Origin of the sequence: Xenorhabdus szentirmaii DSM 16338, assembly GCF_002632585.1 — a bacterium.
GTDB classification, from domain to species: Bacteria; Pseudomonadota; Gammaproteobacteria; order Enterobacterales; family Enterobacteriaceae; genus Xenorhabdus; species Xenorhabdus szentirmaii.
The window spans coordinates 934,897-992,567 of the sequence record NZ_NIBV01000001.1 but is presented as its reverse complement, the minus strand read 5'-3'; the positions used below and the strand labels follow the sequence as shown (position 1 = coordinate 992,567).

44 protein-coding genes, 1 tRNA gene, 3 rRNA genes and 2 pseudogenes (1 of these 50 running past the window's edge) are annotated in these 57,671 nt (G+C 45.1%); 35 read left to right on the top strand and 15 right to left on the bottom strand.

Features of this window, described 5'->3' with window-relative positions; all coding sequences use genetic code 11:
* Positions 1–506, top strand: partial view of an ADP compounds hydrolase NudE gene (gene nudE / locus Xsze_RS04640; RefSeq protein ID WP_038237490.1) — the 3' portion only. Its footprint begins 58 nt before the window's first position; the window shows 506 of its 564 coding nt (coding positions 59–564); its start codon lies off the left edge, out of view; it ends in the stop codon at positions 504–506.
* 443 nt (positions 507–949) lie between these two features.
* Positions 950–8,146: a Tc toxin subunit A-related protein gene (locus Xsze_RS04635; RefSeq protein WP_038237487.1), complete on the top strand. Its 7,197-nt coding sequence runs from the start codon at positions 950–952 to the stop codon at positions 8,144–8,146.
* A 103-nt stretch (positions 8,147–8,249) separates the two neighbouring features.
* Here Xsze_RS04635 and mrcA read toward each other — a convergent pair whose 3' ends face one another.
* A complete protein-coding gene (gene mrcA, locus Xsze_RS04630; protein ID WP_038237484.1) occupies positions 8,250–10,781 on the bottom strand; it encodes a peptidoglycan glycosyltransferase/peptidoglycan DD-transpeptidase MrcA in 2,532 nt (843 codons plus the stop codon).
* Between the two features lie 152 nt (positions 10,782–10,933).
* Here mrcA and pilM point away from each other — a divergent pair, with 152 nt between their 5' ends.
* From pilM to trpS, 11 genes are all read left to right on the top strand, one after another.
* The gene (gene pilM / locus Xsze_RS04625; protein ID WP_038237481.1) at positions 10,934–11,776 is read left to right on the top strand and encodes a pilus assembly protein PilM; all 843 of its coding nucleotides are present in this window, start codon (positions 10,934–10,936) and stop codon (positions 11,774–11,776) included.
* Positions 11,776–12,324: a PilN domain-containing protein gene (locus tag Xsze_RS04620; protein WP_244431786.1), complete on the top strand. Its 549-nt coding sequence runs from the start codon at positions 11,776–11,778 to the stop codon at positions 12,322–12,324. The genes pilM and Xsze_RS04620 overlap by 1 nt, the downstream gene beginning before the upstream one ends.
* Entirely contained in the window at positions 12,314–12,931 is a 618-nt protein-coding gene (locus Xsze_RS04615; protein ID WP_038237477.1) for a hypothetical protein, read from the top strand. The genes Xsze_RS04620 and Xsze_RS04615 overlap by 11 nt, the downstream gene beginning before the upstream one ends.
* Positions 12,928–14,004: a secretin N-terminal domain-containing protein gene (locus Xsze_RS04610; RefSeq protein ID WP_038237475.1), complete on the top strand. Its 1,077-nt coding sequence runs from the start codon at positions 12,928–12,930 to the stop codon at positions 14,002–14,004. Before Xsze_RS04615 ends, Xsze_RS04610 begins: the two co-directional genes overlap by 4 nt.
* A 747-nt stretch (positions 14,005–14,751) precedes the next feature.
* Positions 14,752–15,273 carry a shikimate kinase AroK gene (gene aroK, locus Xsze_RS04605; RefSeq protein ID WP_038237472.1) on the top strand — a complete coding sequence of 174 codons (522 nt, stop codon included), beginning with the start codon at positions 14,752–14,754 and terminating at the stop codon, positions 15,271–15,273.
* A 45-nt stretch (positions 15,274–15,318) separates the two neighbouring features.
* The gene (aroB, locus tag Xsze_RS04600) at positions 15,319–16,416 is read left to right on the top strand and encodes a 3-dehydroquinate synthase (RefSeq protein WP_038237469.1); all 1,098 of its coding nucleotides are present in this window, start codon (positions 15,319–15,321) and stop codon (positions 16,414–16,416) included.
* Between the two features lie 152 nt (positions 16,417–16,568).
* Positions 16,569–17,516 (top strand): SPOR domain-containing protein, encoded by a 948-nt coding sequence (locus tag Xsze_RS04595; RefSeq protein WP_038237465.1) that lies wholly within the window; start codon positions 16,569–16,571, stop codon positions 17,514–17,516.
* 85 nt (positions 17,517–17,601) lie between these two features.
* Positions 17,602–18,420, top strand: coding sequence for an adenine-specific DNA-methyltransferase (gene dam, locus Xsze_RS04590; RefSeq protein ID WP_038237463.1), 819 nt, complete (start codon positions 17,602–17,604; stop codon positions 18,418–18,420).
* A gap of 57 nt (positions 18,421–18,477) precedes the next feature.
* The gene (gene rpe, locus Xsze_RS04585; RefSeq protein ID WP_038237462.1) at positions 18,478–19,152 is read left to right on the top strand and encodes a ribulose-phosphate 3-epimerase; all 675 of its coding nucleotides are present in this window, start codon (positions 18,478–18,480) and stop codon (positions 19,150–19,152) included.
* A complete protein-coding gene (locus tag Xsze_RS04580; RefSeq protein ID WP_038237460.1) occupies positions 19,152–19,874 on the top strand; it encodes a phosphoglycolate phosphatase in 723 nt (240 codons plus the stop codon). Before rpe ends, Xsze_RS04580 begins: the two co-directional genes overlap by 1 nt.
* Before the next feature lie 4 nt (positions 19,875–19,878).
* On the top strand, positions 19,879–20,916 hold the full coding sequence (gene trpS / locus Xsze_RS04575; protein ID WP_038237455.1) for a tryptophan--tRNA ligase: 1,038 nt from the start codon (positions 19,879–19,881) through the stop codon (positions 20,914–20,916).
* A 53-nt stretch (positions 20,917–20,969) separates the two neighbouring features.
* Here the strand turns inward: trpS and yiiM are convergent, their stop codons facing one another.
* The 4 genes from yiiM to sodA form a co-directional block, all read right to left on the bottom strand.
* Complete coding sequence (gene yiiM / locus Xsze_RS04570; protein WP_038237452.1) at positions 20,970–21,662, bottom strand: 6-hydroxyaminopurine reductase; 693 nt, start codon at positions 21,660–21,662, stop codon at positions 20,970–20,972.
* 150 nt (positions 21,663–21,812) lie between these two features.
* On the bottom strand, positions 21,813–22,073 hold the full coding sequence (locus Xsze_RS23300) for an Exc2 family lipoprotein (RefSeq protein WP_051462369.1): 261 nt from the start codon (positions 22,071–22,073) through the stop codon (positions 21,813–21,815).
* Positions 22,070–22,204, bottom strand: a complete 135-nt coding sequence (locus Xsze_RS23295; RefSeq protein ID WP_141557229.1) for an Exc2 family lipoprotein — start codon at positions 22,202–22,204, stop codon at positions 22,070–22,072. Before Xsze_RS23295 ends, Xsze_RS23300 begins: the two co-directional genes overlap by 4 nt.
* 162 nt (positions 22,205–22,366) lie before the next feature.
* Positions 22,367–22,993 carry a superoxide dismutase [Mn] gene (gene sodA / locus Xsze_RS04560; protein ID WP_038237446.1) on the bottom strand — a complete coding sequence of 209 codons (627 nt, stop codon included), beginning with the start codon at positions 22,991–22,993 and terminating at the stop codon, positions 22,367–22,369.
* 370 nt (positions 22,994–23,363) lie between these two features.
* On the opposite strand from sodA, the gene acs reads away from it, so the two are divergent.
* The 4 genes and pseudogenes from acs to Xsze_RS22070 form a co-directional block, all read left to right on the top strand.
* On the top strand, positions 23,364–25,319 hold the full coding sequence (gene acs, locus Xsze_RS04555; RefSeq protein WP_038237443.1) for an acetate--CoA ligase: 1,956 nt from the start codon (positions 23,364–23,366) through the stop codon (positions 25,317–25,319).
* Positions 25,320–25,501: 182 nt separating this feature from the next.
* Positions 25,502–25,813 carry a DUF485 domain-containing protein gene (locus Xsze_RS04550; RefSeq protein ID WP_038237441.1) on the top strand — a complete coding sequence of 104 codons (312 nt, stop codon included), beginning with the start codon at positions 25,502–25,504 and terminating at the stop codon, positions 25,811–25,813.
* On the top strand, positions 25,810–27,471 hold the full coding sequence (gene actP, locus Xsze_RS04545; protein WP_038237438.1) for a cation/acetate symporter ActP: 1,662 nt from the start codon (positions 25,810–25,812) through the stop codon (positions 27,469–27,471). Before Xsze_RS04550 ends, actP begins: the two co-directional genes overlap by 4 nt.
* Positions 27,472–27,496: 25 nt before the next feature.
* A pseudogene (locus Xsze_RS22070) lies at positions 27,497–27,619 on the top strand (YfiM family lipoprotein); the annotation flags it as partial.
* Between the two features lie 81 nt (positions 27,620–27,700).
* Here the strand turns inward: Xsze_RS22070 and rrf are convergent.
* From rrf to Xsze_RS04525, 4 genes are all read right to left on the bottom strand, one after another.
* Positions 27,701–27,816, bottom strand: a 5S ribosomal RNA gene (gene rrf / locus Xsze_RS04540).
* Between the two features lie 89 nt (positions 27,817–27,905).
* Positions 27,906–30,815, bottom strand: a 23S ribosomal RNA gene (locus tag Xsze_RS04535).
* A 195-nt stretch (positions 30,816–31,010) separates the two neighbouring features.
* Positions 31,011–31,086 (bottom strand) — tRNA-Glu (locus Xsze_RS04530).
* Between the two features lie 84 nt (positions 31,087–31,170).
* Positions 31,171–32,713, bottom strand: a 16S ribosomal RNA gene (locus Xsze_RS04525).
* Together the 16S, 23S and 5S rRNA genes with 1 tRNA gene alongside form the textbook arrangement of a ribosomal RNA operon.
* Before the next feature lie 469 nt (positions 32,714–33,182).
* On the opposite strand from Xsze_RS04525, the gene Xsze_RS04520 reads away from it, so the two are divergent.
* Complete coding sequence (locus Xsze_RS04520) at positions 33,183–33,872, top strand: FadR/GntR family transcriptional regulator (RefSeq protein WP_038240651.1); 690 nt, start codon at positions 33,183–33,185, stop codon at positions 33,870–33,872.
* Positions 33,873–33,924: 52 nt separating this feature from the next.
* Positions 33,925–35,313, top strand: coding sequence for a multidrug transporter subunit MdtD (gene mdtD, locus Xsze_RS04515; protein ID WP_038240652.1), 1,389 nt, complete (start codon positions 33,925–33,927; stop codon positions 35,311–35,313).
* A 6-nt stretch (positions 35,314–35,319) separates the two neighbouring features.
* Here mdtD and rbsR read toward each other — a convergent pair whose 3' ends face one another.
* The 5 genes from rbsR to rbsA form a co-directional block, all read right to left on the bottom strand.
* A complete protein-coding gene (gene rbsR, locus Xsze_RS04510; RefSeq protein ID WP_038240653.1) occupies positions 35,320–36,321 on the bottom strand; it encodes a ribose operon transcriptional repressor RbsR in 1,002 nt (333 codons plus the stop codon).
* A 2-nt stretch (positions 36,322–36,323) separates the two neighbouring features.
* Complete coding sequence (rbsK, locus tag Xsze_RS04505; RefSeq protein WP_038240654.1) at positions 36,324–37,253, bottom strand: ribokinase; 930 nt, start codon at positions 37,251–37,253, stop codon at positions 36,324–36,326.
* Between the two features lie 202 nt (positions 37,254–37,455).
* On the bottom strand, positions 37,456–38,346 hold the full coding sequence (rbsB, locus tag Xsze_RS04500; protein ID WP_038240655.1) for a ribose ABC transporter substrate-binding protein RbsB: 891 nt from the start codon (positions 38,344–38,346) through the stop codon (positions 37,456–37,458).
* Positions 38,347–38,369: 23 nt separating this feature from the next.
* The gene (rbsC, locus tag Xsze_RS04495; protein ID WP_038240656.1) at positions 38,370–39,341 is read right to left on the bottom strand and encodes a ribose ABC transporter permease; all 972 of its coding nucleotides are present in this window, start codon (positions 39,339–39,341) and stop codon (positions 38,370–38,372) included.
* A 26-nt stretch (positions 39,342–39,367) separates the two neighbouring features.
* Entirely contained in the window at positions 39,368–40,867 is a 1,500-nt protein-coding gene (rbsA, locus tag Xsze_RS04490) for a ribose ABC transporter ATP-binding protein RbsA (protein ID WP_038240657.1), read from the bottom strand.
* 254 nt (positions 40,868–41,121) lie between these two features.
* Between rbsA and ravA the strand changes: the two genes are divergently transcribed.
* Together ravA and viaA are read left to right on the top strand one after the other, a co-directional pair.
* Complete coding sequence (gene ravA / locus Xsze_RS04485) at positions 41,122–42,639, top strand: ATPase RavA (protein WP_038240658.1); 1,518 nt, start codon at positions 41,122–41,124, stop codon at positions 42,637–42,639.
* Positions 42,640–42,648: 9 nt separating this feature from the next.
* Entirely contained in the window at positions 42,649–44,100 is a 1,452-nt protein-coding gene (gene viaA, locus Xsze_RS04480; protein WP_038240659.1) for an ATPase RavA stimulator ViaA, read from the top strand.
* A gap of 3 nt (positions 44,101–44,103) precedes the next feature.
* On the opposite strand, the gene asnA is transcribed toward viaA, so the two are convergent.
* Positions 44,104–45,096, bottom strand: coding sequence for an aspartate--ammonia ligase (gene asnA, locus Xsze_RS04475; RefSeq protein WP_038240660.1), 993 nt, complete (start codon positions 45,094–45,096; stop codon positions 44,104–44,106).
* A gap of 165 nt (positions 45,097–45,261) precedes the next feature.
* On the opposite strand from asnA, the gene asnC reads away from it, so the two are divergent.
* The 14 genes and pseudogenes from asnC to Xsze_RS22600 all read left to right on the top strand — a co-directional run.
* The gene (gene asnC, locus Xsze_RS04470) at positions 45,262–45,723 is read left to right on the top strand and encodes a transcriptional regulator AsnC (RefSeq protein ID WP_038240661.1); all 462 of its coding nucleotides are present in this window, start codon (positions 45,262–45,264) and stop codon (positions 45,721–45,723) included.
* Between the two features lie 90 nt (positions 45,724–45,813).
* A complete protein-coding gene (mioC, locus tag Xsze_RS04465; protein WP_038240662.1) occupies positions 45,814–46,254 on the top strand; it encodes an FMN-binding protein MioC in 441 nt (146 codons plus the stop codon).
* A gap of 375 nt (positions 46,255–46,629) precedes the next feature.
* Positions 46,630–48,519: a tRNA uridine-5-carboxymethylaminomethyl(34) synthesis enzyme MnmG gene (gene mnmG / locus Xsze_RS04460; RefSeq protein WP_038240663.1), complete on the top strand. Its 1,890-nt coding sequence runs from the start codon at positions 46,630–46,632 to the stop codon at positions 48,517–48,519.
* 11 nt (positions 48,520–48,530) lie between these two features.
* Positions 48,531–49,151 (top strand): 16S rRNA (guanine(527)-N(7))-methyltransferase RsmG, encoded by a 621-nt coding sequence (rsmG, locus tag Xsze_RS04455; RefSeq protein ID WP_038240664.1) that lies wholly within the window; start codon positions 48,531–48,533, stop codon positions 49,149–49,151.
* 613 nt (positions 49,152–49,764) lie between these two features.
* Complete coding sequence (gene atpI, locus Xsze_RS04450) at positions 49,765–50,142, top strand: F0F1 ATP synthase subunit I (protein ID WP_038240665.1); 378 nt, start codon at positions 49,765–49,767, stop codon at positions 50,140–50,142.
* A gap of 31 nt (positions 50,143–50,173) precedes the next feature.
* Entirely contained in the window at positions 50,174–51,001 is an 828-nt protein-coding gene (gene atpB, locus Xsze_RS04445; protein WP_038240666.1) for a F0F1 ATP synthase subunit A, read from the top strand.
* Between the two features lie 46 nt (positions 51,002–51,047).
* A complete protein-coding gene (gene atpE / locus Xsze_RS04440; protein WP_038240667.1) occupies positions 51,048–51,284 on the top strand; it encodes a F0F1 ATP synthase subunit C in 237 nt (78 codons plus the stop codon).
* 54 nt (positions 51,285–51,338) lie between these two features.
* The gene (gene atpF, locus Xsze_RS04435) at positions 51,339–51,809 is read left to right on the top strand and encodes a F0F1 ATP synthase subunit B (protein ID WP_038240668.1); all 471 of its coding nucleotides are present in this window, start codon (positions 51,339–51,341) and stop codon (positions 51,807–51,809) included.
* A 12-nt stretch (positions 51,810–51,821) separates the two neighbouring features.
* On the top strand, positions 51,822–52,355 hold the full coding sequence (gene atpH, locus Xsze_RS04430; protein ID WP_038240669.1) for a F0F1 ATP synthase subunit delta: 534 nt from the start codon (positions 51,822–51,824) through the stop codon (positions 52,353–52,355).
* A 14-nt stretch (positions 52,356–52,369) separates the two neighbouring features.
* Entirely contained in the window at positions 52,370–53,911 is a 1,542-nt protein-coding gene (atpA, locus tag Xsze_RS04425) for a F0F1 ATP synthase subunit alpha (RefSeq protein WP_038240670.1), read from the top strand.
* 65 nt (positions 53,912–53,976) lie between these two features.
* Positions 53,977–54,840, top strand: coding sequence for a F0F1 ATP synthase subunit gamma (atpG, locus tag Xsze_RS04420; RefSeq protein WP_038240671.1), 864 nt, complete (start codon positions 53,977–53,979; stop codon positions 54,838–54,840).
* 34 nt (positions 54,841–54,874) lie between these two features.
* Positions 54,875–56,257, top strand: coding sequence for a F0F1 ATP synthase subunit beta (atpD, locus tag Xsze_RS04415; RefSeq protein ID WP_038240672.1), 1,383 nt, complete (start codon positions 54,875–54,877; stop codon positions 56,255–56,257).
* Between the two features lie 21 nt (positions 56,258–56,278).
* Positions 56,279–56,701: a F0F1 ATP synthase subunit epsilon gene (locus Xsze_RS04410; protein ID WP_038240673.1), complete on the top strand. Its 423-nt coding sequence runs from the start codon at positions 56,279–56,281 to the stop codon at positions 56,699–56,701.
* A gap of 180 nt (positions 56,702–56,881) precedes the next feature.
* Positions 56,882–57,671 (top strand): annotated as a pseudogene (locus Xsze_RS22600) (transposase); the annotation flags it as partial.

Below are 57,671 nucleotides of genomic sequence, written 5' to 3'. Positions count from 1 at the left end.
TATTCAGTATTCAATCCGTTGATCTTGAATTCAGCAACGGCGTAAAACGTGTTTATGAACGCATGAAACCCGGGAAACGTGAAGCAGTTCTCATCATTCCTGTCATTGGTGATGAATTAATTCTGATTCAGGAATATGCCGTTGGTATTGAACAATACGAGTTAGGTTTTCCAAAGGGAGCCATTGATGCAGGGGAAAATGTCCTTGAAGCGGCCAATCGTGAACTCAAAGAAGAAATTGGTTTTGGGGCAGGAAAATTGGAAATGTTGACAAAGTTAACGATGGCCCCTTCTTATTTTTCCAGCAAAATGAACATCGTGATTGCTCAGGATCTCTACCAAGAATATTTAGAAGGCGATGAGCCAGAACCATTGGTGCAGGTACGCTGGCCTATTTCTGACATGATGTCGTTATTAGATCATCCCGATTTCAATGAGGCCAGAAATGTCAGCGCCCTATTTTTGGCACAGCGATATTTGCAAGCAAAAAATAATGGGAAACGTTAGTTATTTCATTTTCCAATAAACGGGTATGGGCATAGTTTAACATCAATATTCATTTTATACCCGTTTTAAACACATTAAGAACGACAGAATAACCAATTAAAATAGAAGATAGTTTTATTAAAAAAAATAATTTAGTTGATAAAAAGTAATAAATAAATATATTTACAATATCTTTTAAATTAATTCATGGCTCAAATCTATCCCATCAATTTCTATAAAAACATTCACAGTATTTCGTGCCCCTTCTTGTAATCATATTGAAATAGAATCACTTTTTAAAAAACGATTAGAAGCTGAATATATTTTAGGCTAGATAACCATCATTATATCACCATAGTCTAACCATGCTTATCAACCTGTAAAACATAACTCATTGTTATGAATTGGATATAGAAATATTGCTTTTTCTTTTCCTGCATTTTCGATTTAAAAGGTGATCATGTATGGCTAACACAAATAATGAAACCATTAGTTACAAAAACCTCTTTGATGATAACCCCGATCTTTATTGCTTCCCTGAATTACCTGAAGCCAACGATGGCCCACTGGCCTATTTAGTTGATCTGTACCAACAAGTCAGAATGTTTGAAAGTAAAGCCAGCAAAGACAGCACGGGGTTTCTCAATCAGCGGCGTCCCGATATTGAAAAATTGTTGCTGGATAGTACAAACCTAAATAAGACCGTCAATTTATTGCCTCTTGTCATTGAAGTACTCGCCGAAAAAGCGAAAAAACATATCAACCAACAACAGCCCTTGGCCAATTCACTCGCCGAAATTCATTACCCCCTCTCTTTACCGTTTCATTTTCCGTTAAAACAAACAACGGCGGTATTGGCGGAAAAAGAGATCCCCTTGCTGGAGCTGATCCAACAAGCCGATAGCAAATATCCCAATTTTATTGATGACAACTTGAGTGCCGATTCACTGCAAACAGCGATGATGGTCAGCAGTATGCTGGCACCAAAACTTCAAACGCTGTTACTGGAAGAATCTCAAAGCGATCAAGAAGATTTCTTTAAGAAATATTTTGGCCTCAAAGGCGATGCAGCCAAAGCAGAGGAATCACTGTCCCGTCTTACCGTATTTACCCAGCAAACCGGGTTGAGTTCCCCAGAAGCAGAGAAACTGTTTGCGGTTAACGGAATATCCGGCGATGACACAGTGACACACAGTACTGTCAAGTACTCCGACAATGTTGCCAAACCTGACAATGCCGGCACAGAATTTCCTTCCGGTGCTGATTATGTCGCGTCATACATCAATGCAGGCCAGTCACCTGCACTCTATCTGGAAAAAACAGAAGATGAAGAAACGGCCAAAGATGTCATCCAACTTAAAAATGCCAGTAACGATAACTTTGACCGTATCCAACGCTTCCTGCATATTCAAAAGGCACTGAAACTCAACGCTGAACAGCTTGATTTGTTACTGACAACCGCACGGAAGGCAGAAAAACAGACAGACTATGTGATTACGGAAGCCACGCTACGTACTTTAGGTGTATTCCTGCATTTCCAGCAAGAGTATGGCGCTACCGCAGAACAATTTGCTGCGCTTATCGGGCACATCAGCCCCTACGCCCTTGAAGATCAGCTCTCTTTCTTTGATCGCCTGTTCAATGCTTCAGGGTTGTCACAGCAAGCCGCTTCGTCCTCGGTTCTGGTTCTGGATAATCAGCCATTTAAACTTGATGCCACCGATGGGGCAGATGCCTTGACCATCAACCAATTATGCGCCGGATTGAATATTGATGATGCGACCTGCCAGGAACTGCTGAAATTAATCATAAAAGCACAAAATCCGTCGCTAAAAGAAACCGATCCCCTTCCTGATCCGAAACGTTCACTGGATATCGTTTCTGCCCTTTATAGACTGGTTGCATTACCTCGGCTGCTGAAATTATCCGTTAATGAAGGGATGGAGCTGTTATTGATCATGAATCGTGATCATCCTGACTATCTGCAACAACTGGCTGGTATTCCTACGCTGGCTAAAGATGCCGAACTCGTTGATATTCTTGATATCCTGATCGCATTCATGAATGCCACACGGTGGATTAAGCTGCACAAATTATCCCCTTCAGTCCTTAATTTTTTGCTAACCCCAGCTTCATTGGGCAGCGGTATCACGGCAGAGATTGAAAATATTGACTGGCTCAACAAGATCAGGGCTGTCATGCCTGATATCAGTAGTGCCCTGCTCAGCGAAGATAAAATTGCTTCTGAAATGCAGCGGTTTAAGGCCCAAGAAACCCCTGTAAACTGGATGGCGGAACTCGCTGAATTAGTCGATGAAAAATCCGGGGTTGTTCTGATCGAAGATACAGGAGAGACATTAACCAACAAGGTGAGTGAAATTCTAAAAAAATTGGCCGACGACGCTGACTGGAAAGAATATGGTGACACGTGGACTCAAACGTTAACATCTCTCTTTATCAAGACATTTATTGCCCAGCAAGATCTGTTCATTAATGCCATCAGCCATGCCTTCGATATCGAAAGTTCCCTTTCCAAGCCATTACTGCAATGGACCGGGAGTACCCAAGCCAATTTCCTGCTTAATACCCTTGCTCTGGCTCAGCGTTCTGACGATCAAGAACGGAAAAATCAAGCAGTTGTCCTCTGGTATAACCTCAGTCGGTATGCTGCGATTTGTGTTTTATTCAAGTTGACAGAAAAAAGCATAGAGGCACTGATTCAGAACCCGGACTGGTTTAACGTAACTGTCGATGAAGACAATACCCTCATTGTTGATTTAATCCTCATCCATCGTCTTAGCCGCTACAGTGATTGGCTGAATTTATTGCCTGAGAATAAAACTGAGGACGACGCGCTATATTACCTTCGTCAAGCCAACCAAATTGGGCAAGATCCACCGGTGCCAAATGCCTGGACAGCCGAAAAGGCGGCGACCAACCTGGCTGGGTTAATAGATTGGTCAGATAAAGAAATCCTCAGGGTCGCCAACGCCTTTGAGCAGAATGCGGCACAAAATATCGTTGATATCAGCATTATCATGCGCCTCAAGGTACTGGCAGAAAAAAGTGAAATATCTGCCCAACCCTTACTGGATGTCGCCAAGCTGACCGCACAATCCAGTTATGATGATTGGTATCAAGTCAGCAGTGCCTTGTTTGCAGCCACTTCTGTCAAAGTACAACCGAAACTGGAAGGTGCGTTGAATGAAATCTGGCGGGATGCATTAATTGATTATTTATTGAAACGCTGGGCAACATCTGACGACACCTTGCCAACTATCACTACCGTCGACGATCTTTCAAATTATTTCCTGACCGACCTGCAAGTCGCCTCCAACGTCAGTACCAGCAAAGTGGCTTTCGCGATTGCCAGTTTGCAGCGCTACCTGTTCCGTCTGTTCTCCCGCCTGGAAATGGATTATGGCGTACAAACTATCAGCAATGAGCGAATTGAGCACTGGAACCGCAACCTTAGCCAATATGCCCATTGGCAGGCGTGGAGAAAACAGGACAACTTTCCTGAAAACTTCATTGATCCGACTTCCCGGTTACGTAAAACCCGTGCCTTTGCCGATTTAGAACACGATTTAGGTCAAACCCGATTAAACAACAGTGTGATCCAAACTGCCATTCTGCGCTATTTGACCGAATTTGAACGCATCAGCAATTTGCAATCGATAAGTGGCTACATTGATGGTACTGACCCGAAAAACGATCGTTATCACTTCATCGGTAAAAACAATGCCGAGCCGGTGGAATATTACTGGCGTACTCTCGATATCAAAATGCGCGATACCAATGATGTCATCAGCCCGTTGGCATGGAGTGAATGGGAAAAAATAACGCTCTCGGTGTCAGGAACTTTACTGGCGCTGCGCCCAATTGTGATTTCTGGCCGACAATATGCCATCTGGGTTGAACGGGAATCCAGCCCATTGATGGGATTGGATCAAAAACCGTCAGATTACCGCGCAGTCAATCTGAAATTTGCCTATAGGCAAAACAATGGTGAATGGAGTGCGCCAAATACCCTCTATCGGCTGGATGGTACTGATGCCAATGGTGAATACCCCGTAGACTCAAATGGCAAACGTATCTCCGATAAAGAAAACCCTTATCTGAAAAATGAAAAATACAAGCCCGGCCTGATTTCAATGGTGATGGTGGATGAGCAACGAGAAAATGACCCGTGGATGGGGGTGTTGTTGTATGACTCAACCAATGAACTTCCCAGTAATTGGAAGAAAAATAAGGATTATTTTCTGGAATTGCGCGACTTACTGCTGGTAGATAAGAAAACACTGCCCCTTACGGAGGAAACTGCCCTTATTTCAAACTGGTACAGGTTATTCAAAAATCCGGAAACGCTGCAACTTGATTATGCTGGCACCGAAAAGTTTGTCGAGGTTACCTCCGTTGATGATAATCCCCGACCCATTCTGAACCTGACAGCAAAATTAAATAAGGCAAAAAACCAACTGGTTTTGACCGGAACAAATACGCTGATCAAAAGAAATCCAAAAGGGAAAGGAACAACGTTTAAAAACTTTGATGTCAGTAAGATATTGTCAATATTACCCTCCAATAATTTCACGGGAAACATCCCTATTGATGAAAATACAAACCCACCTATTGTAGGGACACTTTCTATACAGGTGCCTGCCAGTCAAAAAAGTCTGAAAACGTTTAACCTTACCTGGGTAGGTGATACCCCACCAGCAACAACATTCAGTGTGAATTATGATGGGATCATTCTGTTTGCTGTATCTCCTAATGAATGGAAAGACAAAAAAGTCACTAAATTTGCCGATCTCATGTGGTTTAATGGCGCCCCCATCCAACAAAGCAGGCAATGGAATCCAACAGAAAGTAAGTTGAGTGTCGGAATTGGAGAGCAGAAAAAAACTGTTGGGGGCTGGGGATTGAAGCTCAGTTCTCAATGGGAATATACAAAATCACAATTAACTTTACAGGTCGCTTTTCCAAGCGATATTCCCGCTATCACCAAAGAAGCCGAGCTTAATGGTAATGCCACCACAGGAGAAATTCCCATCTCCCTTGAGACTAATTTTAATGATAACTATCACGTAAATTTATATTCAACATTAGAAACCGCTTATTCTAATAAGAAAATAGAGTTCACAGGGAACATAGTTAATCACTACAAGGTCAGCATAAGAGAAAACGACAAGATCCCTGTCATCACCTTACGCAGAAATGACAAACAAGCCCAATATCTGGATATCGGGAGCCTGCAATTCAAATCTACCTCCGCCATACGGCTGAATACCCTGTTTGGTAAACAATTAGTTGCCCGCGCCACTCAATCCATTGAACGGGTGCTGGCTTGGGATACGCAATCCTTGCCCGAACCTGAGCTGGATGACAAAACATCACCGACAAAAGTCGATTTTCACGGTGCCAATGGGCAGTATTTCTGGGAATTATTCTTCCATCTGCCGTTCTTGGTTACCTATCGACTCAGAGAGGAACAACGTTTTTACGATGCCAGACGCTGGCTGCTTGATCATCTGTTTGATCCCTATGGCTCAATACGCATGTGGAATTCCCGCCCCATTACTGAAAATGGGAGCAATCTGCGTCCTTCTGCCAAAGGATACGATCCAGATACAATGGCTTACAGCCAGCCGATCCTTTACCAGAAAACCCTCTTCCATTTTCAGATCAAGCTCTGGATACAAGAAGGGGATAATCTTTATCGTCAACTCAGCAGAGACAGCCTGAATGAAGCCAATTTATGCTATCAACAAGCCCTGCAATTGCTTGGTGCATTGCCGGAAGGTTTAAAGATCACACGCTGGCATCCCATCACACTTGAGAATATCAAGAAAGACTTTCTCCCTGATGTGCAATCAACCAACATTAGCCGTTTCGTGTCCCCTTTCAATACCCAATTAATTGAATATCAACAGACAATCAAGAGCCGTCTCTATAACCTGCGCCATGGCCTGACGCTGGATGGTAAAGTGCAGCCACTGCCACTCTATTCAAGTATCGGGGATAGCAGCAGCCTGATACAACGCAATCGTGGCAATATGTTCAGCCAATTGAGTCAGATACAGCAACAAATTCCACCTTATCGTTTCCCATCCATGTTGAAGCGTGCCAATGAAGCTGTGGAGCAACTGATACAAATGGGACACAGGCTATTTATTGCAATAGAAAAAGAAACCAATGCAGAACAGGGCGTGCTGGAGCAATCACAGGCACTCCGGCTATCTGCTTTTACCATTGAGTTGCAGCAGGAAGCCGTCCAGATTGCCCAACTGGGCAAAACTACACTGGAAGAAAGCAAAAAGATGGCCCAAGAGAGATATGAACATTATCACCGGCTCTACGAGCAAAACCTTTCCCCTCTGGAGATAACGTCACTCGCTCTCAAGACTGCCTCCAGTGTCACCAAAATGGCCGCAGCGCCTTTCTTTCTTGCTGCTGCGGTTGCAGATACCGTACCTAACATTTACGGGTTAGCATTCGGTGGTGCCAAGTATGGAGAAATCGTCCGAAGTGCTGCAATTGTTTCTCAAACCACCTCTGAAGAATTGGAGATTATTTCCGATAAACTCGAAAGTGGTGCAGCATACGAGCGTCGGCGTCAAGAGTGGGAAATAGAGTATAAACAAGCACAAAGTGAAATTAACATTATCGACCGTCAGTTACAGGAACAGGAATTACTGATAAAAAGTGCCTCTGTCGCCCTACGGGAAGCAAAAGCACAGCAAGACGCAGCCCGCGAACTGTATGAATTTATGACAACAGGTTTCCTGATTGTGCCGACTTATCAGTGGCTGATGGGGCGTCTCGCTGCCCTGTATGCCCCTGCCTATGATGCGGTTCTTTCCATGTGTCTGATGGCAGAAGCAAGCTGGCGCTATGAAGTCGGGGATTATCAACGCGGCAGCTTTATAAAGACCACGGCATGGAATGATTCTTATCGTGGCCTGCTGGCGGGGGAATCATTGCAATTGGATCTGCTGCAAATGGAAAATACATGGTTGCAACGCAATGAACGCCGCATGAACATCAAAAAAACCATCTCATTGGCTCAGGTACTGACCATAGATGAATTACGGGATCAAATCGATACAAAACAGATGGTCAGTTTTACGCTGAATTCCAAGCTGTTCGATAATAATTATCCTGGGCATTATCTGCGTCAGATTAAACGCATTTCTGTATCGATTTCACTGAATAATTGGGCTATCACGCCAGACTCTTCCTCAGAAATCAGTGCCGTACTGACCCAAACAGGCAGCTCAACACTGACCAATGCAGATATTGAAGGCGTGAACTGGCTTTATGACCCCAACAGAACAACTGGCAACAGTAAAAATATTGTGACCAATTTGCGTGCCCAACAGCAAATCGCCCTCTCTTCCCTGAGTGAAGATGATGGCAGCGCTGCCAAGGATAACTGGTTATACACCCTGATGTTTGATGATGACCGCTATCTGCCATTTGAAGGGACCGGAGCCATATCAACATGGACACTGGAGTTCCCGGATAAGAGTGTCATCGATAATATATTCAAAAACATGAGTATATGGCGATTGGAAGATATCAGCATTCATGTCCACTATACCGCCGTGGACGGAGGCAAACAGTTTGCCAAAGCCGTAAAAGAAAAGCTCAAAAAATAATCGTCCAGCATTGATGCACTGACAATAATAAAAGGCCTCGCCAATCTCTCAGCGAGGCCTTTTTTATCTTTTACTTTCGCTACCCTGACAACCGAAAAATCAATCAGAACAACTCGTGGCTTTCACCATTCTCGGTAACCGTTGTTCCTACATCCGGTGTTGCATATTCCGTCGGCTGTGTACCTTCAATGAAATATTCTTTGCGGGTATTGCCGCCGCCATTGGATAACTTGCCTGTCGCTCTATCAATTGTGACAGAAACAATCCCGGCAGGCGGCGTCATCATTTTCTCAGGAACACCGTCCAGCGCCGCTTTCATGAAATCATCCCAAATCGGCTGGGCTGTTTTCGCGCCACCTTCACCTTTTAATGCCGCTGTACGCCCCAGACTTCTGCTGTGATTATCAAAACCAATCCAGACTGTCGCAACCGTATCCGGACCATAACCAGAGAACCACGCATCTTTAGAGCTATTCGTCGTTCCTGTTTTACCGCCGATATCGCGACGTTTCAAATCACGGGAAGCACGCCATCCTGTTCCCATCCAACCCGGCTCACCAAAGATATTGGTGTTTAACGCATCATGGATCAGGAATGCCAGCGGAGTGCTGATAACATGGGGAGCGTATTGTTGATCACCAATATTGACATTCTCCGAAACAGATTCTAAATCTGGCTGAGGGGGGACAGCCGGATCTTGCTGGATATTGGAATGCGCTACATTTTCAATGGAATCTTCAGACAATTCGATGGAGCGGACAGTATTTCCATAAATCACGGGAATGTCTTCACACTGCGGGCAAGCCATTTTAGGCTTGGCTTCAAACAACACTTTTCCTTCATCATTTTCAATTTTGTTGATGAAGTAAGGGTCGACCAAGTAACCGCCGTTTGCCATTACCGCATAACCACGCACTAATTGCATCGGGGTAAAAGAAGGCGAACCCAGCGCCAAGGATTCGGTACGTACAACATTTTCACCCGGCAACCCAAAGCGTTTCAGGTAATCAGCGGCGTAGTCCACCCCCATTGCACGCATGGCACGCACCATCACCACGTTCTTGGACTGCCCCAATCCCTGACGCAAGCGCACCGGCCCGTCGTAAATCTGCGGTGAATTTTTCGGGCGCCAGTCCGTTCCAGCTCCTGCATCCCAGCTACTGATAGGCGCATCAATCAGCAATGATGCCAATGTCAGCCCTTTATCCATCACTGCGGTATACAAAAATGGCTTGATGTTAGAGCCCACCTGACGTAAAGATTGCGTCACACGGTTAAATTTACTCAGCTCAAAATCGAATCCGCCAACCAAGGCTTCTACCGCCCCATTCATCGGGTTGATGGAAACCAGTGCCGCATTCGCTTCAGGAAGTTGGGCCAACCACCAGACATCATTGACCTTTCTGACCCAGATTTGCTCACCGGCATGAATCACTTCATTGACGCTGCGCGGAGCAGGCCCTTGTAAACTATCCGTCTTGAACGGGCGCGCCCAACGGACACCAGCCATCGTCAGTTCAGCTTTACTGCCATCCGCCAGTATCGCTTCCGCTTGGGTGGTACCTGATTTTGTCACTATGGCAGGCAGGAAAGGAGCATATTTAGGCAGGGTTTTCAATTTATCGAGGATCTGTGCCTGACTCCATGCGGGTTGATTCGCGTTCCACAACACGGCTTGTGCACCGCGGTAACCATGGCGGGTATCATAATCAATCACATTGGTACGAACAGCATCCGCGGCTGCCAACTGAGTTTTGCGCGTGATCGTGGTATAAACCTTATAGCCATCGGTATAAGCATTTTCACCATAACGGTTGATCATTTCCTGACGGGCCATTTCCGTCAGATAAGGCGCGGCAAAGGCAATCTGGGGGCCGTGGTAACGGGCAACCAATTTCTCAGCTCTGGCTTCATTGTACTGGCGTTGAGTGATAAACCCCACCTCCAGCATCCTCCCCAATACCACATTGCGGCGATTGATAGCCTTATCATACGAGTAAAGCGGGTTAAAAGTAGAAGGGGCTTTCGGCAATCCCGCAATCACAGCGATTTCACTCAACGTCAACTCATTAACGTTCTTGCCAAAATAGACATGAGCTGCCGCTCCTACCCCATAAGCACGCTGACCGAGATAAATCTTGTTGAGGTATAACTCAAGAATTTCTTCCTTCGTCAGCAATTGTTCGATCTTAATTGCCAGAAAGGCTTCTTTGGCCTTACGTATCAGGGTCTTTTCTGGGCTAAGGAAAAAATTCCTCGCAAGTTGCTGGGTAATAGTACTTGCGCCTTGGGAAGCATGGCCGGAAGTCATCACCACGGAAACCGCACGGATAATCCCAATGGGATCAACACCGTGGTGCTCATAAAAACGGCTGTCTTCCGTAGCAATAAACGCTTTTACCATCAGAGAGGGAACTTCGGACAAGCTCAGGGGCAAACGGCGCTTTTCTCCGTATTGGGCAATCAACTCGCCATCAGCACTGAGCACCTGCATAGGGGTTTGTAATCGGACATCCTTCAACGTCGCAACATCAGGTAACTGCGGCTCGATATATTTGTATAAACCAAAAATCGAAGCAGTTCCCAATAAAATGCAAACAAAGATAAGGATCAAAAAATACTTTATGAACTTCACCTGAAATTTCTCACGCCATGTTAATAGGGCAGTTTATAAACAATCAGTACGTAGTATAAAAGGCTCAGTATTTAGTATAAAGGCTATACAGCACTATGGATATGGCCTTTCATCACTACAACTTTTCATTAGTCGATAGGGAGATCATTAATATGTATCCACCTAAATGGTATATCGGACTGGATGTCCAAGATCATTACATCCGTGCTCTTGCTGCCACTAAACGCCGTGACGGCTGGCATCTCCGACATTGCTGGCAATGTAACTTATCAAACGAGATCCTTTCAGGAGGGAGATTACAGTATCCTGAAAAATTGCTATATATCTTAATGCAATGGAGGCAGACATTACCTAAAAATATTAGCTTAAGATTAGCCCTGCCTGTTCAGCAAACATTACAGCGACATGTTTTTTTACCCGGCCATACGGTATTGCAAGAGCCGGAGCTTGGCTGGTTTGTACAGGCTAATGCCAGTAAACAATTTCCTGTCAGTGACATTGCATTAGATTATCGGGTGCATGATCAGCAAGTCTGCATGAGTGCCATCCGTCAAAAAGATCTCAATCTCTGGCTACAGTTACTCTCAGACATCGACTTACATCCGGACGCCATTGATATCTCTCCCTGTGCGTTACGCTATGCTGCCAGAATGGCGGGCGTACCTGATGACTGTTGGCTAATTCACAAACGCATGGCAGATTGGCTCTGGGTTTCACCCAGCAACCGCCCTTTCGGTTACGGGTTGATAGCATCGCCATCACCTCTTCCCCAAATTACCAGCCAATTACCCATCACTCCCGAAACAGAAGGATACGCCATTTATTACAGTGATGAAGAACAAACTCAATCCGTCAAAACTCCGCCAGCTTCCGTAGAGTCTGTCAACTATTGGCAACTTTTAAGCGCATTCCACCATTATCAGGCCCCGATGCCAGACAAAATAAATGCTTTTATGATTGCCGCAGGTTTGGCTCTCAGGCCGGGTGACCAATGATGCATCAAGTCAATTTTTTACCTTGGCGGCAAAGGGCACTGAAACGCAAATACCAAAGATGGGGGTATCTATTCTGCCTGCAACTGACTGTATGGACAGCCATATTAGCCTTCATCTATGTGCAACAAACTAACCTAATTAAACAAAATCGCGGGGAGTTAACGGAAGTTCAGCAACAATTAGCGAAATTTCAACGGGCTGTAAACGAAATAGATCAGGCCATACTGCATCATCAACATTTGATTCAACAAGTCAGGAAAAAAAGGGAATTCATGGAGCAGAACCAACGGTATTTACAGCTATTCCGTCAACTCCCCCAGTTGTTACCGGAAAAAAGCTGGCTTACTGCATTTAGTGACAACGGCGGGCAGCTGATCTTCTCCGCCCGCAGTCAGGACTATATGGATATATCAGACATGTTGGATAACCTGACAGAAGAGCCACAGCTTATCAATATTCAGCTACAAAAAATGACCACAATTGAAGACCAGCTTAAGGTTTTTACCATTGATGCAAATTGGCTGACAGGAGAGAGCAATGGGAAATAATTACCTTGAATGGTTTTACCGGCCGATGTGGCAATTACTTCTTTTGCAGCAATTCATCGTCATCCTGTTGTTGTTGAGCTTCTATTTTTTTCTCTGGCAGAATAATCAACAAAAGCTCCAGTCCCTCCGAGGCAGTCTTGCAGAACAGCACCACCATACAACGCTCTCTCAGCAAAGACTGGCTGAATTACCGCGCATAACAGATATCCAAAAGCAAATTCAGCAAGTGACCGCAGAGATAGACCAAAACACACCGCCAATAACCCATCTGGCCGCATTGAAACAAGTGACTGTACTCAAGCGACTGCATTTTCCCCTCATCCGGTCTGGTAGCCAGCTTATTGAGTGGAAAATTCACAAAGAAAATGATCAGGTATTCTGGCACATTATGCTGTCACAAAGTTATGACCAATTTTTGCATTTCCTCAATGAGATCCAGCAATTACATCCCCCGTTACTGATCAAGCACCTTTCAATCAATCCCGTCGATGGCGGGTTGAATGTCCGCATGGTCTTATCGGACACACCCTTGCCTGATGCAGCCTTGCCAAAAGCAGACATTCCAGATAAGGCCGAAGCAAATCTCAGCGATCAGGATAAATCATGAACAGATATGCGTTGCTCTTACTGACAGCCTTACTATTTCCGGCATTTTTCCCGACACTGTGTTTTTCAGAAGAAGAGCCTCTTTTAAACATTTCAGCAAGAGATCCGTTTCAACCCCCGATAAACCCGGTAGAGAGTGAAACTGATTTTCCTTCGCATACACAGGATGAACCAGAACTAGAGATCGAATATCAGGTGATCACACTGCAATACGCTGATGCAGAAAGAATAGCTGAACAATTGCAAAAGAATCATCCTGCACTACTGACAAAGTGGGGGAAGATTGAACATGATCCTTTAACCAACAGTCTGATATTGGAAGATAAATTTGATGCCATTACCCGTATCAAAAACTGGCTGAAAGAAGTGGATACCCCACAGCAACAGGTGCAAATCACTGCCCATATCGTTACCAGCAGCAGGGAGGCATTACACGAACTGGGCATTTACTGGGGAATCACAGCCGATCCATTGAACCGCTCAATGGGCTTGAATCGCCTGAACCTACACCAGCCTGCGGGTAATCAACGTCACAGATTAGTCCTGAATACCGCTCGCATCCATGCAAATTTGCTGGAAATGGAACTCAGTGCGCTGGAGCAGGAAAATCAACTCGATATCATCGCCAGCCCCCGATTAACCGCCTCACACCAGCAATCTGCCAGTATTAAGCAAGGTTCAGATATTCCATACCTTGTTCAGGAAAAAGACAAAACCACAATCCAATTTAAAGAGGCTGTACTCGGTATGGAAGTCACCCCGCATATATTGAGAGAAGGCAAGATCCGACTCGCATTGAAAATCAGCCAGAACTCTCCGGGTTTTCCCATTAATCAGGGAGGGAATGAAAATCTGGCAATTGATAAACAAGAAATAATTACTCAAGTGACAGTCAGAAACGGAGAAACTCTGATTTTAGGGGGGATTTTTCAACAGAAAAAAGGCGTGAGTGTACAAAAAGTTCCTTATTTATCAGAAATTCCATTATTGGGTACAATATTTAATCAAAAAGGAGAACAGCATAGCCGAAGAGAACTCGTTATTTTTATTACGCCCCAACTGACCAATATTTAACCTACAATAAAAATAAACATTATATATCAGTATATTGATAAAATTTATTGCGCTTTTTTTATCGGTTCACCTCCCATTTTTCTTGGTATGACCTGTTTATAGATTTGACGCTGAGAGTAATTTAGCATACAAGGATTATCTAATTGAGTGAGCAGATCTATACCCAATGGATTTCAAGGACAGCATGACGGCAAGAAAACGAATCCCCACAAGCAAAGATAACAATGCAACCGGGGCGTCGTTGTACAGAATGCAGTGATACAGCGTGCAGTTGTATAAAATAAAGTCACGCAGCCAGCAACGCGGCAGCTTGAAAAACAAAGGGTATAACATAACAAGCAGGAGTCTATATCCAATAGATTTCAGGTTGCAGCAAGATGGCAAGGAAATCAATTCTCAAAAGCAGCGTCAAACGATGTGTCTGGGGAGAGAAAATACTGCCGGCAATGCAGCAAATTGAAGAATGACGGGTATATGCCCGATAGACTCTCAATCAGCCAATAAGAGCATGAATTGTATATGCCTGCGGATTTCAAAATGCAGCCTGCAAGGCCGCAATATGAAAGACAAAGGGTATAACAGAAACTTGTGCCCAATTTATATAGTTGCAATACAGGTTGATGTGCTGAGATAATTTTCCTATCTGATCTCACATTCTCACTCATGAGGTTTCAGTTTAGGTCCCGCGGCTAATCTGATTGGCGGGGCGGGTTATCATTAACAAACAGTCTTAGTAATACCAAAAACATGGCAGAGAAACGCAATATCTTTCTGGTTGGGCCTATGGGTGCCGGCAAAAGCACTATTGGTCGTCAGTTAGCTCAGCAACTCAATATGGAGTTTTACGACTCTGATCAAGAAATTGAGCGACGTACCGGAGCTGACGTGGGCTGGGTATTTGATGTGGAAGGCGAAGAAGGTTTTCGCGACCGCGAAGAAAAAATAATTAACGAACTAACTGAAAAACAAGGCATTGTATTGGCTACCGGAGGGGGTTCCGTTAAATCAAAAGAAACCCGAAATCGCCTTTCTGCCCGGGGTGTTGTGGTTTATTTGGAAACCACCATCGAAAAACAGTTAGCTCGTACCCAGCGCGATAAAAAACGCCCTTTACTTCAAGTTGATGCCCCAGCCCGTGAAGTTTTAGAAAATTTGGCTGATGAGCGCAACCCTCTTTATGAGGAAATTGCTGACGTGACAATTCGTACGGACGAGCAAAGCGCCAAAGTCGTTGCTAACCAAATTATTGAATTACTGGAAAAAAACTAATTATACCGGATCCGCATTGCAGCAAACGATAAGGCGAAAGCTGATATGGAACAAGTGACTGTTACGTTAGGTGAAAGAAGCTATCCAATTACCATAGCCGAAGGGCTATTTTCTGTTAATGAGGCATTTAAACCTCTGCAAGCGGGTCAGCAGGTCATGATAGTGACCAATGAAACGCTTGCTCCCCTGTATCTTGAACAGGTGAAAGCCACGTTGCAGAGAATGGATCTTCGGGTAAATGAAGTTATTTTGCCTGACGGTGAACAGTACAAAACGCTTTTTGTGCTCAATGACATATTTTCCGCCCTACTGGAAAATAATCATGGTCGTGACACAACGCTTATCGCTCTCGGTGGTGGTGTAATCGGTGATATGACGGGATTTGCCGCTGCGAGTTACCAGCGCGGCATCCGTTTCATTCAGGTACCCACCACATTACTTTCTCAGGTTGACTCTTCCGTCGGCGGCAAAACGGGAGTCAATCACCCGCTAGGTAAAAATATGATAGGCGCTTTTTACCAACCCGCGTCTGTTGTCGTTGATCTCAATTGTCTGAAAACCTTACCCACGCAAGAGTTGTATGCTGGTTTGGCTGAAGTCATCAAATACGGCATCATTTTGGATGGTGAATTCTTTGGTTGGCTTGAAGACAATATCGAAAAATTGTTGGCTCTTGATAGTCAGGCCATGGCTTATTGCATTCGCCGTTGCTGTGAACTTAAAGCTTTCGTCGTAGCTGCGGATGAACATGAACGCAATGGTATGCGGGCGCTGCTGAACCTCGGCCACACTTTTGGACATGCGATTGAAGCTGAAATGGGGTATGGCGTCTGGCTGCATGGTCAGGCTGTTGCAGCAGGCATGATAATGGCTGCAAGGGCTTCAGAGCTTGTCGGCACATTTTCACAACAAGATACCCAGCGCATTATCCATCTGTTGGAACGCGCAAAATTACCCATCAACGGCCCAGAAGAAATGTCTCCGGATGCCTACTTACCTCATATGATGCGAGATAAAAAAGTCTCTGCCGGAAAATTGCATTTAGTACTGCCCACTGCAATTGGTGAAGCTAAGTTGCGTTCCGATATCGGGAAAGACGTTATATTGGAAGCCATTCGCCTATGTCAGCCATCCACCAGCTAAGCAAAATCATTATCTGAATAATCAAATTACTATTTAGCATTAATGCTATAGAATAGCTATTCTATCAGATATGGTATTATTGGTTTTAGTTAGGTCAGGCTGCCAAACCTCTAAAATAGTAATTGGCAGTATTATCTCTGCTGGGAGGGTATATGGACGAATTAAAATCAGAACAAGAACCGAAGCAAGACAATGAATTTAAACCAGACACATCAGATCGCCCTCCTCAGCGTTCAAAGAACCTATCCAGCCAGCCTAAGCTAGCGATATCCCGCCAGCAAATGATGATTGGTGTTGGGATTCTAGTACTTCTGCTTCTGATTATTGCCATTAGCTCTGCTTTAAAAGCCCCCACTGAACATGAAAAACAGCAGTCTTCCAATACAACCGAAAAGAGCATCGATCTTTCCGGCTCTTCTTCTTCGCTTTCCGGCAACGAGCAGACCAATACCCCTGAAACGCCATCTGCGCCAGTAAACCATAATGCAGATGAAATGAACTTGCCGCCAATCAATAACACGCCAAGCACCAATATCGTGCCCAAAAATGAAAATGGGGGCTACAATCAGCGCATCGAATTACCGGGTGATATTTCTGATGCTTTGAATCAGCAGCAAAGCAATATCAATAATTCAGTGCAAAAAACGCTGGCACCTCCGCAAACCAAACCAACAAAACCAGAAGTGACTCCACCTGTTGAACATAAAAAACCAGGGAAAGTGGCGCTGCCAGAAAACAAAGAAGACAACCGAGCCAAAACAACGGTAAAACCTGTAGCAAGCAGTCATCAGACCAATAAAACAGGCGTATCTGATGTCGGAGGGGATCTGCTGAAAGCACCTGCAAGCCGATTTACCCTCCAATTAAGCAGTGCCAGCCGCTCGGATACCTTGGTTGCTTTCGCGAAGAAAAATAACCTTTCAAACTACAAGGTTTATGAAACTAAACGTGACGGCAAAACATGGTTTATCCTGATCCATGGCAGCTATAATTCAGTTTCTGATGCTAAAAGTGCCGTTTCCTCACTCCCTACGGAAGTCCAGGCTAAAAAACCGTGGGTTAGAAAGCTACAACAGGTTCAGCAAGATCTGAAAAAATAAAACTATTTTTATTAGGCGCTGATATGCTGTCCTAAACAGAGTACAATCTGCGGCTCTGAAATTATTGAATAGCTAATTTGACGGCATGAAAAAAAAACGCGCTTTCTTAAAATGGGCCGGTGGAAAATACCCCTTGGTAGATGACATTAAACGTCATCTACCAGAGGGCGATTGCTTGATTGAGCCATTTGTTGGCGCAGGCTCGGTATTTTTGAATACCGATTATGATTCTTACATCTTGTCAGATATCAATTGTGATCTGATCAATTTGTATAACACCGTAAAATCTCGTGCGGATGAATTTATTAATCATGCCCGTCCATTATTCTCATCGGAATTTAACACCTCCGAAAACTTCTATCGCCTGAGAGAAGAGTTCAACAAAAGCAGCGATCCCTTTAACCGCAGTTTGTTGTTCCTTTACCTCAATCGCCACTGTTATAACGGGCTTTGCCGCTATAATTCACGAGGCGAGTTCAACGTTCCTTTCGGGCGTTATAAAAAACCTTATTTCCCTGAAGATGAGCTTTATTGGTTTGCAGAAAAATCCAAGAAGGCGACTTTCATCTGCCAGCATTACGAGATGACATTAAATAACGCGCCAAAAGGCTCGGTTGTTTATTGCGATCCTCCCTATGCCCCGCTCTCGTCCACGGCTAATTTTACTGCTTACCATACAAACAGCTTTAACCTTCTCGATCAGGAAAACCTGGCCCAGATCGCCTATTCTATTTCGTCTCAGCAAGGCATTCCTGTGCTTATATCCAATCATGACACCCCCATGACACGAGAATGGTATCACCAGGCTTCCCTTCATGTAGTTAAAGTTCGCCGGACAATAAGCAGAAATGTTCTTGGCCGCAGTAAAGTTGATGAGCTTCTGGCATTATACTGCCAGAAGTGAGCAAGGTTTCTTGTCCCTGAAATAACAGGATAAAACAGTGAATTGGAGAAGAGAATAATGAAGAAAGATTTTCTGATTGCCCCATCCATTCTATCCGCAGATTTTGCCCGATTAGGTGAGGATACCGCTAAGGTTTTGGAAGCTGGCGCTGATGTTGTGCATTTTGACGTCATGGATAACCATTATGTCCCGAACCTGACAATTGGCCCGATGGTCTGTCAGGCACTGCGTGATTATGGCATCACCGCCCCCATTGATGTCCACCTGATGGTAAAACCTGTTGATCGCATTATTCCTGATTTTGCCAAGGCGGGTGCAACCTACATCACTTTCCATCCTGAAGCGAGTGAACATATCGATCGCTCTTTGCAACTCATCAAAGAGCATGGCTGTAAAGCCGGCCTGGTTTTCAATCCAACAACTCCTCTCAGCTACCTTGATTATGTATTGGATAAACTGGATGTGATCCTGTTGATGTCCGTTAACCCGGGATTCGGTGGCCAAAATTTTATCCCTGAAACACTGAATAAACTACGCCAGGTCCGCAAAATCATTGATGATAGCGGGTACGATATCCGCCTTGAAATTGATGGCGGAATTAAACCCAGTAATATTGCTGAAGCTGCACACGCGGGTGCAGATATGTTCGTCGCTGGCTCAGCTATTTTCAGCCAGCCAGATTATAAAGCGGTCATTAATGAAATGCGCCGCGAGTTATCCGGGGTTGCATAATGACAAATAACATCATGAAAGGGATACGTGCCATTGCTTTTGATTTGGATGGTACTCTGGTAGATAGTGTGGGTGGTCTTGCGGATGCCTTGGACCAAGCCCTGATAGCCAAAGGCCTGCCTGCTGCGGGCAGAGATCGGGTAGCCATCTGGGTAGGCAACGGGGCTGATGTCATGGTTGAACGCGCCTTGAAGTGGGCTGAAGCGGACTCTTCCACTGAGTTGCACAGCGAAATACGCAAACAGTTTGATGCGTTTTATGAAACCAGTGTCACCACCGGCAGCAAACTGTTTCCCCATGTCAAAGAAACCTTGGCAGAGCTGGCAAAACACAATTTGCCAATGGCAATTATCACCAATAAACCAACACCTTTCATTGCTCCATTGTTGGAATCATTAGGCATTAGTGAATATTTCTCATTGGTACTGGGCGGTGATGATGTCAAAGAGAAAAAACCACATCCGGCTCCGCTCTATCTCACAATGGGCATGTTTGGTTTACATAAAGAAGAATTGCTTTTCGTTGGCGATTCCCGTAATGATATTTTAGCGGCACAAGCGGCAGGTTGCCCTTGTGTTGGGCTAACGTATGGATATAACTACGCAGAATCTATAGCATTAAGCCATCCCAATTATGTATTGGACCATTTCCCGGATTTACTCCCAACGATTGGATTATCCACTTTGAAATCAGTATCTACTTCGAAAAAACAGGAAGCGTAATAAAATGAATGAACCCACTGTAAACAAAACAAACTCCCAAAAACCTATTGTATTCAGCGGCGCGCAGCCTTCCGGTGAATTAACCATCGGTAACTACATGGGGGCGTTACGTCAGTGGGTTAAAATGCAGGATGATTATGATTGCATCTACTGCATCGTTAATCAGCACGCCATTACTGTACGCCAAGATCCCAATGAACTAAAAAAACGCACATTGGATACGCTGGCGCTTTACCTCGCCTGTGGCATCGATCCAGAGAAAAGCACCATCTTCGTTCAGTCACATGTACCACAACATACTCAGTTATCCTGGGTATTGAACTGCTACGCTTATTTCGGCGAGCTGAGCCGTATGACTCAGTTTAAAGATAAATCTTCCCGCCATTCAGAAAACATCAATGCGGGTCTGTTTGATTATCCGGTTCTGATGGCTGCTGATATTTTGCTCTATCAGGCTAATCAAGTGCCAGTGGGCGGAGATCAGAAACAGCACCTTGAATTATCCCGTGATCTAGCGCTGCGTTTTAATGCGTTATATGGCGAAATCTTTACTGTGCCAGAACCCTTCATCCCACAGGGCGGTAGTGCTCGCGTTATGTCACTGCAAGATCCCGTCAAGAAAATGTCGAAATCAGATGATAATCGCAACAATGTGATTGGCCTGTTGGAAGACCCTAAATCCGTCGCCAAAAAAATCAAACGCGCGGTTACCGATTCTGAAGAACCGCCCCGTGTTCGTTATGATCTGGAAAACAAACCCGGTGTTTCCAACCTGCTGGATATTCTTTCGGGTGTCACGGGCAAAGCCATTCCTGAATTGGAAGCTGAGTTTGAAGGCAAAATGTACGGCCACCTGAAAGGTGCTGTTGCCGATGCCGTATGTGGAATGCTGACAGAGCTACAGGAACGTTATCATCATTTCCGCAATGATGAAGCGCTGCTTAACAAAATCATGGCAGAAGGCGCTGCTAAGGCACAGGCCCGTGCTCAGGCGACCTTAGATAAAGTCTATGATGCGGTAGGCCTGCTTGCCCACCCATAAGTGAGCCAATAATTACAGTAAAAGCATAAACATCAATGTCAAAGAATATGACTTCATTCTTTGGCATTATTTTTGGGCTGGTGACCAAATAAGCGGCGATTAAAATCCTCAATTCTTCCAAGCAATAAGCGTTTTTGCATCGTCAGGCTCCAACTGGCAGATAATCCCGCAGCCCCCATTAAATAGCGGTATTGTTCTTCATCAAATGGGCTATGAAAAGCAATGGAAATAGCTTCTTTAACAGAAATATCACTGTTTCGGCTCAATAACTTTATCGGCTCAGCCGTGCTCACAAAACCCGGAGAAATAACCCGATATAACCAGCCACAGCATCCATTATTTTGCATCATTGCAGCAAAATCACTGATACCGGTAATAAGATTGAGTTTATAGCAAGGAGAGCGAGGTTGTGTGATCTGTATTAAAGTTTCCCCCCACTGAAATATATCCCCGATATGAACATTCTCTTCCGTCATGCCTTCCGTTGATATGTTTTCACCAAAAAAAGGAGGGGAAAATAATTCCGTTAATTCAGGTAGTTGCCTCTTCCAAAATAAATAATGTTCCATCGGATAGTGACAAAGCGCGCGATCAGGACCACCATGAAAATGCTCTCGCTGCTCATCACCTTCCAGGCCAAGAGAAGTTAGCTGTAAACGGCCATTCACCAGTAACTTGTGAATTGCGCTGGCCCCCAGCTTTTCGGAGAATATTGTTTTGCCTCTATATACCTGCGGGTAATACATTTCAACACCTCCTTCATAAATGAGTATAAATATTACCCCGACATAATAATCGCAGCAAGCCTCGCTTCAAGGAAACCCAAGGGGAAAATAGCTCTCAGGCACAACCCTATGTTAAGCAACAGCAGGCATGGGTAAACTTGAGCAGAAACACTAATTCACGCCGTCATAACCATCCATATAAGTGGCAGAAATGGCGTTAGACATCACCTTGTACCATCTTGATGAAGCCGGCCCAGCCTCTACATAATACTTACCCGAAAAATGGACGACTCTCGGAATTAAATTTAAAACTTCACGGCTCGTGAATAAATGATCCGCAAATTCCTGTGCCTCCTCCCTCGTGCTCCCAGCTTCTCTGGTTTTATTTCCCAGCAGCCAGAACTGTTCAAAAAAAGGGCCAGAACTATTCAAAAAAGGAACAAAAGCCGGGCACTACGGGAGACGCTGGTCCTGAAATAAGGAACATGATCACCCTGAGTCGCATAAATGAATTGTCTGGCATGGCGTTCAGCACTACTCTTTGGCTGCGTACAGCCCACCATCAGAGAAAAAAATAAGGGATAGAACCATGACTACAATATTCTTTTTCACTGTTACGCCTTGAATGACAAAACAAAAAATAACCCATTGCAGAGGAAATCATAGATATAAAAATGCTGGCCACTATTGTGAACCAGCATTGGCCAAAAAAAATTTTCGAGTACTTATTTCATTTTTTCTTCGTAGCGCTCTACCGCCTTATCCCAGTTTACAACATGCCAAAACGCTTTGATGTAGTCAGGGCGACGATTCTGATACTTCAGATAATAGGCATGCTCCCACACATCCAAACCAACAATGGGATAACCTGAAGTGCCAGCGATCTCTTCACCCATCAATGGGTTATCCTGATTAGCTGTCGACACAACAGCAAGTTTGCCATCTTCCTTCAACACCAACCATGCCCAGCCGGAGCCAAAACGAGTGGCTGCCGCTTGTTCAAATTTCTCTTTGAAACTGTCTACACTTCCAAAATCACGCTCAATAGCGGCTTTCAAAGCGCCCGACAATTCAGTTCCCAGTTTTAATCCTTCCCAAAACAGACTGTGGTTTGAATGCCCTCCCGCATTATTGCGGACAAAAGTACGCTTATCGGCAGGAAATTTATCAAGCTGCTGAATTAAATCATCAATACCCAACCCACATAATTCAGGGAAAGCCTCTAACGCCGTATTTAAGTTAGTCACATAAGTTTGATGGTGCTTAGTATGATGAATTTCCATCGTTTGTTTATCGAAGTGAGGTTCCAGCGCATCATAAGAGTAAGGAAGAGAAGGCAGTGAATAGCTCATGTCATATCTCCAGTTATGTAAAATGTATAAGTTCACACCTTGTGAGCAACACGTTTATTATAGTTAACTGAACGATAATGAAAATGATTATCAATTCCATATTATTGCTATGGTTTCATGCATGTATCCATGTTTCATGCTTTCATTAAATAAAAAATCCATATAAATAATATTTATTAAAATAATAATTCAGTTTCAAGAAAAAAAACGAAATTTAATTTCATTTAAGTGCCTAGCATTAAATGATCATTCCATAGCATTCTTTCTCGTTATTGCGTGATCTTCCGCGCAAAAAAGAAACAAAATTTCTCCTTACACTTTAGTTAACTTTGTTTTGACATAGTATTAACAATTGCAAGGAGATAAAAATATGAATCAAGTAATCAAGCATCTTATTCCTGCGGATATCGCAGATACAGCCCTGATAAGCAAGCAACAATATCAACACGACTACCAATGGTCACTACGAGATCCGGAAGGGTTCTGGGGTGACAAAGGTAAAATAGTAGATTGGATAAAGCCCTATACTAAAGTTAAGAACACTTCCTTCGACCCCGGGCATATCAATATTCGCTGGTTTGAAGACGGCACGCTGAATTTAAGCGCTAATTGCCTTGACCGCCATTTACTGGAGCGCGCTGATCAAACCGCTATCATATGGGAAGGAGATAACCCCGCTGAATCGCGGCACGTCACGTACCGCGAGCTACATCGTGATGTCTGCCTGTTCGCCAATGTATTAAAGAAATTAGGTACCAGAAAAGGCGATGTCGTTGCTATCTATATGCCAATGGTGCCAGAAGCTGCTGTCGCGATGCTGGCTTGTGCCCGTATCGGCGCAATTCACTCTGTGATTTTTGGGGGCTTCTCCCCTGATGCCATTGCAGGCCGGGTCATTGATTCCAACGCCAAAATTATCGTCACCGCTGATGAAGGCCTGCGAGCCGGTCGCACCATTCCATTGAAAAAAAATGTCGATGAAGCACTGAGACATTCAGACGTCACAAGTGTGACTAACGTCGTTGTTTTCAAGCGCACCGGAAATATTAAAGAATGGCATGAAAAACGTGACTCATGGTGGCATGAACTCATTGGAGATGTCAGCGCAGACTGCACGGCAGAAGAAATGAATGCCGAAGACCCATTATTCATCTTATATACTTCCGGCTCAACCGGTAAACCCAAAGGCGTTCTGCATACGACCGGCGGTTATTTAGTCTACGCATCTTTGACTTTCAAATATGTATTTGATTATCGTCCCGGAGAAATTTACTGGTGTACGGCCGATATCGGTTGGGTAACAGGACATAGTTATCTTCTGTATGGCCCGTTATCCTGTGGGGCCACAACCCTGATGTTTGAAGGTGTTCCCAACTATCCTGATGTTAATAGGCTATGTCAAGTTATTGATAAACATAATGTTAATATTATTTACACCGCCCCTACCGCTATCAGGGCATTAATGGCTGAAGGTGATAAGGCCATTGAGGGAACGAAACGTACTTCCTTGCGAATCATGGGTTCTGTTGGTGAACCAATTAACCCAGAAGCATGGGAGTGGTATTACAAAAAGATAGGTAACAGCCAATGCCCGATTGTGGATACCTGGTGGCAAACCGAAACAGGCGGTTTCATGATCACACCATTGCCTGGTGCAACCGATCTCAAAGCAGGCTCAGCGACTTTGCCATTTTTTGGTGTAAGCCCTGCACTGGTCGATAACTCAGGAGAGATCTTAGAAGGTGAAAACGAAGGCAATCTTGTCATGACAGACTCTTGGCCGGCACAAGCCCGAACGTTGTATGGCGATCATGACCGTTTTGAACAAACTTATTTTTCCACCTTTAAGGGAATGTATTTCAGTGGTGATGGTGCCCGCCGTGATGAAGATGGCTATTACTGGATCACTGGCCGTGTCGATGATGTCCTGAATATTTCAGGTCATCGCTTAGGGACAGCTGAAATAGAATCAGCGCTGGTTTCTCACCCTAAAATTGCAGAAGCCGCAGTTGTGGGCATTCCCCACCATATCAAAGGACAGGCTATTTACGCTTATGTCACGCTAATTCATGGCGAAGAACCTTCTCCCGATCTTTATGGTGAAGTCAGAAATTGGGTACGGAAAGAAATCGGCCCGATAGCGACACCGGATATCCTTCACTGGACTGATTCTCTGCCCAAAACGCGTTCAGGAAAGATTATGCGGCGGATTTTACGCAAGATTGCTTCGGGCGATACCAGTAATTTAGGCGATACCTCAACTCTGGCCGATCCCGGTGTTGTTGAAAAGCTGTTAGAAGAAAAACAATTCATAAAAATATCGTAAACCATTTCGCAATACAGATAAGCCGCCGCAAGGCGGCTTAAAGAACGCACCACCAAAAATAAAAACGCTTTGTAGGGACGCGGTCAATAGTCATGGATTCTCTCGGAGACGGCTATTCCGTATCCAGCATTTAATAAAGTGATCTAAGGTGTGTCGTTTAAAATCAACAAGGAGATACCCTGATGAATACCGACATTTATCAAGAAATTGAAAATAATCCCCACTTTAAAGAATTGGTCAAGAAACGAGGGCATTTTGCATGGCTGTTATCTATCATTATGTTAGTACTGTATGTTGGATTTATTTTTCTTATTGCTTTTGCTCCTCAATGGCTCGGAACCCCCATCAATGAAGGCAGCAACATAACCAGAGGTATTCCCGTAGGAGTAGGGATTATCTTTGTTTCTTTTATATTGACGGGTATTTATGTGATTCGGGCGAATGGCGAATTTGATCGTCTGGTATCAACCATCCTTAATGAGGTAAGAAAATGAAAAAAATCGTATTGTCTACAATACCTCTATTTTCCCTCCTCTTTCCTATGCTGGCTCAAGCAGAAACTATTTCAGGTAATGTAGAAAAGCAGCCCTTGAATATTCAGGCGATTGTGATGTTTCTGTTATTTGTCGGGTTCACGCTTTATATTACTTATTGGGCTTCTAAGCGAACTATTTCACGATCAGATTATTATACCGCAGGTGGCCGTATTACCGGATTCCAGAATGGCATGGCAATTGCTGGTGACTATATGTCAGCCGCTTCTTTTCTCGGTATTTCCGCATTAGTTTATACCTCCGGTTATGACGGATTAATCTATTCAATAGGTTTCCTTGTCGGTTGGCCAATCATTCTCTTCCTTATTGCCGAACGATTAAGAAATCTCGGGCGTTATACATTTGCCGATGTTGCTTCTTACCGCTTGAAACAGCAACCAATCCGTACCTTATCTGCCATGGGCTCACTGGTTGTTGTCGCGTTATACCTAATAGCTCAAATGGTTGGTGCCGGAAAACTCATCGAATTATTATTTGGTTTGAATTATCACATTGCTGTAGTTTTGGTTGGAATTTTAATGGTGCTTTATGTGTTGTTTGGCGGGATGCTGGCAACTACGTGGGTTCAGATCATTAAAGCTATTCTACTACTAGCAGGGGCAACATTCATGGCTGTAATGGTTATGAAAGCCGTCAATTTCAATTTTAATACCCTGTTTAAAGAGGCCATTGCAGCACATACTCTCGGACCAGGCATCATGAGTCCAGGAGGATTAGTTTCAGATCCAATATCAGCACTTTCTTTAGGACTAGCACTGATGTTTGGTACTGCCGGCTTGCCACATATCATCATGCGGTTTTTTACCGTCAATGACGCTAAAGAAGCACGTAAAAGCGTTTTCTATGCCACGGGGTTCATCGGTTATTTTTATATCCTGACGTTTATTATTGGATTCGGTGCAATTTTATTAGTCAGCGCTAATCCCGCATTCAAAGATGCAACCGGCGCACTGATCGGTGGAACTAATATGTCTGCCGTCCACCTCGCTAGTGCCGTTGGCGGTGATTTTTTCCTTGGATTTATCTCTGCGGTTGCTTTTGCCACTATTTTAGCTGTTGTCGCCGGATTAACACTGGCAGGCGCTTCGGCGGTATCTCACGATATCTATGCCAACGTGATCAAAAAGGGACAAGCGAGTGAGCAAGATGAGTTAAAAGTGTCCAAAATTACTGTTGTTATTCTGGGTATTGTGGCTATCGGTTTGGGCATTTTATTTGAAAAACAAAATATTGCCTTTATGGTTGGCCTGGCTTTTTCTATTGCTGCCAGCTGCAATTTCCCAATTATTTTACTGTCGATGTATTGGAGCAAATTAACTACACGAGGGGCTATGATTGGCGGAGGGTTAGGCTTACTGACTGCGGTTGTGCTCATGATCCTTGGCCCTACAATCTGGGTCAGTATTCTTGGTCATGAGAAACCCATTTATCCTTATGAATATCCTGCTCTTTTTTCTATGTCTGTGGCATTTATTGGGGCGTGGTTATTTTCAATAACAGATGCATCAACACAGGGACAGCAGGAAAGAAAGATGTTCAGGAATCAGTTTATTCGCTCACAGACAGGAATTGGAATTGAACAAGGAAAAGCGCATTAATTTTTTGAATATTGATGTTTTACATATAGGGGAAGCAAAAGAGCTTTATGATAGCCGTCCGTCAGGAACCGGCTGGAGCTGGCATGATATTGCTTATGATATAGCCGGCGCGATCACGGGCTACAGTTTGTATCAATCTATGAAGTAATGGCTTTAATCTATAAATCTTTTCAGTCCACTAAACGCAAAAAAGCCATCCGGTGAAGGATGGCTTTTCTGGCTAATTGATGTCTGGCAGTGTCCTACTCTCACATGGGGAGACCCCACACTACCATCGGCGCTACGGCGTTTCACTGCTGAGTTCGGCATGGGGTCAGGTGGGACCACCGCGCTATTGCCGCCAGACAAATCCTGTTTTCAATCCCGAACAAGCTGTTTTCTCTCATCTGAAACCCGTCTCTTCTTTATACTCCGCAAAACACCTTCGGTGTTGTCAGGTTAAGCCGCACGGTTCATTAGTACTGGTTAGCTCAACGTCTCGCAACGCTTACACACCCAGCCTATCCACGTCCTCGTCTCGAACGTTCCTTTAGGACTCTCAAGGAGTCAGGGAAGACTCATCTCAAGGCAAGTTTCCCGCTTAGATGCTTTCAGCGGTTATCTCTTCCGCACGTAGCTACCGGGCAATGCCATTGGCATGACAACCCGAACACCAGTGGTGCGTCCACTCCGGTCCTCTCGTACTAGGAGCAGCCCCTTTCAATCTTCCAACGCCCACGGCAGATAGGGACCGAACTGTCTCACGACGTTCTAAACCCAGCTCGCGTACCACTTTAAACGGCGAACAGCCGTACCCTTGGGACCTACTTCAGCCCCAGGATGTGATGAGCCGACATCGAGGTGCCAAACACCGCCGTCGATATGAACTCTTGGGCGGTATCAGCCTGTTATCCCCGGAGTACCTTTTATCCGTTGAGCGATGGCCCTTCCATTCAGAACCACCGGATCACTAAGACCTACTTTCGTACCTGCTCGAGCCGTCACTCTCGCAGTCAAGCTAGCTTATGCCTTTGCACTAACCTCACGATGTCCGACCGTGATTAGCTAACCTTCGTGCTCCTCCGTTACGCTTTGGGAGGAGACCGCCCCAGTCAAACTACCCACCAGACACTGTCCGCGACCCGGATAACGGGCCGACGTTAGAACATCAAACATTCAAGGGTGGTATTTCAAGGATGGCTCCATGCAGACTGGCGTCCGCACTTCCGGGCCTCCCACCTATCCTACACATCAAGGCTCAAGGTTCAGTGTCAAGCTATAGTAAAGGTTCACGGGGTCTTTCCGTCTTGCCGCGGGTACACTGCATCTTCACAGCGAGTTCAATTTCACTGAGTCTCGGGTGGAGACAGCCTGGCCATCATTACGCCATTCGTGCAGGTCGGAACTTACCCGACAAGGAATTTCGCTACCTTAGGACCGTTATAGTTACGGCCGCCGTTTACTGGGGCTTCGATCAAGAGCGTCGCGTTGCCGCTAACCCCATCAATTAACCTTCCAGCACCGGGCAGGCGTCACACCGTATACGTCCACTTTCGTGTTTGCACAGTGCTGTGTTTTTATTAAACAGTTGCAGCCAGCTGGTATCTGCGACTGGCCTCGGCTCCGGGAGCAAGTCCCTTCACCTGACGCCAGCGTGCCTTCTCCCGAAGTTACGGCACCATTTTGCCTAGTTCCTTCACCCGAGTTCTCTCAAGCGCCTGAGTATTCTCTACCTGACCACCTGTGTCGGTTTGGGGTACGATTCAATGTTACCTGGAGCTTAGAGGCTTTTCCTGGAAGCAGGGCATCAACCACTTCAGCACCGTAGTGCCTCGTCATCACGCCTCAGTGTTATTGGCCGTCCGGATTTACCAAGACGCCCCACCTACACGCTTAAACCGGGACAAACCGTCGCCCGGCTGGCCTAGCCTTCTCCGTCCCCCCTTCGCAGTAACACCGAGTACAGGAATATTAACCTGTTTCCCATCGACTACGCCTTTCGGCCTCGCCTTAGGGGTCGACTCACCCTGCCCCGATTAACGTTGGACAGGAACCCTTGGTCTTCCGGCGAGCGGGTTTTTCACCCGCTTTATCGTTACTTATGTCAGCATTCGCACTTCTGATACCTCCAGCGGCCCTCACAGGCCACCTTCAACGGCTTACAGAACGCTCCCCTACCCAACAACACAAACGTGTCGCTGCCGCAGCTTCGGTGCATGGTTTAGCCCCGTTACATCTTCCGCGCAGGCCGACTCGACCAGTGAGCTATTACGCTTTCTTTAAATGATGGCTGCTTCTAAGCCAACATCCTGGCTGTCTGAGCCTTCCCACTTCGTTTCCCACTTAACCATGACTTGGGGACCTTAGCTGGCGGTCTGGGTTGTTTCCCTCTTCACGACGGACGTTAGCACCCGCCGTGTGTCTCCCGTGATAACATTCTTCGGTATTCGCAGTTTGCATCGGGTTGGTAAGTCGGGATGACCCCCTAGCCGAAACAGTGCTCTACCCCCGAAGATGAATTCACGAGGCGCTACCTAAATAGCTTTCGGGGAGAACCAGCTATCTCCCGGTTTGATTGGCCTTTCACCCCCAGCCACAAGTCATCCGCTAATTTTTCAACATTAGTCGGTTCGGTCCTCCAGTTAGTGTTACCCAACCTTCAACCTGCCCATGGCTAGATCACCGGGTTTCGGGTCTATACCCTGCAACTTAACGCCCAGTTAAGACTCGGTTTCCCTGCGGCTCCCCTATGCGGTTAACCTTGCTACAGAATATAAGTCGCTGACCCATTATACAAAAGGTACGCAGTCACACCCACAAGGGGTGCTCCCACTGCTTGTACGTACACGGTTTCAGGTTCTCTTTCACTCCCCTCGCCGGGGTTCTTTTCGCCTTTCCCTCACGGTACTGGTTCACTATCGGTCAGTCAGGAGTATTTAGCCTTGGAGGATGGTCCCCCCATGTTCAGACAGGATACCACGTGTCCCGCCCTACTCATCGAACTCCCGGCCTGTGCATCTTCGTGTACGGGGCTATCACCCTTTACTGCACGCCTTTCCAGGCGTTTCCACTGACACACAAGCCGTTGCTGGTTCTGGGCTCCTCCCCGTTCGCTCGCCGCTACTGGGGGAATCTCGGTTGATTTCTTTTCCTCGGGGTACTGAGATGTTTCAGTTCCCCCGGTTCGCCTCGCTTGACTATGAATTCATCAAACGATAGTGCAACGGATTGCACTGGGTTTCCCCATTCGGACATCGCCGGCTATAGCGGTTCATATCACCTTACCGGCGCTTTTCGCAGATTAGCACGTCCTTCATCGCCTCTGACTGCCTAGGCATCCACCGTGTACGCTTAGTCGCTTAACCTCACAACCCGAAGGTGTCTTCAGGTTGGAGTCTATTGAGAGACTCATCAGTCTTACCGTCGCTGACGATAAGCTGATTGTTTCAAATTTTCAGCTTGTTCCAGATTGTTAAAGAGCAAAATATTGCTAAACCGGCTCGCAAGCCACGCTTAGCAATATCGACTGGCACCGTCTTTCACCCAGGGCCTGAGCAAAGTGGCGTCCCCTAGGGGATTCGAACCCCTGTTACCGCCGTGAAAGGGCGGTGTCCTAGGCCTCTAGACGAAGGGGACATCAAGTCTTCTTCGCAGACGCTGCTCATTCTTCTTTCATCAGACAATCTGTGTGGGCACTGCACAAAATCCACTATCTTTAGGTAAGGAGGTGATCCAACCGCAGGTTCCCCTACGGTTACCTTGTTACGACTTCACCCCAGTCATGAATCACAAAGTGGTAAGCGCCCTCCCGAAGGTTAAGCTACCTACTTCTTTTGCAACCCACTCCCATGGTGTGACGGGCGGTGTGTACAAGGCCCGGGAACGTATTCACCGTAGCATTCTGATCTACGATTACTAGCGATTCCGACTTCATGGAGTCGAGTTGCAGACTCCAATCCGGACTACGACAGACTTTATGAGTTCCGCTTGCTCTCGCGAGGTCGCTTCTCTTTGTATCTGCCATTGTAGCACGTGTGTAGCCCTACTCGTAAGGGCCATGATGACTTGACGTCATCCCCACCTTCCTCCGGTTTATCACCGGCAGTCTCCCTTGAGTTCCCACCATCACGTGCTGGCAACAAAGGATAAGGGTTGCGCTCGTTGCGGGACTTAACCCAACATTTCACAACACGAGCTGACGACAGCCATGCAGCACCTGTCTCACGGTTCCCGAAGGCACTTCAGCATCTCTGCCAAATTCCGTGGATGTCAAGAGTAGGTAAGGTTCTTCGCGTTGCATCGAATTAAACCACATGCTCCACCGCTTGTGCGGGCCCCCGTCAATTCATTTGAGTTTTAATCTTGCGACCGTACTCCCCAGGCGGTCGATTTAACGCGTTAGCTCCGGAAGCCACGCCTCAGGGGCACAACCTCCAAATCGACATCGTTTACAGCGTGGACTACCAGGGTATCTAATCCTGTTTGCTCCCCACGCTTTCGCACCTGAGCGTCAGTCTTCGTCCAGGGGGCCGCCTTCGCCACCGGTATTCCTCCACATCTCTACGCATTTCACCGCTACACGTGGAATTCTACCCCCCTCTACGAGACTCTAGCCAACCAGTCTTAGATGCCGTTCCCGGGTTAAGCCCGGGGATTTCACATCTAACTTAATTGACCGCCTGCGTGCGCTTTACGCCCAGTAATTCCGATTAACGCTTGCACCCTCCGTATTACCGCGGCTGCTGGCACGGAGTTAGCCGGTGCTTCTTCTGCGGGTAACGTCAATCGTAAGCCGTATTCAGACCTACGCCTTCCTCCCCGCTGAAAGTACTTTACAACCCGAAGGCCTTCTTCATACACGCGGCATGGCTGCATCAGGCTTGCGCCCATTGTGCAATATTCCCCACTGCTGCCTCCCGTAGGAGTCTGGGCCGTGTCTCAGTCCCAGTGTGGCTGGTCATCCTCTCAGACCAGCTAGGGATCGTCGCCTAGGTGGGCCGTTACCCCGCCTACTAGCTAATCCCATCTGGGTTCATCCGATGGCGTGAGGCCCGAAGGTCCCCCACTTTGCTCCCAAGAGGTCATGCGGTATTAGCCACCGTTTCCAGTGGTTATCCCCCTCCATCGGGCAGATCCCCAGACATTACTCACCCGTCCGCCGCTCGCCGGCAAAGAAGCACGCTTCTTCCCGCTGCCGCTCGACTTGCATGTGTTAGGCCTGCCGCCAGCGTTCAATCTGAGCCATGATCAAACTCTTCAATTAAAAGTGTTTGATGCTCAAAGAATTATACTGTTAGTTCGTAATGAATTAACTGTTGTTCACTCTTCAAGACTTTAATCTTTTTCGCCTTTCGGCGTTTGATAGTGTCCTGCGAGTGCCCACACAGATTGTCTGATTCAGTTGTTAAAGAGCGGCGCAACCGGGAAGTCTCTTCCGGGTTGCGAGGCTGCGTATCTTACGCCTTTCGCCTCCAGAGTCAAGCGTTTATTTTCGCTTTTCTCTCACTTCCCTCAGCGGCATGTCTCAGCTCAGCGTCGGTCAGTGGTGGCGCATTATAGGGCGTTTTCTGAGACTGGCAATAGTTTTTTTGAATTTTATTTTCGTTCGTTTCTTTTTTCAACAAAACTCGCATTTAAGCTCTTTTTTTGATCAAAAACTGATGATATAGACAACAATTATTAAATCAATGCAGTAGGATACGATGAGTAAACAAAGAGGAGGAATGGCATCCATGCAGTTAAAGGAACAAAAAAATAGAGAAAAAAAGAACCTGTCCTATCTTTTGGCTGAACAAATAGGACAGAGAATTCTCTCAGGCGAGTATATCGCCGGAAGTATTCTTCCTGGTGAGATGGAGTTAACCAAGCTTTTTAACGTCAGCCGAACTGCGGTAAGAGAAGCAATAAAGATTTTAATCGCTAAAGGAATGTTGTTGTCCCGCCCAAAAGCCGGTACCCACATTATGCCGGCCAACCATTGGAACTTTCTTGATCAAGATTTGTTAAAGTGGTGGATTACGCCCAATAATATTAATGAGGTCATGGCCCATTTCCAAAGGTTGCGCCTTATTATAGAACCACAAGTTTGCTTCTATGCGGCAATGAACGCCTCCCCCCGTCAAAAACAAACAATGTCTTCACTTATAAAGAGGATGTATGCATTAGCCAAACGGTTTAACCGTGAAAAGTGGATTGAAGCAGACAAGCAACTGCACTACACCATCTATCAGTCTTGTGGTAATCCTTTTCTTGGCTCTTTTGTGAATTTGTTCCAATCTATATATCAATATTATGTTGAAGAAATTATTTTAAGTAAAAACGAACGATTAGCCGCCCACAAAACGATAGTCGGTGCAATTATTGATGGAAAAAGCCAACTGGCTTTGGAGGAGAGTCAACGATTATTAATGACGAGTGAATGACTTGGCGTATCACGATGTCATTTATCGACCATTAAAATAAACGGGATACCTAATGATTAAATCCGCCCGCAGTATGTCAGGATTGCCTTGGATTGCAGCTATGGCTTTTTTTATGCAGTCTTTAGATGCCACCATTCTAAACACTGCCCTACCGGAAATCGCTAAAAGCCTGAACCATTCACCACTGGCAATGCAACCGGCCATTGTCAGCTATACCTTAACTGTAGCGATGCTGATTCCTGTCAGTGGTTGGCTGGCTGATAGGTTTGGTACCCGAAAAGTATTCATTTATGCCGTTTTCTGCTTTGTATTGGGATCACTTGCATGTGCCTTTTCTCATAATATCTCTTTTTTAGTCATGTCCAGGATAATCCAAGGGATAGGTGGTGCTATGATGATGCCTGTTGCTCGTCTCGCATTACTTCGCACATATCCGCGCAGTGAACTGCTGCCTATTTTAAGTTTTGTTACAATGCCTGGGCTGCTAGGTCCTATTTTAGGCCCGATGCTTGGTGGGTTATTGGTTACCTATGCAACATGGCACTGGATTTTCATCATTAATATCCCTATCGGTTTATTAGGCATTATTTATGCCAAAAAGAGTATGCCTGATTTAACCATGCCCAAATGTCCTTTTGATTTTTTGGGGTTCACACTGTTTGGCATTGGATTGGTGATGATTTCAGTCAGTTTTGATTTATTTTCCAATCCTTCACTTTCTGACTACATCCCTGTTGCTTTATTGCTCTGCGGGATCATGGTGCTGTTAAGCTATATTTTCCATGCCAGAAAACATCCAAATCCTCTGATTAATCTCCAACTATTCCAAACTCACACTTTTTCAATCGGTATCGCCAGCAATATTGCAACCCGCTTAAGTACCGGTTCACTCTCATTTATTATTCCGTTGATGCTACAGCTAGGGTTTGGATATTCAGCGGTCATTGCAGGAATAATGATGGCGCCGAACGCCGTTGGTTCCATTTTTGCCAAATTTTTTGTTACCAACATACTGACCCGATTTGGATATCGAAATACGCTCATTTGGGTCACCGTCACTATTGGTGTAATGATTTCAATGCTGTCTTTACAGACTCCGGAACTTCCCATCATATTTTTGGTAATCACGCTACTGATATTGGGAATGACGATGTCTACACAATTTACCGCAATGAATACACTCACGCTTGCTGATCTGAATGATACCAATGCAAGTGCCGGCAATAGTTTATTGGCCGTGACCCAGCAGCTATCTATCAGTTTCGGGGTAACCGTCAGCGCTGCAATACTTCGGTTTTATGAGTCAATGGAATATGGCTCAACAATGAGCCACTTCCACTATACCTTGATTACGATGGGTGTCATTACTCTGATTGCTTCTAGTATCTTTCTGTTACTCAATAAAAACGATGGCAATAACTTAATCAAGTTGAAGAAGTGAATGCCATCAACGATTGGCAACAGAACCGCGCTCAACCAGTTTTGGGGTCAAAACCAGCTCCTTAGGCTCACTTTCTGGGTTGTCCATGCGATAAAGCAGGGTATCAATGGCCAACTTACCCAATTCATCTTTTGGCTGATGAATCGTCGTTAACGGTGGAAGAAGATAAGGTGCAATCGCAATATCGTCATATCCAATGATAGAAATATCCGCCGGAACAGAAAGCCCCATTTGGTAAAGTGCCTGATAAGCCCCAATCGCCATCGCATCATTCCCTGCAAATACGGCTTCAGGGGGAACAGGTAATTGAAGCAGCTGCTTCATTGATGACAAACCACCCGCAAATTCAAAATCACTATAAATTTCATATCCTGCGGGAATATCCACCCCAGCATTGTGCATTGCTTTCCGGTATCCGGCCAAACGCTGGCGGGCTGAGGTTTTATCCTGCGGACCTGTGATACAGGCGATTTTCCGAAAACCTTTATCGATTAAATAGCGGGTGGCAATTTCTCCCCCTTTCAGGGAATTATCCTTGATAATGTCGTTATTGGAGTCAAAAGGTGCCCAATCCATAATGACCATTGGTATAAGAGGATAACGGCGAAGAACGTCACCGGATGGCCGGGGGGTTTCGGAACACATAATCAGTAAGCCATCGACACGCTTTTGCAATAGCGTCTCCATACTGCGGGCCATTCGGGTAATGTTCCCTTCTGTATTGCACAGAATTAAACTGTATCCTCTTTCGTAGCAACTGCGTTCAACACCTCTGACAACTTCAGAATAAAATGAGTTGTCACTGGTTGTCACCAGCATCCCAATCGTTTTGGTCTGTTTTATTTTCAGGCTTCTGGCCAAAGCCGAAGGCGCATAATTCAGCTCATCAATCGCTGTATTGACTCTCTTTTTAACGTTCTCACTGACATAACGGTTGTTATTGATCACATGAGAAACGGTTGATGTCGATACGCCCGCAAGGCGGGCAACATCCTTCATGGTAGCCACGGTTAATCCTGTTCAGCCAAAAATGCATCAACTTCATTTCGCCAAGGGATCGCAGGCTGTGCTCCCTGACGCGTCACTGCAATTGCAGCTGCCGCATGAGCAAAGCGGATGGCTGGCAGTATCTCTTTTCCTTCCAGCAATCCCGTTACCAAGGCACCATTAAACGTATCCCCGGCAGCAATTGTGTCGACTGTCCTGACTTTAAATCCGGGAACAATTTTACCTCCCTTACCCTTTTCACTCAGCCACACTCCCCGGCTTCCCAATGTGATAATAACCGTCTCAATGCCTTTATCATGTAAAGTCTGTGCAGCTTCTGCCGCACCAGCATCATCATTTACGGCGATACCCGTTAAACATTCCGCTTCTGTTTCATTAGGCGTGATGATATCCACCAGCGAAAGTAACTGATCTGGGATTTTTTGTGCCGGAGCGGGGTTCAGAATGACTTTCGTGTGGTGTTTCTTAGCCGTTTCAGCAGCAATTAGCACAGTTTCCAGTGGTGTTTCGAGTTGCAACAATAAAGCATTGGCTTCTTTAACCGATTGTTCATGACAACGAAAATAATCCGGGGTCAAAGCCCCATTTGCTCCTGCATTGATAGCAATGACATTTTCGCCCTGTCGGTTAACAAAAATCAGGGCGACACCCGTTGTTTCCCCTTCTATGGCTGAAATTGATGAGATATTGATATTGTCTTTCACTAACTGCTGACAAACCCGCTCACCAATCTCATCCTGACCAACACAAGCAATAAATGTAATGTCAGCACCACAACGGCCAGCGGCAACGGCCTGATTAGCCCCCTTTCCTCCAAACGCAACCTGATACTGTTTTCCTTTCACTGTTTCCCCAGGTTGAGGAAAAGATTCTATATTCATGATGTGATCTGCATTGATGCTACCCAGCACTACAAGTTTTGCCATGCTCATTACATTAATTCCTGTTCTGCTATTCCTGCTCAGATATAACACCGCTATCAAAACAAATAACTATCCCTTTCATCTTTCAAGCTGCCTCTTTGTTGGCTGTGTTCATTCACCCCGGCCACATAGCTATCTATACTTCCGGGGATTCACTCTCTTGCCGCCGCAATGCAACTTGAAACCCATTGGGTATACGTCATTATTCCAATTATTTTTTGACAATTAATTCCAGCTCGACCGGAATGGTAGCGTCAACTTTTTCGCCTTTCAGCACTTTATCCGCAGTTTGTACACCAATAATGCCAATCTGATCCGGACGCTGAGCAATTGTGGCGCTTAATTTACCGCCCTGTACCGCTTTTATTCCATCGTTTGTGCCATCAAATCCAACAACCAATACCTCTTTTTTACCTGCGGTTTGCAATGCACGCAGCGCCCCAAGAGCCATTTCATCATTTTGCGCAAAAACGGCCTGTACATCAGGATAAGCGGTTAGCAAGTTTTGCATGACATTCAACCCTTTTGTACGGTCAAAATCAGCAGGCTGACTCGCCAGAATATTGAACTGGTGTTTTTGGGCTGACCAAGCGAACCCTTCACCACGTTCACGCGCAGCAGACGTTCCTGAAATGCCTTCCAGCTGAATAACCTTAGCCTTATCACCCAATTTTTCAGTGATAAAATTACCAGCCATTTTACCGCCAGCAATATTATCAGAAGCAATATGGCTAACAACGTTCCCTTTATTTGTGGCACGATCGAGCGTAATTACGGGAATATTCGCTTTGTTTGCCATAATGACAGCATTACCGACTGCATCTGAATCTGTCGGGTTAATCAACATCAATTTAGTCCCTCTCACAGTCAAATCCTGTACGTTGGCCAGTTCTTTTGCCGGATTATCCTGAGAATCAAGGACAATCAAGTCATATCCAAGCTTATCAGCCTCTTTTTGGGCGCTGTTTTTCATGGTGACAAAGAAAGGGTTATTCAGTGTTGAGATAACCAATGCAATACTTTCTTTTGCTGATGCAGCAACACTCATTGTTGCACTCAACGCTATCGCAGAAAGCATGGCCGCCAGCTTCTTCATTTTCATGTTGTTTTTCCTGTAGGGTGAGGTCATTTACTGCTTTTGTTATCAACCAAGACCGCCAGTAGAATCACAACTGCCTTGACGATCATCTGGTAATTGGATGAAATACCTAGTAAATTCAATGCATTATTTAAGAAACCTAAAATCAGCGCCCCAATCAGCGTACCAATAATCCGGCCTTTTCCTCCCGCCAGACTGGTTCCTCCCAGTATGACTGCCGCAATCGCATCCAATTCATAGCCATTTCCAGCCATAGGCTGGGCAGAGGATAATCTGGCCACTTCGATAATGCTGGCCAGTGCTGCCAACAGACCGCATAGGGAATAGACAATTATTTTTATTTTATCAACATTGATACCTGATAAACGTGTTGCAGATTCATTTCCGCCTAACGCATAAATGTAACGACCAAGTCGAGTGTGATGGAGAACAAACCAAGCAGCGACAAAAACCAGCAACATAATCCAAATCGGCGTTGGCACCCCTAATGGCCGTCCAATACCAAACCAGCCAAACAGATCAGCATTATCACTGAATCCCGTACTAATCGGGCTGCCATCGGTATAAACCCGGGTGACACCACGCAATAACAACATCATGACCAATGTTGCGATGAATGCCTGAACCTTACCTTTCGCGACAATAACGCCAGTACAGGCCCCGATTGCCGCCCCGAGGACTAATGCCCCCATTACCGCCACCAGCGCATTGATATCAGCCCCCACCATTGATGCGGCTATCGCTCCCGTCAGAGCCAGCAAAGAGCCCACAGACAGGTCAATGCCTGAAGTCAGGATCACCAGCGTCATGCCAACCGCCATAATGGCATTGACAGAAGTTTGTTGAAGGATATTAAACAGATTATTCAATGTGAAAAAATTAGGGCCCATGGAAGAAACCACGACAACCAGCAATAAAAGTGCAATCAGTGATTTTTGCTCCATCAACCATGCTCTTGTCATCCAACGTCGGGAAACGGGTTCTGTGCTAGAGTTCATATTTATTATCCTTGACCATCCTCTTTTTAATGACATCGCATTTTCTTACCAACAGCAGCGGCCATCAGTGCTTCCTGAGAAACGTTATCCCTGCTGAATTCCCCGCTGATATTGCCTTCATGCATAACTAAAATACGATCACTTATCCCCATGACCTCCAACATTTCAGAAGAAACTAAAATTATGCTCAGCCCCTCCTTTTTGAACTGATTGATCAATTGATAAATTTCTTTCTTCGCCCCCACATCCACGCCCCGGGTTGGTTCATCCAGGATCAATACCTTTGGCCGGGTCATTAACCCGCGGGCAATCGCCACTTTTTGTTGATTGCCACCAGAAAGCAAGCCTATCGTTTGATCCATTGAAGGGGTTTTGATATTGAATAATTTGATGAAATCAGTAACGGCTTTTTGTTCGGAAGAGTGATTTAAAAGGCAGGAAATTCGACTGAAATAACGTAATGCAGTCAGGGACATATTTTCTTTGACTGACATTCCCAAAAGCAATCCGTCACGCTTTCGGTCTTCCGAAATATAGACTATGCCGCTGGTTAATCCCTCCTGTGGGTTGCGGATCAGAAGAGATTGCCCATCAAGCAGGATTTTGCCTGATGTTTTCGGCAATGCGCCATAAATCATCTTCATCAGTTCAGTACGGCCCGCTCCCATCAGTCCCGAAATACCCAATATTTCTCCGGCAGACAAGGAAAAACTGACATTGTGGATCCCTTCTCCGGATAAATTTTCAACGTCTAATCGTTTCTTTCCTTTAGGCAGATCCAGACGAGGGTATTGATCTTCTAATTTGCGCCCTACCATCATTTCAATCAGGCGATCTTCTTGAAGGGAATGAACCGGCTGTTCACCAATAAATTGTCCATCACGCAATACGGTCACATCATCACAGATTTCAAAAATTTCTTTCAGGCGATGGGTTATATACACGATGCCACACCCTTGCGCTTTCAGCTCCCGCATGACATGAAAAAGGGATTCGGTTTCGGTATCAGTCAAAGCATCCGTCGGTTCATCCATAATAATCACTTTGGATTGGAAACTGAGCACCTTGGCAATTTCAACCATTTGCTGGGCACCAATGGATAATTCAGATACCAGCCGATGACTACTGTAACTAATATTTAAACGTTTCAGTAAATTATCGGCCTCTTCATACATTTTTTTCCAGTTGATGATACCCAATTTATTGGCAAATTCGCGCCCTAAAAAGATATTTTCAGCAACGCTTAATTGAGGAATAAGATTCAGCTCCTGATGGATAATCCCGATACCCGCTTCTTGAGATGCTTTGGGACCAGAAAAAACCACTTCTTGCCCAAGGTAACAGATCGTGCCGGCATCTTTTGCATAAATGCCAGTCAAGGCTTTCATCAATATGGATTTACCTGCACCGTTTTCACCAACCAATGCCATTACTTTTCCAGGATAAACACGCAATGCTGCGCCTGACAGCGCCTTAACTCCGGGAAAAGCCTTCTCAATCCCCTTTAACTCCAGTAATGGCTTCATAATAACCTCAGAAAATAACCGCTTTGTTCCTTTCAGTTTTATCTTTCAGAATGTTATGGCTGGCATACTTTACTGCAATTGCACTTTGCTATTGTACTTCAAGATCAATAATGCACTTGATAACTTGCTCATATATTTAATGTTCAACAAGCATCAGAAAATTAATGCTTAACAAGCATCAGAAAAGGCTTTGCATAAATTGGGTTTTACCTATAAATAAAGGGAGGAAACTATCTAATTGAGGGATAAATGATATGCAATTAGTTGAGAAAATATCCCTGTTGAGCCAGAGTCTGGAAAGTGGCCTTTATGAAAGGCGACAGGCGATTCATCTTTGCCTGCTGGCGGCTTTATGCGGAGAAAGTGTCTTTCTTCTCGGCCCACCCGGAATAGCCAAAAGCCTCATCGCACGCAGGATTAAATTCGCATTTAAAAGCGCCCATGCTTTTGAGTACCTGATGACCCGCTTTTCCACGCCAGAAGAGATTTTTGGCCCCCTTTCCATTCAGGCCCTCAAAGATGAAGGTCGTTATCAACGCCTTACAGAAGGCTATCTGCCCGAAGCTGAGATTGTTTTTCTGGATGAGATTTGGAAAGCGGGTCCAGCCATTTTGAATACATTACTCACGGCTATCAATGAGAGGAAATTCAGAAATGGCAATCAAGAAGAGCAGTTACCCATGCGCTTGTTGGTTACGGCATCTAATGAGCTTCCCGATACTGATAGCAGTCTGGAGGCGCTTTACGATCGCATGTTGATCCGACTCTGGCTGACCCCGATCCAAGAAAAGAAAAATTTTCGGGCATTGCTGACCGATCGAAATAATGAAAATAACAATCCCGTCCCCAAAACCATTCAGATCACTGATGATGAATTTCACCAATGGCAAAAGAAGATCAATCAAATATCGCTGCCTGATCCTATCTTCGAACTCATTTATCAACTGCGTCAGCAACTCAATGCAACTAAACACATTCCTGACACTTCAGATCGCCGCTGGAAAAAATCCATCCGTTTATTGCAGGCAAGTGCATTTTTCAGCGGACGGAACGAAATATCCCCTTTAGATATTGTGTTACTGCAATATTGCCTGTGGCACGATTTAAATGACTTAAAACAATTATCACAGTTCTTGCACACTTTATTGACAGAACAGGCTTATCAGCAGCATTCCCTGATAAAAAAGATAGATGAGTTATACCAACACTGGGTGCAATCCAACCAAAATGAAAATGACTATCACCCCATAAAACTCACTCCAAACACTTCTCTTTTTGGTCGTAAAAATCTTTATTCACTGCCTGAAAATATCACCGATGAAAAACTGATACTGTTTTTGCGGCCCTCATTGCGCTTACATAACATCCCGATCAATTTCATTGAAACAGATAAAAAATCATTGGTAAACGCATTAAAAAATAATCAAAAAGAACTGCCAGCAACATTGAATGGCATTGGTTTTCCACAAACCATCACAATAAATATTAATGAAAAACATCAACTGGAAATACTGGATACCAGTCGTAATGGCGCTGTTCTCTGCCAGATAGAACAACAATCAATCCCCCCAGAACAAAACAATGCTGAATGGGATGAAAGACTGCAACTCATCCATGATGAAATTCAACAGCAACACCAATTATTTCGCCAACACCAACCCTGTTTATTTATCGAAAAACACTGGCTTGCCAATATTGAACAAAGTTTTCTTCAATTAGCTGAAAAACTGGCTCAGTTGAGGTTAAAAATAAAAGAATACGACTCAAAATAGGGCAGTAACATGTTAACGCTAACCTCACTCGATCTCTTACTTTCCATCAATGAAACTGAACTGATCGAAGAGATCATCTTGACACTATTAACTACACCTCAATTGGGTATTTTTTTCAAAAAATACCCAAGAATTGAACATGCACTGCATGCAGATCTCCCTGAATGGAAGACAATATTACAACAAAGAATAAAAGAGACGCTTATTCCTGCTTCATTGGAAAAAGAATTTCAGCTATATCAACAAATGCAGGCAACCCATACGGCAGAGTTTTATCAACAGCTTCCCGCCACCATAGATAAACTTCATCAATTCGACACCCCTTTCACCCATGAAGCCGACACGCTATACAAAACATTCTCTGAGCATTCCCATTCAGAAAAAATACTGTTTATTCACCGTTGGCGCATCAGTCTGATCTTACAAGTTACAGCATTTAACAAAACAATATTAGAACAAGAAAAAGAACAATTGCTGGCAGAGATCCAGAAACAATTCACTGCCATTGCCCCTCTGGATCAAGTATTTGATCATGATGATCACACTGCTGGTCGTTTATGGGATATGAGTAAAAATCAACTGACTTCGCAAGATACCCGACTCATTACCCTTTATGCAGATTTTCTCAAGCATCAACCTGAACTGGAAAAATTGGCGCAATTACTGGGTCATAGCCAAACAGCTAAATCATTTCCTGAAGAAAGCCATACCCTTGAACCCTTTACTCAACTCGAAAGAATACCAGATACCACACCAGAACAAGTGAGTGGCATAAGGCAAAGCGATGATATTCTGAGGTTATTGCCCACAGAGATAGCCATGCTGGGTATTGAAGAATTGGAATATGAATTTTACCGGCGGCTAGCGGAAAAACAATTACTCTCTTATCGCCTGCAAGGGGACAGCTGGCAGCTAAAAACAGCATTAAAGCCCGTAATCCATCATCATAATGCAGAACAACCCCGAGGCCCTTTTATTGTTTGTGTCGATACATCAGGTTCAATGGGAGGGTTTAATGAACTGTGCGCAAAAGCATTTTGTCTGGCTTTGATGCGCATTGCGCTGGTGGATAATCGTCACTGTCATATCATGTTGTTCTCAACCGAACTCATACATTACGATTTAACATCCCCAGACGGGATGACAGAGGCTATCCATTTTCTGGGACAAACCTTCAGAGGAGGCACTGACCTTGCATCTTGCCTGCAAGCAACTGTTGAAAAAATGCGAGAAAATATCTGGAAAGATGCTGATGCTGTTGTTATTTCAGATTTCATTGCCCAACGTTTGCCGGACGCTCTAATCCATCAGATAAAAAACCTGCAACAACACCAACAACATCGCTTCCATGCGATATCCCTTTCCCATTATGGAAAACCCGGTATCATGCGGATATTCGATCATATCTGGCATTTTGATACCGGATTGACAAGCCGGTTACGTCGAAAGTGGCGATCTTAAACTTTAGAGCACACCTTCAAAAGATTCGATAATTTCAGGTGACCAGACACCGCACTGAACCTGACCGATATGTGGCATTTGCAGCAACAACATCACGAGACGAGATTGCCCGATACCACCACCAATGGATTGTGGCATATCCCCTTTGATCAGTGCCTGATGCCAGTCATATTGCAGGCGCTCTTCATCACCGGTCAGATCAAGCTGACGTTTCAGGGCTTCTGCATCAACACGGATACCCATTGAAGAAATTTCAAAAGCATCCTGCAAAACTGGGTTCCAGACAATAATGTCACCGTTTAAGCCAAGGAAACCATCACAGTTTGGTGAAGTCCAATCGTCATAGTCTGGCGCACGGACATCGTGTGACTGACCATCAGACAATTTACCGCCGATGCCCATCAGGAAAATCGCACCAAACTCTTTGGCGGCTTCGCGCTCACGACCTTTGGCATCCAGAGAGGGATAACGTTTCAGAAGCTCTTCGCTGTGAATAAAGTGAATTTGATCTGGCAGGAACGGTGCCAGACCAAATTCCGTACTTACAGCTTGTTGTGTTTCTTTGATTGCTTCGTAGATTTTACCTACTGTCTGTTTCAAATAGCCGAGTGAACGTTGGCCTTCACCCATCGTTTTCTCCCAATCCCACTGGTCAACAAATACAGAGTGAATTGGGGTCAAGCGATCCTCATCAGGACGCAGCGCCTTCATGTGGGTATATAGCCCTTGCTCAGCTTGAAAGCCAAAACGACCTAATGTCTTGCGCTTCCATTTAGCCAGAGAATGAACCACTTCAAACGTTGCATCCGGCAATGTTTTTACTTTTACCTGTACTGCTTTTTCATGGCCTGAAAGGTTGTCTTGAGTACCATCACCAAGGCGGCTCAAGATAGGCCCTTGAACTTCAATTAAACCGAGTTGTTTCTCTAGCAGGCGAGAAAAGTATGATTTCACAAAACTAATCTGCTGCTGTTTTTCAATGAAGGATGTTTTCATGATGATACTCTCAAAAATTTTAGTGACCCTGTGTCGCGTTGATATGTATTAAGCAACAAAACGAGGTTAAAATTCAATATCTGATAATAAAAATATTGTATAACATTAATAAACGATAATTTTTACACTATAAAAATGAATATCATTCAAAAAAAGGGATTAAAAATGGCAGAAATTTATCAGATCGATAATCTAGACCGAGACATACTTCACACTTTAATGGAAAACGCGCGTACACCTTACGCAGAATTAGCCAAAAAGTTTGCAGTCAGCCCGGGAACAATTCACGTTCGTGTGGAAAAAATGAAGCAATCAGGGATCATCACCGGGACCCGGGTTGATATCAGTGCCAAACAACTGGGATTTGATGTGTGCTGTTTTATCGGGATTATATTAAAAAGTGCCAAAGACTATCCGGCGGCACTGAAAAAACTCGACATGCTTAATGAAGTTGTTGAAGTGTATTACACCACAGGCCATTACAGTATTTTCATTAAGGTGATGTGCCGATCCATAGAATCGCTACAAGACGTACTTATCAACAAGATCCAGACGATAGATGAAATCCAATCGACAGAAACCCTCATCTCCCTGCAAAACCCTATCATGAGGACAATAACGCCCTGAACCGAAAATGAATTAACCACATTATCCACAGGTAGATCCCAATAGAGCCGCAGCATACAATAGTTGCTCTCTTATTTAACAAGGATCATGATGAATACGATAACTTTAATTAGCGGCAGCACAATGGGTAGTGCCGAATATGTTGCAGAACATATGGCTGAAATTTTAGAAGACAGTGCGTTCTCAACCGAAATTCTTCATGGTCCCTCATTGGATGATCTTCCCCTTGAGGGCCTGTGGCTTGTAGTAACCTCAACACATGGAGCTGGGGATTTACCTGATAACCTCCAGCCTCTGTCAGATGCGATCGCAGAACAACATCCTGATCTAAGTAACGTAACATTCGGTGCTGTCGGTATTGGTAGCTCAGAATATGACACATTCTGTGGTGCAATCAGATCATTGGAACGCTTATTAGAGGATCACGGAGCAAAACGGATCGGCGATCGTCTTGAAATTGACATCCTCAAACACGAAATTCCCGAAGATCCAGCCGAAAAATGGGTTAAAGAATGGTCAAAGTTACTCTGATCTGATTAAAAATATAACGATCAACTGTGGATAACTTATCTGAAAAGCAGGGGTTAACCCGTAGTTATCCATTTAATAACCTATCATGAATTCAGTTCCTGTGAATAACTAGGCTTTTAGATCCCAGCTTATACTGAATTCGATCACGGATCATTCACAGCAAATGATCCTTTACAGCATCATGATCTTTATATGGAAAATCCACTTATCCACAGATAACCGCGATCCTAATAAAAGATCCAATAAAGAGATCTTTAAATAAAAAGATCTTCTTTTAATTAACGGTGATCGATTCCTACTTGGTCTAAGGTCAAAACTTGAGTAGAATTCTTTCCCCAATGCATATGAAGCATTCTCACAATTGAAGGTTCGCACATGTTTTATCCAGAGCATTTTGACGTCATCATTATCGGTGGGGGTCATGCCGGTACTGAAGCAGCAATGGCTGCAGCCCGTATGGGGCGTCAAACCTTATTACTGACTCACAATATTGATACTTTGGGCCAGATGTCATGTAATCCAGCCATTGGTGGGATCGGTAAAGGGCATCTGGTAAAAGAGATCGATGCACTTGGCGGCCTGATGGCAAAAGCCACTGATCATGCTGGTATTCAATTCAGAACACTTAACGCCAGCAAAGGGCCGGCAGTTCGGGCAACACGAGCACAAGCTGACCGGGTACTCTACCGACAAGCTATAAGAACCGCTTTAGAAAACCAGCCTAATTTAATGATCTTCCAGCAATCAGTTGAAGATCTCATTGTTGAAAATGACACCGTTACGGGTGTTGTCACACGGATGGGTTTAAAATTCAGGGCTAAATCAGTCATTCTTACTGTCGGAACTTTCCTTGATGGTAAAATCCATATTGGATTGGAAAATTACAGCGGTGGACGAGCCGGAGATCCTCCTGCGATCTCATTATCTCACCGTTTGCGTGAATTGCCTCTGCGTGTATCCCGTCTGAAGACAGGTACACCGCCACGCATTGATGCAAGAACGATTGATTTTAATCAACTTGAACAACAATTTGGTGATAACCCAACCCCTGTATTCTCATTCATGGGTAATGTAAATCAGCATCCACAGCAGATCCCGTGCTACATCACCCACACCAATGAAAAAACCCATGAAGTGATCCGAAATAACTTGGATCGCAGCCCAATGTACGCGGGGATCATCGAAGGGATCGGCCCTCGCTACTGTCCTTCAATCGAAGATAAAGTCATGCGTTTTGCTGATCGCAATGCGCACCAAATCTTCTTGGAACCTGAAGGATTGACCAGCAACGAGATTTACCCCAATGGGATCTCGACGAGCTTGCCATTCGATGTACAAATGCAGATCGTTCACTCCATGAAAGGGATGGAAAACGCTCGTATTATCCGTCCTGGTTACGCGATCGAATATGATTTCTTTGATCCGAGAGATTTAAAACAAACGCTGGAAAGCAAATTTATCAATGGATTGTTTTTTGCAGGCCAGATCAACGGCACTACCGGATATGAAGAAGCAGCAGCCCAAGGATTACTGGCAGGCCTGAATGCGGCACGTTATTCCTCTGGCGAAGAAGGGTGGTTCCCACGTCGTGATCAGGCTTATATCGGTGTTCTTGTTGATGATCTATGTACATTGGGAACAAAAGAACCTTACCGCATGTTTACATCCCGCGCGGAATATCGCTTGATGCTGCGTGAAGACAATGCTGATCTTCGTTTGACAGAACAAGGCCGTAAACTGGGATTGGTTGATGATCTTCGCTGGGAGCACTACTGCCGCAAAGTTGAAATGATCGAACAAGAACGCCAGCGCTTACGTAATATCTGGGTACATCCTCACTCTGACAGCTTGGGTGAGATCAACCAGATGTTAAAAACACCACTGTCGAAAGAAGCGAATGGTGAAGATTTACTTCGCCGCCCAGAAATGAATTATCCATTGCTGACATCTCTTCCACGTTTTGCACCAGGGTTAACCGAACCGCAGGCCGCAGATCAAGTTGAGATCCAAGTTAAATACGAAGGCTACATTGCTCGTCAGCAAGAAGAGATCGAAAAACAATTGCGTAATGAAAATACAGCATTACCCATTGAGTTGGATTACCGACAGGTCAGCGGGCTTTCCAATGAAGTCACAGCAAAACTGAATGATCACAAACCAAGTTCAATCGGTCAAGCTTCGCGTATTTCAGGCATCACTCCGGCAGCAATCTCTATCTTGCTGGTGTGGTTGAAAAAACAAGGCTTATTACGTCGTAGCTCCTAAGGGGACAGATTTTGCTTAACAAATTGGAATCGCTTCTGGCGAAAACGGACATTGAATTATCATCGGTGCAAAAACAGAAGCTTATTGCCTATGTCAATATGCTCAACAAATGGAATAAGGCTTACAACCTGACATCCATACGTGATCCGGAACAAATGTTAATTCGTCATATCATGGACAGCATCACCGTGAACCCATACCTTCATGGAACACAATTCATTGATGTTGGAACAGGGCCTGGCTTGCCGGGCATTCCATTGGCGATTGTACGTCCTGACTCACATTTCACCTTATTGGACAGTTTAGGAAAACGCATTCGCTTTTTGCGTCAAGTTCAGCATGAGCTGGATCTGACCAATATCAGCCCTGTACAAAGCCGGGTTGAAGAGTTTATTCCTGAACTGCCTTTTGACGGTGTCATTAGCCGTGCATTTGCTTCTCTGCAAGATATGCTCTTATGGTGCAAGCACCTTCCTAAACCACTTGAAGGACGGTTTTACGCTTTAAAAGGCATATTACCGGAAGGTGAATTGGAGCAGTTACCGGCAGGGATTACGCTTGATGCTGTCGTTCATCTTAAAGTTGCCGAATTAGATGAACAACGTCATTTGGTAATACTTAAGTCAAACTAACTTTGTTGTCAGTCAAAAAAAACGTAAATAATTAGTAACGTCAAATACATAAAAAATGTTACTAGCGTTACTAATTATTGATTTCTGTCTTTTCAATTTTATTTACTATTAGATCACAGAAAACTAACCTTATTTTTATTATTGGTATGCTTTCTCTTTTTGATAATAGCTATTGTTATTTCTTTATAAATAAGTTTTAGAGAAAGTAAGCAAAATAAACATTCAGCTCTTTTCATCGATATATAAGATAAAATTTTATAGCTATAATATTAATTGACTGATTTTAAGTATAAAAATTAAAGTATTTTCTTTATATTTTTAATGATTAATTTATTTAATCATTTTTACTCAATGTGATGTGCATCACGTTTAATTCGGGGTTTATATCGGTAATCCTTGCTGAATATTAAATGGTATTTGTGAGCGATCTAGCACCAAAGTTAGAAATTTAAATAATTATTCACTTTTTCGCTACTTATGGATTGAATTCATTTTGGCGGCCCGTATAATTTGCACGTTTTTGTCACTTGACACTCTTAAGCAAAGTCAGTTTTATACAACATTCAGCAAGACCTGATATGTGATGGTATACCTCAGGGAGAAAACAAAATTCATGTCTGTATCCCTTTACAGCGGTAGAATGATACTGAAACTGTTATTTTGGCAGTTAATGACTTTTGTTATTCTCAGTGTGGCTTTTTGTACCAAAAGTATGGAATGGGGCGCTTCTGCTTTTGCCGGTGGGTTAGCATGTTGGTTACCAAATGCCATTTTTATGTTGCTCAGCCATTTTCAAAAAGTAAAAGAAGAGGGTGTTCCGGTACGCATTGCATGGTTTTTCGCGATTAGCGAAGGGGTCAAAGTTATCATTACGATAACGATGTTGATAGTCGCTTTAGGTGTGTTCAAGGCGGCATTTGCACCACTTGGTGTGGCCTATTTAGCGGTGCTGATTGTGCAGATCATCGCACCAGCCGTAATGAACGGTTAGCGTTTTTAACAACAAAAGGGTAAAAAGCATCATGTCTGCATCAGGAGAAGTTTCTTCAACTTCGGAGTACATAAGCCACCACCTGAGGCATCTTCAGTTGGACTTGCGTAGCTTCAAGTTGGTTGATCCCCATGCTAGTGGTTATGAGGCGTCATTCTGGACGTTGAACATTGACTCGCTTTTTTTCTCCATCGTATTAGGGATGTTGTTTCTATTCGTATTCAGAAGAGTCGCGGTTCGCGCTACTGATGGCGTTCCGGGAAAATTCCAGACTGCGGTAGAAATGGTAATCGGCTTCGTTGATAACACCGTTCGTGATATGTATCACGGCAAGAGCAAAGTGATTGCCCCTCTGGCTTTGACTGTGTTCGTCTGGGTGCTATTGATGAACGCATTGGACTTGCTGCCAATCGATTTTATTCCTTTGATCGGTGAAAAGGTCTTCGGCTTGCCTGCGCTGCGAATTGTTCCAACCGCAGATGTCAGTGTCACCTTGTCGATGGCTCTGGGTGTCTTTGTCCTCATTCTGTTCTACAGCATTAAGATGAAAGGAGTTGGTGGTTTTGCGAAGGAGCTGACATTGCAGCCTTTCAATCATCCACTGTTCATTCCGATTAACTTAATTTTAGAAGGGGTTAGTTTGCTGTCTAAACCTATATCACTCGGTCTGCGACTGTTTGGTAATATGTATGCCGGCGAATTGATCTTTATTCTTATTGCGGCTCTTTTACCGTTTTGGTCACAGTGGTTACTCAGCCTGCCATGGGCGATTTTCCACATACTGATTATTACGTTACAAGCCTTTATTTTCATGGTTCTGACGATTGTTTATCTGTCGATGGCATCTGAAGAACATTAATATTTATCAATAATAGTGTTTTAACTGAAACAAACTGGAGATTGTCATGGAACAGGATCTATTGTATATCGCTGCTGCTATTCTGATGGGTTTGGCTGCTATTGGTGCTGCGATCGGTATCGGCATCCTCGGGGGCAAATTCTTGGAAGGCGCTGCTCGTCAGCCTGATCTGATCCCTCTGCTGCGTACTCAGTTCTTTATCGTAATGGGTCTGGTTGACGCCATCCCAATGATCGCTGTGGGTCTGGGCTTGTATATGATGTTCGCGGTCGGTTCCAAGTAACTAGCCGAACTGAAAACTACGCCAATTCATTAATTGAAATAGAGGTATTGTGCCGTGAATATTAACGCAACAATCCTCGGCCAGGCCATCGCGTTTGTCCTGTTTGTTTTGTTCTGCATGAAGTATGTATGGCCACCAATTATGGCGGCCATTGAAAAACGTCAGAAGGAGATTGCTGACGGTTTGGCTTCGGCAGAACGTGCCAAAAAGAACCTGGACTTAGCGCAAGCCAATGCGACCGACCAAATGAAAAAAGCGAAAGCAGATGCGCAAGTTATCATTGAGCAAGCTAATAAACAAAAAGCTCAAATCATTGATGACGCGAAAGCAGAAGCTGAGCTGGAACGTAACAAAATCGTAGCGCAAGCGCAGGCTGAAATTGAAGCTGAACGCAAACGCGCTCGTGAAGAGTTACGTAAACAGGTTGCGATGCTGGCTATCGCAGGTGCCGAGAAAATCATCGAACGTTCCGTGGATGAAGCTGCTAACAGCGACATCGTTGATAAACTGGTCGCTGAACTGTAAGGAGGGAGGGGCATGTCTGAATTTGCTACGGTAGCTCGCCCCTACGCCAAAGCAGCTTTTGACTTTGCTGTAGAACACCAATCGATTGAACACTGGCAGAATATGCTGGCGTTTGTTGCTGAGGTTACTCGCAATGAACAGGTTGGTGAGCTGCTTTCCGGTTCATTGGCACCGGAAACGTTAGCCAAAACCTTTATCACTCTTTGTGGTGAGCAGGTTGATGCGCATGCTCAGAACTTTATTCGTGTCATGGCAGAAAATGGTCGCTTGCTGGTATTGCCGGAAGTCTTCCAGCAATTTACCCAATTGCGTGCATCACTAGAATCAACCATTGATGTTGAAGTGATTTCTGCATCCGAACTGAATGAGCAGCAGCAGGCTAAAATTTCTGCGGCGATGGAAAAACGTCTGTCACGCAAAGTGAAGCTGAATTGCAAAATTGACAAGTCTGTTATTGCCGGTGTGGTTATTCGCGCGGGTGACATGGTGATTGATGGCAGTATTCGTGGCCGTCTGGATCGTTTAACAGACGACTTGCAGTCTTAAGGGGACTGGAGCATATGCAACTGAATTCCACCGAAATCAGCGAACTGATCAAACAGCGTATTGCTCAGTTCAATGTCGTGAGCGAAGCTCACAATGAAGGTACGATTGTTTCCGTTAACGACGGTATCATTCGTATTCACGGTTTAGCCGATGTCATGCAGGGTGAAATGATTTCTCTGCCTGGCAACCGTTACGCAATTGCACTGAACTTAGAGCGTGACTCTGTTGGTGCGGTTGTTATGGGTCCGTATGCTGACTTAGCCGAAGGCATGAAAGTCAAATGTACTGGCCGTATTTTGGAAGTACCTGTTGGTCGTGGTCTGCTGGGGCGTGTTGTTAACACGCTGGGTCAGCCAATCGACGGTAAAGGTGCTCTTGAGAATGACGGCTTCTCACCTGTTGAAGTCATTGCCCCGGGTGTTATCGATCGTCAGTCCGTTGATCAGCCTGTCCAGACAGGTTACAAATCCGTTGATGCCATGATTCCAATTGGTCGTGGTCAGCGTGAGCTGGTGATCGGTGACCGTCAGACAGGTAAAACTGCTCTGGCTATCGATGCGATCATTAACCAACGTGATTCCGGCATCAAATGTATCTATGTTGCGATTGGACAGAAAGCGTCTACTATCTCTAACGTAGTACGTAAACTGGAAGAGCATGGCGCACTGGAAAACACGATTGTTGTTGTTGCATCTGCATCAGAATCTGCGGCCCTGCAATATCTGGCGCCATATTCTGGTTGTGCGATGGGTGAATACTTCCGCGATCGTGGTGAAGATGCCCTGATTGTTTACGATGACCTGTCTAAACAGGCTGTTGCGTACCGTCAGATCTCCCTGTTGCTGCGTCGTCCACCTGGACGTGAAGCATTCCCTGGTGACGTTTTCTATCTGCACTCCCGTCTGTTGGAGCGTGCAGCGCGTGTTAACGCTGAATATGTTGAAAAATTCACCAATGGCGAAGTGAAAGGCAAAACCGGTTCTCTGACTGCGTTGCCAATCATTGAAACTCAGGCTGGTGACGTTTCTGCATTCGTACCAACAAACGTAATTTCCATTACGGATGGTCAGATCTTCTTGGAATCCTCTCTGTTCAACGCAGGTATCCGTCCAGCGGTTAACCCGGGGATTTCCGTATCCCGTGTGGGTGGTGCTGCTCAGACTAAGATCATCAAGAAACTGTCTGGTGGTATTCGTACCGCTCTGGCTCAGTATCGTGAACTGGCGGCATTCTCCCAGTTTGCTTCTGACTTGGATGATGCGACTCGTAAGCAGCTGGATCATGGTCAGAAAGTGACTGAATTGCTGAAACAGAAGCAGTATTTGCCGATGTCTATTGCACAGCAGGCTCTGTCTCTGTTTGCTGCTGAGCGCGGATATCTGGAAGATATCGAAATCGCGAAAGTGGTCAGTTTCGAAGCTGCGCTGTTGGCATATGCCAGCCGTGAACATTCTGATCTTCTGAAAGAGATTGACCAATCTGGTGATTACAACGGAGAGATTGAAGCTAAGCTGAAGGCTCTGTTGGATTCCTTCAAGGCGACTCAGTCCTGGTAACACTATTCGGCCCTGTTTTTTAATTAAAAAACACGGGCCGTCTGGTTGAATTCGGAGAAGCAGAAATGGCCGGCGCAAAAGAGATACGAACCAAAATCGCCAGTGTGCAAAACACGCAAAAAATCACTAAAGCGATGGAAATGGTCGCCGCGTCCAAAATGCGTAAAACGCAGGATCGCATGGCGGCCAGTCGTCCTTACGCAGAGACCATTCGCAGTGTGATTGGACACCTTGCGTTAGGTAACCTGGAATACAAACACCCATACCTTGAAGAGCGTGAAGTTAAGCGTGTCGGGTACGTGGTTGTTTCAACCGACCGTGGTTTATGTGGCGGTTTGAACATTAACTTGTTCAAAAAATTGCTGATAGAAATGAAAGACTGGTCTGATAAAAACGTCCAAGTTGACTTGGCGCTTGTTGGATCAAAAGGGGTTTCTTTCTTTTCTTCTGTTGGCGGTAACATTGTTGCCCAAGTAACAGGGATGGGAGATAACCCATCATTGTCCGAACTGATCGGGCCAGTCCACGTCATGATGCAAGCATATGACGAAGGGCGTCTGGATAAACTGTATATAGTGACAAACAAGTTCATCAATACAATGTCTCAGGTTCCGACAATTACTCAGTTATTGCCTCTGCCAGCCGGAGACGATGAAACACTGAAGAAAAAGTCTTGGGATTATCTGTATGAACCTGATCCTAGAGCGCTGTTGGATACCCTTCTGCGCCGTTATATAGAATCGCAAGTTTATCAGGGCGTCGTTGAAAACCTGGCTAGTGAACAGGCCGCACGAATGGTAGCGATGAAAGCCGCGACCGATAACGGTGGCAACCTGATCAAAGAGTTACAGTTGGTTTACAACAAGGCTCGTCAGGCCAGCATCACTCAGGAACTCACCGAAATCGTTTCGGGTGCTTCTGCGGTTTAACAGCTAGGTTTACGAATTACGTAGAGGATTCAAGATGGCTACTGGAAAGATTATCCAGGTAATCGGCGCCGTAGTGGACGTCGAATTCCCTCAGGACAGCGTACCAAAAGTATACGATGCCCTTGAGGTTAAAAACGGTGAAGAAAAATTGGTGCTGGAAGTTCAGCAACAGTTAGGTGGTGGTATCGTTCGTTGTATCGCAATGGGTACTTCCGACGGTCTGCGCCGTAATTTAGAAGCGGTTGATTTAGGTCATCCAATCGAAGTACCAGTGGGTAAAGCAACATTGGGCCGTATCATGAACGTATTGGGCGATCCAATTGACATGAAAGGTGAGATTGGCGAAGAAGAGCGCTGGTCAATTCACCGTACAGCGCCTACCTATGAAGAACTGTCCAGCTCTCAGGAATTGCTGGAAACCGGTATCAAAGTCATGGACTTGATCTGCCCATTCGCTAAGGGTGGTAAAGTCGGTCTGTTTGGTGGTGCGGGTGTAGGTAAAACCGTTAACATGATGGAGCTTATTCGTAACATCGCGATTGAGCACTCAGGTTACTCCGTATTTGCTGGTGTTGGTGAGCGTACCCGTGAAGGTAACGACTTCTACCATGAAATGACCGACTCAAACGTACTGGATAAAGTATCTCTGGTATACGGTCAGATGAATGAGCCACCAGGAAACCGTCTGCGTGTTGCTTTGACCGGTTTGACCATGGCGGAAAAATTCCGTGATGAAGGCCGTGACGTTCTGTTGTTCGTTGATAACATTTACCGTTATACCCTGGCAGGGACAGAAGTATCTGCACTGTTGGGCCGTATGCCATCTGCGGTAGGTTACCAGCCGACATTGGCGGAAGAGATGGGTGCTCTGCAAGAGCGTATCACCTCTACCCAGACTGGTTCTATCACTTCCGTACAGGCCGTTTATGTTCCTGCGGATGACTTGACTGACCCATCACCAGCGACAACCTTTGCTCACTTGGATGCAACCGTTGTATTGAGCCGTCAGATCGCATCTTTGGGTATTTACCCTGCGGTTGACCCACTGGATTCAACCAGCCGTCAGCTTGATCCTCTGGTTGTTGGTCAGGAGCACTATGATGTGGCTCGTGGCGTTCAGTCTATCCTGCAACGTTATCAGGAACTGAAAGACATCATTGCCATTCTGGGTATGGACGAACTGTCTGAAGATGACAAACTGGTTGTGGCACGCGCCCGTAAGATCCAGCGCTTCCTGTCTCAGCCATTCTTCGTTGCGGAAGTCTTCACCGGTTCACCAGGTAAATTCGTTTCTTTGAAAGACACCATCCGTGGCTTCAAAGGCATTCTGGAAGGTGATTATGACCACCTGCCAGAGCAGGCGTTCTACATGGTTGGTACCATCGAAGAAGCTGTGGAAAAAGCGAAGAAGCTTTAATACGGCTGACGGGAGGTTGATATGGCTGCAATGACGTTCTCCCTGAACGTAGTCAGTGCTGAAAAACATTTGTTTGAAGGACTGGTACAGAAAATTCAGGTGACAGGCAGTGAAGGTGAACTGGGGATTTATCCTCAACACACCCCGCTGCTTACTGCCATAAAACCGGGCATGATACGTATTGTTAAGCAGTTTGGCGAAGAAGAATTTATCTACCTGTCAGGTGGAATTCTTGAAGTTCAGTCAAACGGCGTTATCGTACTGGCCGATACAGCGATCCGTGGTAAGGATTTGGACGAAGCTAAAGTGCTTGAAGCCAAGCGCAAGGCAGAAGAACACATCCGTAACTCTCACGGCGATGTTGATTATGCTCAGGCATCTGCTGAATTGTCGAAAGCTATCGCGAAACTTCGCGTTATCGAACTGACAAAAAAAATGATGTGATAAGTACCCGGTAGATTTCAGGTTGCAGGTAATAAAGCGGCAACTTGAAAACGGGTACAGGCAGTGAGATAAAAAGCCAGTTAGTGAAAACTAACTGGCTTCAGATTATTGACAAAGTGCTGGTTTTTTATCCGGTACTTTGCTTTAATCAAATTCCGTTCACCCGACGGAGCTGCCGCCATGTTAAGAGTTCCCTCTCCCCAGACGTTTCCGCCCGAAACACTCTCACTTGATGACCTCGTCCCCCAAAACCATCTGGTTCGCAAAGTCGATGCCGCCCTTGATTTCGAATTTATCCGAGATTTAGTCGCCCCGTTGTATTGCCAAAATAATGGCCGTCCGGCTATCGATCCGGTGATGCTGATTAAAATGATGTTACTGGGCTATTTATTTGGGATCCCCAGTGAACGCCGGTTGGTTCAGGAGATCCAGGTGAATATGGCCTACCGCTGGTTTTTGCGGCTGGGGTTGACTGAAAAAGTCCCTGATGCCTCTACCCTCAGCCAAAATCGGCGACGTCGCTTCAACCACTCCGAGGTGTTCCAGTCCATTTTTGACAATATTGTCGAACAGGCTATCCGCCGCGGTTTGGTGGGCGGCCGGGTGCTCTATACGGACAGCACCCATCTGAAAGCCAGTGCCAATCCCCATAAAACTGAGCGCCTCCAGCGTCCTGTTCTTCCGGGCGCCTATCTGGACGAGTTGGAACAGGCCGTAAGTGAAGACCGGGCTCAATCCGGAAAAAAAAGTTGACGCCAACCCACAAGGAACGGCAAAAACAGATAAAAGTCAGTACGACTGACCCGGAAAGCGGTTTTATGCACCGGACGAACAAACCGACAGGATTTTTCTATCTCGACCACCGTACCGTGGACGGGAAAGCCAATATTATCATGGATACTTACGCCACCGCAGGCAATGTCCATGACAGCCAGCCGTTGATTGGGCGTCTGAAACGTCAGTTGGCCCG

Excerpts from the sequence above, each read along its gene's own strand:
- Xsze_RS04635 (WP_038237487.1), top strand. The coding sequence starts at position 950 with ATGGCTAACACAAATAATGAAACCATTAGTTACAAAAACCTCTTTGAT.
- pilM (WP_038237481.1), top strand. The coding sequence starts at position 10,934 with ATGTATCCACCTAAATGGTATATCGGACTGGATGTCCAAGATCATTAC.
- Xsze_RS04620 (WP_244431786.1), top strand. The coding sequence starts at position 11,776 with ATGCATCAAGTCAATTTTTTACCTTGGCGGCAAAGGGCACTGAAACGC.
- Xsze_RS04615 (WP_038237477.1), top strand. The coding sequence starts at position 12,314 with ATGGGAAATAATTACCTTGAATGGTTTTACCGGCCGATGTGGCAATTA.
- Xsze_RS04610 (WP_038237475.1), top strand. The coding sequence starts at position 12,928 with ATGAACAGATATGCGTTGCTCTTACTGACAGCCTTACTATTTCCGGCA.
- aroK (WP_038237472.1), top strand. The coding sequence starts at position 14,752 with ATGGCAGAGAAACGCAATATCTTTCTGGTTGGGCCTATGGGTGCCGGC.
- aroB (WP_038237469.1), top strand. The coding sequence starts at position 15,319 with ATGGAACAAGTGACTGTTACGTTAGGTGAAAGAAGCTATCCAATTACC.
- Xsze_RS04595 (WP_038237465.1), top strand. The coding sequence starts at position 16,569 with ATGGACGAATTAAAATCAGAACAAGAACCGAAGCAAGACAATGAATTT.
- dam (WP_038237463.1), top strand. The coding sequence starts at position 17,602 with ATGAAAAAAAAACGCGCTTTCTTAAAATGGGCCGGTGGAAAATACCCC.
- rpe (WP_038237462.1), top strand. The coding sequence starts at position 18,478 with ATGAAGAAAGATTTTCTGATTGCCCCATCCATTCTATCCGCAGATTTT.
- Xsze_RS04580 (WP_038237460.1), top strand. The coding sequence starts at position 19,152 with ATGACAAATAACATCATGAAAGGGATACGTGCCATTGCTTTTGATTTG.
- trpS (WP_038237455.1), top strand. The coding sequence starts at position 19,879 with ATGAATGAACCCACTGTAAACAAAACAAACTCCCAAAAACCTATTGTA.
- yiiM (WP_038237452.1), bottom strand. The coding sequence starts at position 21,662 with ATGTATTACCCGCAGGTATATAGAGGCAAAACAATATTCTCCGAAAAG.
- Xsze_RS23295 (WP_141557229.1), bottom strand. The coding sequence starts at position 22,204 with ATGGTGGGCTGTACGCAGCCAAAGAGTAGTGCTGAACGCCATGCCAGA.
- sodA (WP_038237446.1), bottom strand. The coding sequence starts at position 22,993 with ATGAGCTATTCACTGCCTTCTCTTCCTTACTCTTATGATGCGCTGGAA.
- acs (WP_038237443.1), top strand. The coding sequence starts at position 23,364 with ATGAATCAAGTAATCAAGCATCTTATTCCTGCGGATATCGCAGATACA.
- Xsze_RS04550 (WP_038237441.1), top strand. The coding sequence starts at position 25,502 with ATGAATACCGACATTTATCAAGAAATTGAAAATAATCCCCACTTTAAA.
- actP (WP_038237438.1), top strand. The coding sequence starts at position 25,810 with ATGAAAAAAATCGTATTGTCTACAATACCTCTATTTTCCCTCCTCTTT.
- Xsze_RS04520 (WP_038240651.1), top strand. The coding sequence starts at position 33,183 with ATGCAGTTAAAGGAACAAAAAAATAGAGAAAAAAAGAACCTGTCCTAT.
- mdtD (WP_038240652.1), top strand. The coding sequence starts at position 33,925 with ATGATTAAATCCGCCCGCAGTATGTCAGGATTGCCTTGGATTGCAGCT.
- rbsK (WP_038240654.1), bottom strand. The coding sequence starts at position 37,253 with ATGAGCATGGCAAAACTTGTAGTGCTGGGTAGCATCAATGCAGATCAC.
- rbsB (WP_038240655.1), bottom strand. The coding sequence starts at position 38,346 with ATGAAAATGAAGAAGCTGGCGGCCATGCTTTCTGCGATAGCGTTGAGT.
- rbsC (WP_038240656.1), bottom strand. The coding sequence starts at position 39,341 with ATGAACTCTAGCACAGAACCCGTTTCCCGACGTTGGATGACAAGAGCA.
- rbsA (WP_038240657.1), bottom strand. The coding sequence starts at position 40,867 with ATGAAGCCATTACTGGAGTTAAAGGGGATTGAGAAGGCTTTTCCCGGA.
- ravA (WP_038240658.1), top strand. The coding sequence starts at position 41,122 with ATGCAATTAGTTGAGAAAATATCCCTGTTGAGCCAGAGTCTGGAAAGT.
- viaA (WP_038240659.1), top strand. The coding sequence starts at position 42,649 with ATGTTAACGCTAACCTCACTCGATCTCTTACTTTCCATCAATGAAACT.
- asnA (WP_038240660.1), bottom strand. The coding sequence starts at position 45,096 with ATGAAAACATCCTTCATTGAAAAACAGCAGCAGATTAGTTTTGTGAAA.
- asnC (WP_038240661.1), top strand. The coding sequence starts at position 45,262 with ATGGCAGAAATTTATCAGATCGATAATCTAGACCGAGACATACTTCAC.
- mioC (WP_038240662.1), top strand. The coding sequence starts at position 45,814 with ATGAATACGATAACTTTAATTAGCGGCAGCACAATGGGTAGTGCCGAA.
- mnmG (WP_038240663.1), top strand. The coding sequence starts at position 46,630 with ATGTTTTATCCAGAGCATTTTGACGTCATCATTATCGGTGGGGGTCAT.
- atpI (WP_038240665.1), top strand. The coding sequence starts at position 49,765 with ATGTCTGTATCCCTTTACAGCGGTAGAATGATACTGAAACTGTTATTT.
- atpB (WP_038240666.1), top strand. The coding sequence starts at position 50,174 with ATGTCTGCATCAGGAGAAGTTTCTTCAACTTCGGAGTACATAAGCCAC.
- atpE (WP_038240667.1), top strand. The coding sequence starts at position 51,048 with ATGGAACAGGATCTATTGTATATCGCTGCTGCTATTCTGATGGGTTTG.
- atpH (WP_038240669.1), top strand. The coding sequence starts at position 51,822 with ATGTCTGAATTTGCTACGGTAGCTCGCCCCTACGCCAAAGCAGCTTTT.
- atpA (WP_038240670.1), top strand. The coding sequence starts at position 52,370 with ATGCAACTGAATTCCACCGAAATCAGCGAACTGATCAAACAGCGTATT.
- atpG (WP_038240671.1), top strand. The coding sequence starts at position 53,977 with ATGGCCGGCGCAAAAGAGATACGAACCAAAATCGCCAGTGTGCAAAAC.
- atpD (WP_038240672.1), top strand. The coding sequence starts at position 54,875 with ATGGCTACTGGAAAGATTATCCAGGTAATCGGCGCCGTAGTGGACGTC.
- Xsze_RS04410 (WP_038240673.1), top strand. The coding sequence starts at position 56,279 with ATGGCTGCAATGACGTTCTCCCTGAACGTAGTCAGTGCTGAAAAACAT.